This is a genomic window from Nocardiopsis sp. CA-288880 (assembly GCF_050955985.1).
In the GTDB taxonomy this organism is placed as follows: Bacteria; Actinomycetota; Actinomycetes; order Streptosporangiales; family Streptosporangiaceae; genus Nocardiopsis; species Nocardiopsis tropica.
Genome location: NZ_CP192105.1, coordinates 4,717,571 through 4,773,369, shown reverse-complemented (window position 1 = coordinate 4,773,369; position 55,799 = coordinate 4,717,571). Strand labels below are relative to the sequence as shown.

Annotated in this window: 50 protein-coding genes and 1 pseudogene (2 of these 51 running past the window's edge); 30 read left to right on the top strand and 21 right to left on the bottom strand. The window is 73.1% G+C overall.

Annotated features, from left to right (window positions below):
• From ACQPYD_RS20835 to folE, 5 genes are all read left to right on the top strand, one after another.
• Positions 1–2,059: the 3' portion of an amino acid adenylation domain-containing protein gene (locus tag ACQPYD_RS20835; RefSeq protein WP_433697275.1), read on the top strand. It extends 1,079 nt beyond the left edge of the window; only the last 2,059 of its 3,138 coding nucleotides appear in the window; its start codon lies beyond the left edge, outside the window; the stop codon is at positions 2,057–2,059.
• Positions 2,059–3,267, top strand: a complete 1,209-nt coding sequence (locus ACQPYD_RS20830; RefSeq protein WP_433697274.1) for a cytochrome P450 — start codon at positions 2,059–2,061, stop codon at positions 3,265–3,267. Before ACQPYD_RS20835 ends, ACQPYD_RS20830 begins: the two co-directional genes overlap by 1 nt.
• Positions 3,268–3,311: 44 nt before the next feature.
• The gene (locus ACQPYD_RS20825; RefSeq protein WP_433697273.1) at positions 3,312–4,487 is read left to right on the top strand and encodes a cytochrome P450; all 1,176 of its coding nucleotides are present in this window, start codon (positions 3,312–3,314) and stop codon (positions 4,485–4,487) included.
• A 337-nt stretch (positions 4,488–4,824) separates the two neighbouring features.
• Positions 4,825–5,331, top strand: coding sequence for a 6-pyruvoyl trahydropterin synthase family protein (locus ACQPYD_RS20820; RefSeq protein WP_267945175.1), 507 nt, complete (start codon positions 4,825–4,827; stop codon positions 5,329–5,331).
• 53 nt (positions 5,332–5,384) lie between these two features.
• Positions 5,385–6,008 (top strand): GTP cyclohydrolase I, encoded by a 624-nt coding sequence (folE, locus tag ACQPYD_RS20815; protein ID WP_433697272.1) that lies wholly within the window; start codon positions 5,385–5,387, stop codon positions 6,006–6,008.
• Positions 6,009–6,120: 112 nt separating this feature from the next.
• Here the strand turns inward: folE and ACQPYD_RS20810 are convergent, their stop codons facing one another.
• Positions 6,121–6,918: a class I SAM-dependent DNA methyltransferase gene (locus ACQPYD_RS20810; RefSeq protein ID WP_433697271.1), complete on the bottom strand. Its 798-nt coding sequence runs from the start codon at positions 6,916–6,918 to the stop codon at positions 6,121–6,123.
• A 672-nt stretch (positions 6,919–7,590) separates the two neighbouring features.
• Between ACQPYD_RS20810 and ACQPYD_RS20805 the strand changes: the two genes are divergently transcribed.
• Positions 7,591–8,886, top strand: coding sequence for an amidohydrolase family protein (locus ACQPYD_RS20805; RefSeq protein ID WP_433697270.1), 1,296 nt, complete (start codon positions 7,591–7,593; stop codon positions 8,884–8,886).
• A 66-nt stretch (positions 8,887–8,952) separates the two neighbouring features.
• Here the strand turns inward: ACQPYD_RS20805 and ACQPYD_RS20800 are convergent, their stop codons facing one another.
• A complete protein-coding gene (locus ACQPYD_RS20800; protein WP_433697269.1) occupies positions 8,953–9,570 on the bottom strand; it encodes a class I SAM-dependent methyltransferase in 618 nt (205 codons plus the stop codon).
• 470 nt (positions 9,571–10,040) lie between these two features.
• The gene (locus ACQPYD_RS20795; RefSeq protein WP_433697268.1) at positions 10,041–10,715 is read right to left on the bottom strand and encodes a GntR family transcriptional regulator; all 675 of its coding nucleotides are present in this window, start codon (positions 10,713–10,715) and stop codon (positions 10,041–10,043) included.
• A 129-nt stretch (positions 10,716–10,844) separates the two neighbouring features.
• Here ACQPYD_RS20795 and ACQPYD_RS20790 point away from each other — a divergent pair, with 129 nt between their 5' ends.
• From ACQPYD_RS20790 to ACQPYD_RS20760, 7 genes are all read left to right on the top strand, one after another.
• A complete protein-coding gene (locus tag ACQPYD_RS20790) occupies positions 10,845–12,614 on the top strand; it encodes an IlvD/Edd family dehydratase (RefSeq protein ID WP_433697267.1) in 1,770 nt (589 codons plus the stop codon).
• The gene (locus ACQPYD_RS20785; RefSeq protein WP_433697266.1) at positions 12,607–14,028 is read left to right on the top strand and encodes a GntP family permease; all 1,422 of its coding nucleotides are present in this window, start codon (positions 12,607–12,609) and stop codon (positions 14,026–14,028) included. The genes ACQPYD_RS20790 and ACQPYD_RS20785 overlap by 8 nt, the downstream gene beginning before the upstream one ends.
• Before the next feature lie 191 nt (positions 14,029–14,219).
• A complete protein-coding gene (locus tag ACQPYD_RS20780) occupies positions 14,220–15,413 on the top strand; it encodes a sensor histidine kinase (RefSeq protein WP_433697265.1) in 1,194 nt (397 codons plus the stop codon).
• Positions 15,414–15,523: 110 nt separating this feature from the next.
• Positions 15,524–16,138 (top strand): response regulator, encoded by a 615-nt coding sequence (locus ACQPYD_RS20775; RefSeq protein ID WP_433702093.1) that lies wholly within the window; start codon positions 15,524–15,526, stop codon positions 16,136–16,138.
• A gap of 194 nt (positions 16,139–16,332) precedes the next feature.
• Positions 16,333–17,235 (top strand): ABC transporter ATP-binding protein, encoded by a 903-nt coding sequence (locus ACQPYD_RS20770; RefSeq protein WP_433697264.1) that lies wholly within the window; start codon positions 16,333–16,335, stop codon positions 17,233–17,235.
• Positions 17,232–17,990 (top strand): ABC transporter permease, encoded by a 759-nt coding sequence (locus tag ACQPYD_RS20765; protein WP_433697263.1) that lies wholly within the window; start codon positions 17,232–17,234, stop codon positions 17,988–17,990. Before ACQPYD_RS20770 ends, ACQPYD_RS20765 begins: the two co-directional genes overlap by 4 nt.
• Before the next feature lie 3 nt (positions 17,991–17,993).
• On the top strand, positions 17,994–18,743 hold the full coding sequence (locus tag ACQPYD_RS20760) for an ABC transporter permease (protein WP_433697262.1): 750 nt from the start codon (positions 17,994–17,996) through the stop codon (positions 18,741–18,743).
• Positions 18,744–18,853: 110 nt separating this feature from the next.
• Here ACQPYD_RS20760 and ACQPYD_RS20755 read toward each other — a convergent pair whose 3' ends face one another.
• Positions 18,854–19,642, bottom strand: a complete 789-nt coding sequence (locus ACQPYD_RS20755; protein ID WP_433697261.1) for a helix-turn-helix domain-containing protein — start codon at positions 19,640–19,642, stop codon at positions 18,854–18,856.
• A 191-nt stretch (positions 19,643–19,833) separates the two neighbouring features.
• On the opposite strand from ACQPYD_RS20755, the gene ACQPYD_RS20750 reads away from it, so the two are divergent.
• Positions 19,834–20,586, top strand: coding sequence for an SDR family NAD(P)-dependent oxidoreductase (locus ACQPYD_RS20750; RefSeq protein WP_433697260.1), 753 nt, complete (start codon positions 19,834–19,836; stop codon positions 20,584–20,586).
• Positions 20,587–20,787: 201 nt separating this feature from the next.
• Here the strand turns inward: ACQPYD_RS20750 and ACQPYD_RS20745 are convergent, their stop codons facing one another.
• Positions 20,788–22,080, bottom strand: a complete 1,293-nt coding sequence (locus ACQPYD_RS20745) for a DUF418 domain-containing protein (RefSeq protein WP_433697259.1) — start codon at positions 22,078–22,080, stop codon at positions 20,788–20,790.
• 966 nt (positions 22,081–23,046) lie between these two features.
• On the opposite strand from ACQPYD_RS20745, the gene ACQPYD_RS20740 reads away from it, so the two are divergent.
• The 3 genes from ACQPYD_RS20740 (at position 23,047) to ACQPYD_RS20730 (ending at position 27,206) form a co-directional block, all read left to right on the top strand.
• Positions 23,047–24,864, top strand: a complete 1,818-nt coding sequence (locus tag ACQPYD_RS20740) for a calcineurin-like phosphoesterase C-terminal domain-containing protein (RefSeq protein ID WP_433697258.1) — start codon at positions 23,047–23,049, stop codon at positions 24,862–24,864.
• Positions 24,865–25,134: 270 nt separating this feature from the next.
• On the top strand, positions 25,135–26,184 hold the full coding sequence (locus tag ACQPYD_RS20735) for an NAD(P)-dependent alcohol dehydrogenase (protein WP_433697257.1): 1,050 nt from the start codon (positions 25,135–25,137) through the stop codon (positions 26,182–26,184).
• A 125-nt stretch (positions 26,185–26,309) separates the two neighbouring features.
• Positions 26,310–27,206, top strand: coding sequence for a helix-turn-helix transcriptional regulator (locus ACQPYD_RS20730; protein WP_433697256.1), 897 nt, complete (start codon positions 26,310–26,312; stop codon positions 27,204–27,206).
• 314 nt (positions 27,207–27,520) lie between these two features.
• Here the strand turns inward: ACQPYD_RS20730 and ACQPYD_RS20725 are convergent, their stop codons facing one another.
• Positions 27,521–27,886: a hypothetical protein gene (locus ACQPYD_RS20725; RefSeq protein WP_433697255.1), complete on the bottom strand. Its 366-nt coding sequence runs from the start codon at positions 27,884–27,886 to the stop codon at positions 27,521–27,523.
• Between the two features lie 204 nt (positions 27,887–28,090).
• On the opposite strand from ACQPYD_RS20725, the gene ACQPYD_RS20720 reads away from it, so the two are divergent.
• Positions 28,091–28,759, top strand: a complete 669-nt coding sequence (locus tag ACQPYD_RS20720) for a YdcF family protein (protein WP_433697254.1) — start codon at positions 28,091–28,093, stop codon at positions 28,757–28,759.
• A gap of 192 nt (positions 28,760–28,951) precedes the next feature.
• Here ACQPYD_RS20720 and ACQPYD_RS20715 read toward each other — a convergent pair.
• Both ACQPYD_RS20715 and ACQPYD_RS20710 read right to left on the bottom strand, forming a co-directional pair.
• A pseudogene (locus tag ACQPYD_RS20715) lies at positions 28,952–29,077 on the bottom strand (DUF397 domain-containing protein); the annotation flags it as partial.
• Between the two features lie 66 nt (positions 29,078–29,143).
• Positions 29,144–30,166: a zinc-dependent alcohol dehydrogenase family protein gene (locus ACQPYD_RS20710; protein WP_433697253.1), complete on the bottom strand. Its 1,023-nt coding sequence runs from the start codon at positions 30,164–30,166 to the stop codon at positions 29,144–29,146.
• 328 nt (positions 30,167–30,494) lie between these two features.
• On the opposite strand from ACQPYD_RS20710, the gene ACQPYD_RS20705 reads away from it, so the two are divergent.
• From ACQPYD_RS20705 to ACQPYD_RS20695, 3 genes are all read left to right on the top strand, one after another.
• Positions 30,495–31,403, top strand: coding sequence for a manganese catalase family protein (locus ACQPYD_RS20705; RefSeq protein WP_433697252.1), 909 nt, complete (start codon positions 30,495–30,497; stop codon positions 31,401–31,403).
• Positions 31,404–31,565: 162 nt separating this feature from the next.
• Positions 31,566–32,597, top strand: a complete 1,032-nt coding sequence (locus ACQPYD_RS20700; RefSeq protein WP_433697251.1) for an iron-containing redox enzyme family protein — start codon at positions 31,566–31,568, stop codon at positions 32,595–32,597.
• Positions 32,594–33,643 carry a glycosyltransferase gene (locus ACQPYD_RS20695; RefSeq protein WP_433697250.1) on the top strand — a complete coding sequence of 350 codons (1,050 nt, stop codon included), beginning with the start codon at positions 32,594–32,596 and terminating at the stop codon, positions 33,641–33,643. Before ACQPYD_RS20700 ends, ACQPYD_RS20695 begins: the two co-directional genes overlap by 4 nt.
• On the opposite strand, the gene ACQPYD_RS20690 is transcribed toward ACQPYD_RS20695, so the two are convergent.
• From ACQPYD_RS20690 to ACQPYD_RS20675, 4 genes are all read right to left on the bottom strand, one after another.
• Positions 33,533–33,808 (bottom strand): CDGSH iron-sulfur domain-containing protein, encoded by a 276-nt coding sequence (locus tag ACQPYD_RS20690; protein WP_433697249.1) that lies wholly within the window; start codon positions 33,806–33,808, stop codon positions 33,533–33,535. The two genes, ACQPYD_RS20695 and ACQPYD_RS20690, sit on opposite strands and share 111 nt — an antisense overlap.
• A 148-nt stretch (positions 33,809–33,956) precedes the next feature.
• Positions 33,957–34,595: a hypothetical protein gene (locus ACQPYD_RS20685; RefSeq protein WP_433697248.1), complete on the bottom strand. Its 639-nt coding sequence runs from the start codon at positions 34,593–34,595 to the stop codon at positions 33,957–33,959.
• 252 nt (positions 34,596–34,847) lie between these two features.
• A complete protein-coding gene (locus tag ACQPYD_RS20680; RefSeq protein WP_433697247.1) occupies positions 34,848–35,513 on the bottom strand; it encodes an SDR family NAD(P)-dependent oxidoreductase in 666 nt (221 codons plus the stop codon).
• A 466-nt stretch (positions 35,514–35,979) separates the two neighbouring features.
• Positions 35,980–37,029, bottom strand: a complete 1,050-nt coding sequence (locus tag ACQPYD_RS20675) for a medium chain dehydrogenase/reductase family protein (RefSeq protein WP_433697246.1) — start codon at positions 37,027–37,029, stop codon at positions 35,980–35,982.
• A 104-nt stretch (positions 37,030–37,133) separates the two neighbouring features.
• On the opposite strand from ACQPYD_RS20675, the gene ACQPYD_RS20670 reads away from it, so the two are divergent.
• On the top strand, positions 37,134–37,775 hold the full coding sequence (locus ACQPYD_RS20670) for a TetR/AcrR family transcriptional regulator (protein WP_433697245.1): 642 nt from the start codon (positions 37,134–37,136) through the stop codon (positions 37,773–37,775).
• A 60-nt stretch (positions 37,776–37,835) separates the two neighbouring features.
• Here the strand turns inward: ACQPYD_RS20670 and ACQPYD_RS20665 are convergent, their stop codons facing one another.
• Positions 37,836–39,035: an MFS transporter gene (locus ACQPYD_RS20665; RefSeq protein ID WP_433697244.1), complete on the bottom strand. Its 1,200-nt coding sequence runs from the start codon at positions 39,033–39,035 to the stop codon at positions 37,836–37,838.
• An 85-nt stretch (positions 39,036–39,120) separates the two neighbouring features.
• Between ACQPYD_RS20665 and ACQPYD_RS20660 the strand changes: the two genes are divergently transcribed.
• The 3 genes from ACQPYD_RS20660 (at position 39,121) to ACQPYD_RS20650 (ending at position 41,946) form a co-directional block, all read left to right on the top strand.
• Positions 39,121–39,564, top strand: coding sequence for a winged helix-turn-helix transcriptional regulator (locus ACQPYD_RS20660; protein WP_433697243.1), 444 nt, complete (start codon positions 39,121–39,123; stop codon positions 39,562–39,564).
• A gap of 203 nt (positions 39,565–39,767) precedes the next feature.
• Positions 39,768–40,277 carry a lamin tail domain-containing protein gene (locus ACQPYD_RS20655; protein ID WP_433697242.1) on the top strand — a complete coding sequence of 170 codons (510 nt, stop codon included), beginning with the start codon at positions 39,768–39,770 and terminating at the stop codon, positions 40,275–40,277.
• Positions 40,278–40,506: 229 nt separating this feature from the next.
• Positions 40,507–41,946 carry a hypothetical protein gene (locus ACQPYD_RS20650; RefSeq protein WP_433697241.1) on the top strand — a complete coding sequence of 480 codons (1,440 nt, stop codon included), beginning with the start codon at positions 40,507–40,509 and terminating at the stop codon, positions 41,944–41,946.
• Between the two features lie 114 nt (positions 41,947–42,060).
• On the opposite strand, the gene ACQPYD_RS20645 is transcribed toward ACQPYD_RS20650, so the two are convergent.
• The 4 genes from ACQPYD_RS20645 to ACQPYD_RS20630 form a co-directional block, all read right to left on the bottom strand.
• The gene (locus tag ACQPYD_RS20645) at positions 42,061–43,395 is read right to left on the bottom strand and encodes an MFS transporter (protein ID WP_433697240.1); all 1,335 of its coding nucleotides are present in this window, start codon (positions 43,393–43,395) and stop codon (positions 42,061–42,063) included.
• 142 nt (positions 43,396–43,537) lie between these two features.
• On the bottom strand, positions 43,538–44,071 hold the full coding sequence (locus tag ACQPYD_RS20640) for a 3-isopropylmalate dehydratase (RefSeq protein WP_433697239.1): 534 nt from the start codon (positions 44,069–44,071) through the stop codon (positions 43,538–43,540).
• Positions 44,068–45,336: a 3-isopropylmalate dehydratase large subunit gene (locus ACQPYD_RS20635; RefSeq protein ID WP_433697238.1), complete on the bottom strand. Its 1,269-nt coding sequence runs from the start codon at positions 45,334–45,336 to the stop codon at positions 44,068–44,070. The genes ACQPYD_RS20640 and ACQPYD_RS20635 overlap by 4 nt, the downstream gene beginning before the upstream one ends.
• Positions 45,337–45,338: 2 nt before the next feature.
• Positions 45,339–46,211 carry an isocitrate lyase/PEP mutase family protein gene (locus ACQPYD_RS20630; protein ID WP_433697237.1) on the bottom strand — a complete coding sequence of 291 codons (873 nt, stop codon included), beginning with the start codon at positions 46,209–46,211 and terminating at the stop codon, positions 45,339–45,341.
• 215 nt (positions 46,212–46,426) lie between these two features.
• Between ACQPYD_RS20630 and ACQPYD_RS20625 the strand changes: the two genes are divergently transcribed.
• Together ACQPYD_RS20625 and ACQPYD_RS20620 are read left to right on the top strand one after the other, a co-directional pair.
• Positions 46,427–48,049 carry an AMP-binding protein gene (locus ACQPYD_RS20625; RefSeq protein ID WP_433697236.1) on the top strand — a complete coding sequence of 541 codons (1,623 nt, stop codon included), beginning with the start codon at positions 46,427–46,429 and terminating at the stop codon, positions 48,047–48,049.
• Positions 48,050–48,160: 111 nt separating this feature from the next.
• Positions 48,161–48,961, top strand: a complete 801-nt coding sequence (locus ACQPYD_RS20620) for an IclR family transcriptional regulator (protein WP_433702092.1) — start codon at positions 48,161–48,163, stop codon at positions 48,959–48,961.
• Between the two features lie 88 nt (positions 48,962–49,049).
• Here the strand turns inward: ACQPYD_RS20620 and ACQPYD_RS20615 are convergent, their stop codons facing one another.
• The gene (locus ACQPYD_RS20615; RefSeq protein WP_433697235.1) at positions 49,050–50,255 is read right to left on the bottom strand and encodes an MFS transporter; all 1,206 of its coding nucleotides are present in this window, start codon (positions 50,253–50,255) and stop codon (positions 49,050–49,052) included.
• Positions 50,256–50,391: 136 nt separating this feature from the next.
• Between ACQPYD_RS20615 and ACQPYD_RS20610 the strand changes: the two genes are divergently transcribed.
• Complete coding sequence (locus ACQPYD_RS20610) at positions 50,392–50,955, top strand: TetR/AcrR family transcriptional regulator (RefSeq protein WP_433697234.1); 564 nt, start codon at positions 50,392–50,394, stop codon at positions 50,953–50,955.
• Positions 50,956–51,000: 45 nt separating this feature from the next.
• Here ACQPYD_RS20610 and ACQPYD_RS20605 read toward each other — a convergent pair whose 3' ends face one another.
• Positions 51,001–52,659, bottom strand: coding sequence for a family 43 glycosylhydrolase (locus tag ACQPYD_RS20605; protein WP_433697233.1), 1,659 nt, complete (start codon positions 52,657–52,659; stop codon positions 51,001–51,003).
• 162 nt (positions 52,660–52,821) lie between these two features.
• Positions 52,822–53,061, bottom strand: a complete 240-nt coding sequence (locus ACQPYD_RS20600; RefSeq protein ID WP_433697232.1) for a hypothetical protein — start codon at positions 53,059–53,061, stop codon at positions 52,822–52,824.
• 112 nt (positions 53,062–53,173) lie between these two features.
• On the opposite strand from ACQPYD_RS20600, the gene ACQPYD_RS20595 reads away from it, so the two are divergent.
• Positions 53,174–54,088 carry a LysR family transcriptional regulator gene (locus ACQPYD_RS20595; protein ID WP_433697231.1) on the top strand — a complete coding sequence of 305 codons (915 nt, stop codon included), beginning with the start codon at positions 53,174–53,176 and terminating at the stop codon, positions 54,086–54,088.
• A 99-nt stretch (positions 54,089–54,187) separates the two neighbouring features.
• On the opposite strand, the gene ACQPYD_RS20590 is transcribed toward ACQPYD_RS20595, so the two are convergent.
• On the bottom strand, positions 54,188–55,276 hold the full coding sequence (locus ACQPYD_RS20590; protein WP_433697230.1) for an epoxide hydrolase family protein: 1,089 nt from the start codon (positions 55,274–55,276) through the stop codon (positions 54,188–54,190).
• A 111-nt stretch (positions 55,277–55,387) separates the two neighbouring features.
• Between ACQPYD_RS20590 and ACQPYD_RS20585 the strand changes: the two genes are divergently transcribed.
• Positions 55,388–55,799, top strand: the 5' portion of a protein-coding gene (locus ACQPYD_RS20585) for a MarR family winged helix-turn-helix transcriptional regulator (RefSeq protein WP_433697229.1). 68 nt of this gene lie beyond the right edge of the window; the window shows 412 of its 480 coding nt (coding positions 1–412); the start codon lies at positions 55,388–55,390; its stop codon lies off the right edge, out of view.

The window sequence follows — 55,799 nt, the reverse complement described above, 5'->3', positions numbered from 1 at the left end:
CGGTGAGGAGGGCGAGCTGCTCGTCGGCGGCGCCGGCCTCGCGCTGGGCTACCTGGGCGACGCAGACCTGACCGCCGAGCGCTTCGTGGCGGCGCCCGACGGGAGCGGGGAGCGCCTCTACCGGACCGGCGACCGTGTGCTCCTCGGCACGGACGGCGCCCTGGAGTACCGGGGCCGGATCGACCGCCAGCTGAAGATCCGGGGGCAGAGGATCGAACCCGACGAGGTCGAGGCGCGCCTGCGCGAACACCCCGACGTCGCCGAGGCCGTCGTGGAGGCCGGCGCCGCGCGCCTGACCGCCCACGTCACCCCCGCCGATCCCGGGCGCGGCGTCGACGTCGACGACCTGCGGGGCTTCTGCGCGGCCTGGCTGCCCCCGGCGGCCGTTCCCCGGGTGTTCCACCGGTGGGCGTCCTTCCCGGTCTCCGAGGCGGGCAAGGTCGACCGGGCCCGGCTCGCCGAGCGGTCCGCCCTCGCGGAGCGGTCCGCGGCCCCCGAACCGTGCGAGCCCGCGCCCCCCGCGGGGGAGGACGGCGACCGGTCGCCGCGGGACGCTGTCGCCGCGGCCTGGCGGGCGACGCTGGGGGTGACGCCCCGCCCGGGGGACGACTTCTTCCGCATCGGCGGAGACTCGCTGCTGGCGGCGGAGGCGGTCAACCGCACCCGCGCCCTGCTCGGCATCGGCGCGGAGCACGGCAGCACCCTCATCCGCTCCCTGATCGAGGGGCCGACGGTGGAGGAGTTCGCCGAGGCCGTCCGGCGCGCCCGCGCCGACGCCCCCGCCGCACGGGAGTCCGAGGAGGCCACGGACTTCGGCGCCGAGGGGCGCCTCGGTTTCGCGCTGCCCGCCCGGCGCGGCCCGGTCCCCGACCCGCGCGATCCCGCGGACGTTCTGGTCACCGGGGCCACCGGCTTCGTCGGCGCCTACCTGGTCGACCGGTTCCTCTCGCGCACCGGCGCACGGGTGCACTGCCCCGTCCGCGCCCGCGACCCCCGGCACGCCCGCCGCCGGGTGCTCGCCAACCTCGCCCGCTACGGGCTGCCGGCACGCGACCACGAGGAACGCCTCGTCTGCTTCCCCGCCGAGCTGGAGGCCGACCGGCTCGGACTGGCCCCCGACCACGCGGCGGGCCTGGCCGACCGGCTCGACCTGATCGTGCACTCCGGCGCCCAGGTCAACTTCATCTACCCCTACTCGGCCCTGCGGTCGGCCAACGTCGAGGGCACCCGCCGGATCGTGCGGTTGGCCGCGCCGCGCCGAGTCCCCGTCCACTTCCTGTCCACGATCGCCGTCCTGGCCGGGTTCGGCAGCGCGGGTGTGTGCCTGGTGGGCGAGGAGACGCCCCTGGCCCACGCCGAACGCCTCACCCTGGGCTACGCCGAGAGCAAGTGGGTGGCCGAGCAGGTGCTGCGCGACGCCGCCGGGGCGGGGCTGCCGGTGACCGTCTACCGCCCCTACGAGATCACCGGGGACCGGCGCGGCGGGATCTGCAACACCGAGACCGCGATCTGCTCGATGTTCAAGATGATCGCCGAGACCGGCACGGCGCCCGACATCGACCTGCCGATGGACTTCGTGCCGGTGGACCACCTGGCCGACACCGTCGCGCACGTGGCCACGGGCCCCTCCCCGGCGCGCGGGACCTACCACCTCACCAACCCGGCGCCGGGCCGCCTGGCCGACGTCGTGCGGCGCATGCGCGCCGCCGGGTGCGAGATCACGACCCTGCCCTACGCGGAGTGGGTCGCCGAACTGGTGCGCCATGTCGCCGAGGACCCCACCAGCCCCACCGCGCCCTTCGTGTCGCTGTGCGTGGACCGGGGCCGGGGCACCGACCTGTCGGTCAAGGAGCTGTACCTGGAGGGTGTCTTCCCGCGGCTGGACAGGACCAACGCCGAGGCGGCCACGGCCGAGGCGGGACTGGCCTGCCCGCCGGTCGACGACGCCCTCATCGACCACTACCTGGACTACCTCTTCGGCTGCGGGTTCATGCGAAGGCCCAGGCCCGCCGCCGCGGTCGCGACCGACCGCGGGCTCGCGGAAGGGGGGAGGGCGTGATGGACGACGCCGCCGGCCCGCGGGCGGCCCTGCCACCGGTCCCCGAGGCGGAGACCGGCTCCCCGGGGTCCCCCTGCGCCTACGCCGCCCTGCGCGCCGACGGCCCGGTGACCCGCGCGCGGCTCCCCGAGGGCGATCCGGTCTGGCTGGTCAGCCGGCACGACGACGTGCGCCGGGCGCTCGCCGACCCCCGGCTGGTACGCCCCGTGATCGCGACGTGGCCGCCGAGGGAGGGGGAGCAGTGGCCCCGCCGGGTCCTGACCCTGCTGGAGCTGAACGGCGCCGACCACGCCAGGGTGCGCGGCGCGGTCGCGCCCGCCTTCACACCCCGCCGACTCCAGGACCTCGAGCCCCGGGTCCGGGCCCTGGCCGAGGACCTGGCCGCCGACCTGGTACGGCAGGGGCCGCCGGGCGACCTGGTGGCGGGCTTCACCGAACCCTTCCCGCTGCGCGTGCTGTGCGCGTTCCTGGGCATCGACCACACGGGGTTCGCCGCCGTCGCCGAGCACATCGAGACCGTCCTGCAGGCCACCCGGGTTCCGCTCGACAAGACCCTGGCCGCCCTGGACGCGCTGCGCGACCACGCCGCCGCGCTGGTCGACGCCTGTGCGGGCGGGGGCGGCGAGGGCCTGCTCGCCGGGCTGGCCGCCACCCCCGCCCACGAGGGCGGCCTCGGGCACGAGGACCTGGTCAGCGTGACCATCAGCATGCTGATGGCGGGCTACAGGACCAACGTCCAGCACTTCGGGGCCGCGCTGGTGACGCTCCTGGAGCGCCCCGGACTGGTCCGGCGCCTGCGGGAGCGGCCGGGGGAGATCCCCGGGGCGGTGGAGGAGCTGTTGCGCCACGTGCCGCTCATGAACGCCATCGTCGTCCTGGTCGCCACCGAGGACCTGGACATCGGGGGACGGCGCATCCGCGAGGGGGAGGCGGTCATGCCGATCATCGCCTCCGCCAACCGGGACGGGGACGCCTTCGGGCGCGCCGACGAGTTCGACCCCGGGCGGGCCCCCAACCGCCACCTGGTCTTCGGCCGGGGACCGCACTACTGCCCGGGCGGCCACCTGACCCGCATGGAGCTGCGCATCGGACTGGAGACCCTGCTCGCCCGCCTGCCGGACCTGCGCCCGGCCGAGCCGACGGAGCGGCTCGCCTGGAACGAGGACTCGCCGCTGCGCGCACCGCTGCGGCTGCCCGTGCTCTGGTGAGGCCCGTACCCGATCCGACCGCCCACCGGAGGGAGACCACCGCCGTGACCACCACCGAACAGGCGCTGCCGCGCTATCCGTTCAGCACCCGGGGAGACCGTCTGGCCGACGAGCTCCGCGGTACCTGCCCCGTCACGCGCGTGACGACCAACGCCGGGCACGAGGCGTGGCTCGTCACCGGCTACCCCGAGGCGCGCCGGGTGCTGCGCGAGGAGCGGTTCCGCCGCGCCCGGGTGGCCGACGAGGGCAGCCCCGTCCAGGACGCCCCGGTCTTCGCCCCCGAACTGCTCGACGCCATGGCCTACCTGGGCAGGGCCGGCCTGCTGGAGGAGGCCCGGCGCCTGCTGGGCGAACTGCCGGACCTGCCGGAGGAGGAGCTCCGCGCCGAGGCGCGCCGGGGGCTGGAGGAGATGGTGGCGCGGGGAGCGCCGGGCGACCTCCAGCACCACTTCGCGGAACGGGTGGCCGGGTTGGCGATGTGCCGCGTGATGGGCCTGCCCACCGCAGACCTGCCCCGGCTCAGGCACTGGGCCGACACCGATCTCACCATGCTCCTGCCGACCGAGGAGGTCCACCGCAACTGGGAGCAGCTGCGCGACCACCTGCTCGAACGGGGGCGGAACGGCGGTGCCGGCGGGCGGGGCCTCGTCCCCCGGCTCGCGGCGATGAACACCGGGAGCGACGCGCTCACCCCGCACCAGCTCGCCAACGTGCTCGGCGTCGTCTTCGTCGCCGGCTACGAGGACCTCGCCAGCTTCCTGGGCGGCGCGGCCTTCCACCTCGCCCGGATGCCCGGCGTCCTCGCCGGGATCCGCACCGACCCCGGGTCCGTCGAGGGCCACGTCGAGGAGCTGCTGCGCTACAGCGTCCTGATGGGCAACGCCCTGGCCCGGATCTGCACCGATGACACGGAGGTGGGCGGACGGAGGCTGCGCACGGGGGACCTCGTGCTGGTCTCCGCCGACGCCGCCAATTACGATCCCGCCACCTTCCCCGACCCCGACTCCTACGACCCGTCCCGCCGCCCCAACCCGCACATGCGCTTCGGCCACGGCCCGCACTACTGCCCCGGGGCCAGGCTGACGCGCCGGGTCGGGGCGCTCGCCCTGACCGAGCTGGCCCGTCTGGAAGGGCTGAGGCTCGCCGTTCCCCCGCAGGACGTCGAGTGGCACCCCGACCGGATGGCGATCATGCCCGCCGCCGTGCCCGTCCTCTGGTGAGACCGGTCCCCACCCCGTGGACCGGCCGCCGACGCGCACCGGAACCGCCCCCGGACCCCGAGGAGTGTCCGCCCGTGCAACGACCCCCGCCCGTACCGCGCAACGGCGGACCGGCCCCCGCTCCGGTCCGGCGCCCTCCGTCGACCGGGACGCCCGGCCGCGCCCACCCGCAGAAGACCCCGGGGCAGGCCGAGGTCCTGTTCCCCGGCCTTCCCCGGACCCGGACCGGGGGCGCTCCCGGTCCGCGGCCCGACACCACGACGGCGCCGGGGTCCCGCACGGACCGCGCGCGCCGGAGCCTGTGCCCGCAAGCCCACAAGTATCGGGGGATCCACTGATGGACACCACGGCCGCCACGTACGCACCGGCCCACCACGGCGTCACCGTGCGGCACAACTTCGAGACCGCCCACCGGCTGCCGCACCTGGGCGGCAAGTGCACGAACCTGCACGGCCACTCCTGGTGGGTCGAGGTGTCGGCGGTCGCCCCGGCCCTCGACTCCAGCACGGTGGTCGAGTTCGGGGCGTTCAAGGCCGAACTGCGCTCCTGGATCGACACCCACCTGGACCACGGGGCGATGCTCGGCGTCGACGACCCGCTGGCCAAGGTGCTGGCCGACCACGGCAGCAAGCTGTTCCGCTTCGGCGCCCCCCAGCCGCTCCCCGCCGAGGAGTTCGCGGCGAACCTGCCCCACCCGACGGTGGAGGCCGTGGCCGTGCTCCTGGGCCGGGTGGCGATGGACGTCCTGGTGGGGCTGGGCCACGCGCCCGGCGCCAGGATCGAGGGCGTCCGTGTGACGGAGACCCATGTGAACAGCGCCCTGTGGCGCGGCGGGAGCGCGTGAGCGGTCCGCCCCGAGCAGTCCAGATCCCCCAGCGCGAACGAGGAGTCGGAGCCGTGACCACCAGCGCTACCGCAGCACCGTCCGACCGCCCCCAGCCCGCCTCTCCGGAACAGACAGCCGCCGAGCACGCCCGTGCCATGCTGGAGGCCCTCGGCATCCCCTGCACCAGCGAGTCCATGCGCCGCACGCCCGAACGGTACGTCCGGGCGATCACGGAGATGACCCGCGGGCTGCGCCTGGACCCGGACCGCCACCTGGGCGTGCTGTTCCCGGCGGAGTCCACCAGCCAGGGGATCATCGCGGCCGTGGACGTGCCGTTCGTGGCCCTGTGCGAGCACCACCTCCTGCCGTTCCCCGGCCGTGCCACGGTCGCCTACCTGCCGGCCCCGGGGGCGCGCATCGTCGGGCTGTCCAAGCTGGCCCGGGTCCTGCAGGAGTACGCCGCCCGCCCCCAGGTGCAGGAGCGGATCGGCGAGCAGACGGTGGCCGCGCTCGACAAGAACCTGGACGTGCGGGGGGCGGCCTGCGTCATCCGGTCCCGGCACGCCTGCATGACCCTGCGGGGCGTGGAGGCGCACGGCGCCGCCATGCTCACCACGCACCTGACCGGGGAGCTGGAGACCGATCCGGCGCTGCGGGCCCAGGTGCTCTCCTACGGGCCGTCGGAGGCGGTCTAGAGACCCCCCGCTGAAGGCCCTGGTCGGAGGCGCCACTCCGACCAGGGCCTTCGGTGTGTCCGCGGTGCGCCGCGGCCCGGCCGCCCCGGCGCGGGGCCGGCACGGGCGCGGGTCAGGACGGGGATCCGGTGGACGCACCGCCCTTGCGGGCGACGATCATCATGGTCTCCGGCGGTTGTCCGGGCTTGCGCCGGTCGGTGGCGCCGGCGTCGGACTCGGGTATGTGGTGTGCCTCCACGCGCAGTCCCGCCCCGGCGAGCAGGCTCTCGATACAGGAGGGGGAGAAGATCGTCAGGGCGTGGCCGGAGGTGGTGCGCCGCCACATCCCGCCTTCCTCCCTGGAGAAGTAGTCGATGCGCAGGTCGACCTTCTCCGGGGCGGGCACCGAGCGTTCCGCCCGGAAGACCGACATGCCGTCCTCGTGCTCGACCACCTTGGGCGCGCGGACGAGGGTCTGCGCCCCGGCCCGGTCCATCATGTCGAAGACGAACAGGCCGCCCGGCGCCAGCACGCGTGCCGTACTGCGGAAGGCGGCCGCCAGTTCGTCCTCGTCGGCCAGGTAGTTGAGCACCGCGCCCGTGCTCAGCACCGCGTCGAAGGGACCCAGCGGGGGCAGGTCCCGGGCGTCGCCCACGACGAACCTCACCAGCTCGGCTCCGGGCTTGGTCCTGGCCACCTCCAGCATGCGCGCGGAGGAGTCCACCCCTGTGACCTCGAAGCCGTCCTCGGCGAGCGGGATCGTGCCCTTGCCGGTGCCGCACCCCAGGTCCAGGAGGCGTCGGCCGGGTGTTCCGTGGTGCCGGAGCGCGCGCCGACAGGTGGCGAGCAGGTCCGGGAGGTTGTGGTCCCTGGCCATGCGGTCGTAGGAGTCGGCCGCGACGTCGTAGTCGTTGTAGACGATCGTGTCCATGGGGGAGTTGTTCCCGGAAAGCGGTCGGCGGGTACGGCGGCGGTGCGGCTCCCACCGAGCCCGCCCGGTCTTGTCCGGACTCAGGTATTTCGTTCCGAAGTCTGAGGCCGGATACGGGCACCCGTTTCATGGGAAAGGGGCTTCTGGGGGGCAGGGGGTTCGACAGTTCCCGGTGTTCTCCTCCTTCCTCTCGGAAGCGTGTCTCCGAGGGCTGAGGGCAAACTTCGCACCCTTGGTGGAGGATGGTCGCTTTTTTGGCTTCCGGGTGATTTTCCGCATGCTTGCCGGTGTGTCTTCGTGGAGCGTAGTGGGCCTTACCGCGCTGGTCGGGGACTGCGGGGGTGAAGCCCTCGAAGGAGGTTTGCGCCCGGTTCCACGGGTCCTGTGCGCACCCGGGAAGGAGTGTTCCACAGAGGAAATACCGCGGGGTTGCCCGCCTTCACATGAATGCGGGGAGACGTTTCTCGCCGGGTGTGCGCAGGGTAGTAAGCGATTGTCCTCCGAAACCGTAGGGAACGGCTCTTCGGTGTGGTGTTCCGTCCCTCTTCATTGCGAAAGGCCGCCTATGCCCTCCTCCTGTGTTCGCGTTCCCGGGGGCGGCGGCGCCCTCGCACCGGCGGCGTCCCGCGCCGTCCCCGGAGAGCCCTCCCGCACGCCGGGCGCGGTCCGTCGATGAGCGCCCCCGACCCGCGCCGCGGCACCGTGCTGCGCGGCGCCGCACTGGTCCTGACGATGGACCCGGACATGGGCGAGGGGCCGCTCGGCGCACTGGCGCACGCCGACGTCCTCATGGAGGACGGCGTGATCACGGCGGTCGGTCCCCACGTGCGCTGCGGTCCCGGCACGGAGGCCGTCGACGCGCGGGGGCGCATCGTCCTCCCCGGGTTCGTCGACGCGCACACGCACCTGTGGCAGAGCGCCATCCGCGGCCGCGGCGCCGGGCTGGGGTTCTACGACTGGTACGGAACGTGCGTGGGGCCGGTCCTTCCGGCGATCGGCCCCGAGGAGATGGACCGGTTCGTGCGGCTCTCCGCGGCCGACGCCCTCCAGTCGGGTGTGACCACCGTCGTGGACTGGGTGCCCGCCGTCGACTTCGCCGTGTCCGAGGCCTACGTGCGAGCGGTGGACGAGAGCGGTCTGCGCTTCGTGCACGCCGCGTACCAGGAGCTGCCCGACATCGGCCTCGTCCGGAAGGTCGTACAGGACCTGGTGGCCCCGACCGCGCGGGGCACGGCGCAGGTGGGCTCGGCCGCCTTCCCCGGGTACGCGGACACGGTGCGCGCCCACGCCGACCTGGCCCGGGAACTGGGAGTGGGACTCAACCTCCACCTGCTCGAACACCCCGACGACCGTGCGGAAGACCCCGTTGGCATGCTCGAGCAGGCCGGCGCGCTGGGACCGCGCACGCTGCTCAACCACGTCATCCACATCACCGGCGCGGAACTGGACCTGCTCGCCCGCAGCGGCGCCGCCGTCGCCCACTGCCCCCTGAGCAACATGCGCCTGGCGACGGGGGTGATGCCGCTGCCCGAGTTCCGGAGGCGGGGGATCCGGGCCGGCCTGGGCCAGGACGGCGGCACCAACGACTGCGGGGACATGTTCGCCTCGATGAAGGCGGCCGTGGGGCTGCAGAGGGCCGTCTCCCTGGACGCCGGGGTCTATCCCGGGCCCCGGGAGGCGTTGGCGATGGCCACCCTGGGCGGAGCCCGGGCGATCGGGGAGGCCGACCGCCTCGGGTCCCTCACACCCGGCAAACGCGCGGACGTGGTCGTGCTCGAACCGCGGGCGCTGAACTTCGCCCCACGCGGTGACTGGCCGGCGCAGCTGGTCCTCAACGGTCGCCCGGACAACGTCACGGACGTGTACGTGGACGGGATACCGCGCAAGAGCGGGGGGAGGCTGACCGGCGTGGACGTGCCCCGCCTGGTGGCGGACGCGGAGGCCGCGGCCGACCGGGTGTGGACCTGAGCAGGCGCCCCGCGGAGCGGGACGCCTGCTCGGGCCTGCCCCGCACACGGGGCGGGGCGAACCCGGTCAGAGCCGTTCGGCCTCGACCAGCCACGCCGGGTCGCTCCCGGCCGAGGAGGGAGCGCCCAGGACCGAGGCGCGCATGCTCCTCACCCACCACCCGGCCGCGGACAGGGACGTGCGCAACGCGTACTCGGAGAGGCGGCGCAGACCGGGCGCGGACGCGGGGGCGCGGTCCGACAGGCCGAGGAGGACCAGCCAGGTCCCGGGGTGGCTCACCGCGCGCAGAGCCTTCAGGTACAGGGAGCGTTCGGGATCGTCGAGGCGGTGGAAGTGCGCGATGTCCACGATGGTGGAGAAGTCGCCGACCGACGCATCGATCCGTGTGGCGTCCTCGACACGGAAGTCCACGGGCACCCGGGCCTCCTGCGCGCGCAGGACCGCCTCCGCCACGGCGGTGGGGGAGACGTCGACGGCGATCACCCGGTGACCGTGGCGGGCGAGGTGGATGGCGTTGTCCCCCGGCCCGCACCCGACCTCCAGCACCGGTGAGCAGATCCCCCCTTCGTCCTGGATCGCGACCAGCCCCCTGTGAGGGGCGGCGCCGGCCCAGGGGGCCTCCTTGAGGCGTGCGGAGCCGTCCAGACTGCTCCGGTAGAACACGTCGAAGTCGATTCGGGTCATCGTTTCTCCGGTATTCATGAGGGTATTTCCCGGTCGAGTGGGGGAGCGGCATTGTTGTCGTTCTGCCGGGAATATTCGTTCGAAAGGGGGAAGGGAACGGCCTTTGCAGGACGGTAGCACCATGGTCGGCCGCTGTCCCCGCTTTGCGAATGCCGGGAACCCCCGGACGGCCCGGCCCGGATCGGCGTCCCCGGATGGGACGAAGGCGCAGCGCCCGCCCGATGCGCCCCCGTGTCCCGGACGCCGGAAACGCATCGGAGCGCGGTCGGCGAAAGCCGCAAGGCCGACGTTTTCCTTTTCCGGGAACTCCGGGCAGTTATCAGGTTCTTTCGGTGCCGACTGCGACGGCGAAACGACTTTCCCCGCTCATGGCCCCGGCCCCGCGATGATCGGATCGACCTCCGGCGTTCATCGCGCGACGAGGAGAACGCCCCCAGGGGGCTGGAACTCCGGGAAGCGCGCCGGGCGGCTCAGGCCCCGGTGAGGCTCACCCGCTCGAGGTAGGCGTCGCGGGAGGGGATCAGGTGGGCCCGGCACGTGCTCGCCAGGAGGTCGCGGTCCCCCTCGCGCAGCGCGTCCAGCATCCGTCCGTGCTCGTGCCGACTGAGGCGCAGCGACTCCGCCGAGGTGACGGTGACCGAGCGGATGGCGTGGGCGACCCTGGCGTACCGGTTGATCGCCTCCAGCAGGGCCTCGTTGTCGGACAGCGCGAACAGCTTGCGGTGGAACTCCATGTTCGCGATCACCACGGCGCGCGGGTCGTTGGCCTCGACCGCGGCGTCGTGGCGCCGCTGGGCCCCGGCCAGGTCCTCCAGGCGCGCGGGGTCGACGGGGAACTCGATGAGCTCGGCGGCCCGCACCTCCAGCAGGTCGCGCAGGACGTAGAGGTCTCGGACCTCCTTCGCCGTGAACGACCGGACGAAGGCCCCGGCGTTGGGCCGGCGCTCGACCACGCCCCGGGACTCCAGGACCTGGAGGGCCTGGCGCACGGCGTGCCTCTTGGCCTCGAAGCGCGCCATCAGCTCGTCCTCGACGAGGCGCTCGCGGGGGAAGCGGACCCCGATGACGATCTCCTCCTCGAGGAGGTCCGCCAGCCTCGCCCCGGTCATCCGGGAGGCGGTGGTGGCCTCGGCCGTCTCGGGCATCTGCGTGCTCCCTTCCCGGCCCCGTAGGCCTTCGCGCTGGTCCGCGTCCAACGGTACTTGCGCCGGGCACGCCTCCTGTGGTTCGCTCTGCGGTGTTCATCACACATATTATCGATAATGAGGGCAATAATGCAGGACGGTCCTCCCGGGCTCCGGGGCAACCTCACCAACTACGGGGACAGCGGGTTCGCGCTCTTCCTCCGGAAGGCGTTCATCAAGGGCAGCGGGTACACCGACGACGCCCTGGACCGCACCGTCGTGGGCATCGTGGACACGGGCAGCGGCTTCAACCCCTGCCACGGCAACATGCCCCAGCTCATCGAGGCCGTGAAGCGGGGCGTCATGCTCGCGGGCGGCCTGCCGGTGGAGTTCCCCACCATCTCCGTGCACGAGGCGTTCTCCCAGCCCACGAGCATGTTCCTGCGCAACCTGATGTCGATGGACACCGAGGAGATGATCCGCGCCCTCCCGGTCGACGCGGTCGTCCTCATCGGCGGCTGCGACAAGACCGTGCCCGCCCAGCTCATGGGCGCGGCCTCGGCCGGGAAACCCGCCATCCAGCTCGTCACCGGGTCGATGCTGACCGGCTCGCACCGCGGCGTCCGGGTCGGCGCGTGCACCGACTGCCGTTCCTTCTGGGGCCGCTACCGGGCCGAGGAGATCGACGACGAGGAGATCGCCGAGGTCAACGGGCGGTTGGTGGGCAGCGTGGGCACGTGCTCGGTCGCGGGCACCGCCAGCACCATGGCGTGCGTGGCCGAGGCACTGGGCGTCTCCCTCCCGGGCAGCGCGACCCCGCCCGCCGTCACCGCGGACCGCACGCGCTACGCCGAGATGACCGGCACCCGCGCGGTGGAGATGGCCCGTGAGGGCCTGACCGTCGACAGGATCCTCACACGGGGCGCGTTCGAGAACGCCCTCCGGGTGCTCCTCGCCCTGGGCGGCTCCACCAACGGACTGGTGCACCTGGCCGCCGTGGCGGGCCGGCTCGGCTACTCGCTGGACCTGGAGCGCTTCGACGCCATGAGCAGGGAGACCCCGGTCCTGGTCGACCTCAAACCCGCCGGCGACCACTACATGGAGGACCTCCACCGCGCCGGGGGCGTCCCCAGGCTCCTGCTGGAGCTGCGCGACCTGCTCAACACCGACGAGCTCACGGTCACCGGCCGCACCCTCGGAGAGGAGCTCGACCGGGCCCCGGCGCCCTTCCCGCAGGAGGTCATCCGCACCCGCTCCGCCCCGGTCTACCCCGCCGGGGGCATCGCGGTGCTGCGCGGCAACCTCGCCCCCAACGGCGCGATCATCAAACAGGCCGCCGCCGACCCCGTCCTCATGGAGCACCGGGGGCGCGCGGTCGTCTTCGAGGACTCCGAGGACCTCGCGCGCCGCATCGACGACGAGGACCTGGACGTGACCCCCGAGGACGTGCTGGTGCTGCGCGGCATCGGCCCGATCGGCGCCCCCGGCATGCCGGAGGCCGGGTACATTCCCATCCCCCGCAAACTGGCCCGCCAGGGGGTGAAGGACATGGTCCGCGTCTCCGACGGCCGCATGTCCGGCACGGCGGCGGGCACGATCGTCCTCCACGTCTCGCCGGAGGCCGCCGCCGGAGGGCCCCTCGCCCTCGTCCGCGACGGCGACACGATCCGGCTCAGCGTCGAGGAGCGCCTCATCCACCTCGACGTCCCCGACGACGAACTCGCCGCACGCGCCCAGGAGGCCCCGCGCGCCGCAGCCGCCCCCCGGCCGGGACGCGGGTACCGCAAGCTGTACGTCGACCACGTCAACCAGGCCGAGCACGGGTGCGACTTCGACTTCCTGAGATCGGAGACCGACCGGGGCGCCGTCCCCGGCGCCCCCGCGGTCCCAGGGGCCGGCGGCGGAGGGGCGCATGTCTGAGACAGCCTGGATTCTGACCGCCTCGGTCCTGGCCGTGGTGCTCCTGCTCCTGCTCATCATCAGGTTCAGGTTCCAGCCCTTCGTCGCCCTGCTGGTCGCCGCGATCACCTTCGGCCTGGCGACCGGAACGGCCCCGCTCGACCTCGTCGAGCAGGTCGTCGACCGCATGGGCGGCGCCCTGGGCCAGGTGGCCCTGATCATCGGGCTCGGCGCCATCTTCGGCGAGGTGCTGCAACGGGCGGGGGCGGCCGAGCGCCTGGCCACGACCCTGGTGGAGAGGGTCCCCGACCGCTACCTCTCCTGGGCCCTGGGCCTGGCCGGCTTCCTCGTCTCGATCGCCGTCTTCATCGACGTCGCGATCGTCATCCTCGTCCCCCTGCTCTACGCGATCGCGCGGCGTACGGGCCGCTCCCTGCTGTACTACGGCATCCCCCTGTGCGCCGGGCTGAGCGTCACCCACACCTTCATCCCGCCCACGCCGGGTCCGATCGCCACGGCGGGCATCCTGGGGGCGGACCTCGGCCTCGTCATCGTCTACGGCGTGGTCTGCGGCCTGCCCGCGATGGCGGTGGCGGGCCCGCTCTTCGGCCGGTTCGTCGCGAAGCGGATCTTCGTCCCGGTCCCCGCCGAGGCCGACGCCGTGAGCGTCACCGCCGGCGACGGGGCGGAGGGGCCGCGGAGCGGTTCCGGAGAGGGCCCGTCCGCCTCCGGCGGCGCCGAGGAGGGCGCGGCCGACCCGCTGCCGAGCTTCGGTTCCGTTCTCGGCGCCCTCCTGCTCCCCCTGGCCCTGATCCTGGGCGGCACCACCAGCAGCCTCCTGCTGCCCGAGGGCGCCCCGGCCGCCACCGTCCTCGGATTCGTCGGCCACCCGGTGATCGCGCTCCTGCTCACCTGCCTGTACACCCTCTGGTTCTTCGGGGTGCGCAAGGGGCGCTCGGGCAAGGAGCTCCAGGAGATGGCGACCAAGGCCCTGGCGCCCGCGGGCGTGATCATCCTGATCACCGGCGCCGGCGGGGTGTTCGGCGGACTGCTGGTCGACTCGGGCCTCGGCGAGGTGCTGGCCGCGGGGATGCAGCAGATCAACATGCCGATCGTGCTCTTCGGCTTCCTCGCCGCCGCGGTCATCCGCATCTCGCAGGGGTCCGGGACCGTCGCCATGATCACCGGCGCGACGCTGACGGCGCCCCTGCTGGAGACGATCGGGGCGAGCCCGTCGCTCGCGGCGCTGACCTGTGTCGCCATCGCGTGCGGCGGAACGGCGTTCTCCCATGTGAACGACTCGGGATTCTGGATGGCCAACCGCTATCTCGGGATGTCGGTCGCGGACACGCTCAGGTCGTGGACCGTCATGAAGACCCTGGTCGGGCTGACGGGCCTCACCGTGGCGCTCGTCCTCACCCTGTTCGTCACCTGAGCCGCGGCCCCGGTGGAGGAGCGCCCGGAGCGCTCCTCCACCGGGACGGGCTGCGGGTACCGGGACCTCCCCGACCCCGTGCGCTCCGGGCCGTGGACCGCGGCCGGATGCGCGGGGGAGCGGCCGCGGGGCCCTGCCCGCGCCCTCTTCCCCGCACCGGAGGCAAGAAGGCGCGGGCCTAGACTGAGCGGGTGTTCGGGAGAGTCCAGGGGTGGTTGCGGCGGCACGAGACGCTCGTCGACGCGCTCTGTGTGGCCCCGTTCCTGGCGTGGTGCCTGATGAGGGCACTCTCCTACGCCGACCCGGACGGCCCCGGCCATGTCACCGCGGCCGTCCAGATCGCCTTCACGCTCGGGCTGCTGCTGCCCCTGGCGCTGCGGCGCAGGTATCCGGCGGGTGTCTTCGCGACCGTCGCCGCGCTGACCGTTCTGCAGCTGGCGTTCGGCGTCGACCTGTTCCTGGCCGAACTCGCCGTCGTCGCCGCCATGTACACGGTGGCCGCGCACCGCCGCCTCGCGCCGGCGCTGGCCGCTCTGGCCGTGGTCGAGCTCTGCCTGCTGCTGATGATCGTGGGCTCCCCCTATGCGGACCGGGGCTCCTGGAACGTGTTCGTGTTCTACACGTTCTTCATCATGCTCTGCTGGGTCACCGGCCTCTACACGAACGTGCGCCGCAGCCACCTCATCGGCCTGGAGGAGCGCGCGAAGTGGCTCGAGCGCGAGCGCGACGCCCGTGCCCGGGCGGCCATCGCCGAGGAGCGCGCGCGTATCGCCCGGGAGCTGCACGACGTGGTGGCCCACAACGTGAGTGTGATGGTGCTGCAGGCCGACGGCGCCGCATACGCGATCGATGCCGATCCCGCGCGGGCCAGGACCGCGATGGAGACCGTCTCCGAGGTGGGTCGGACGGCCCTGTCCGAGATGCGCGGCATCCTCGGGGTGCTCCGCGAGGGGGAGCACGAGGAGGGGTTCACGCCCCGGCCCGGTGTGGAGCAGTTGGACCAGTTGTTCGCCCAGGTCCGGCGCGCCGGGCTGCGGGTGGAGTCCACCGTGGACGGCCCCGTGCGGCGGCTGTCGGCGGGGGCGGGGCTCGTCGTCCACCGGGTGGTGCAGGAGGCGCTGACCAACACCCTCAAGCACGCCGGACCCGGGACGGTCCGCGCCGAGGTACGCCTGCGCTTCGGGGACGACGCCCTGGAGGTAGGGATCCTCGACGACGGGCGCGGCGCGTCCGTGCCGGCGGGGGCGGGCCCGGGGGAGGGGCGCGGTCTGGCCGGCATGCGGGAGCGGGTGTCGGTGTACGGGGGTTCCCTGCGAGCCGGGCCGTGCCCGGACGGGGGATACGAGGTCATGGCATCGCTGCCGATGCGGGCGATCACCACGTGAGGGAACCGGAAGGGAACGCACCTGTGGGCACACCGCCCCGAGACCGGCGCCCGGAGGCGATCCGCGTCGTCCTCGTGGACGACCAGGAACTGGTCAGAACGGGTTTCGGCATGGTCCTGGACGCCCAACCCGACATCCGGGTCGTCGGTGAGGCCGGCGACGGGCACACCGCGCTCGAACTCCTGCGCACCCTCACCGCCGACGTCGCACTCGTCGACGTCCGCATGCCCGGCATGGACGGCATCGAGGCCACACGCCGCATCTGCGCCGACGGCGGAGGGCCGCGGGTCCTGATCCTGACCACCTTCGACATGGACGAGTACGCCTACGCGGCCCTGAGGGCCGGGGCGAGCGGTTTCCTGCTCAAGGACGCACGGACGCAGGACCTGCTGTCGGCGATCCGCTCCATCCACTCCGGCGACGCGGTGGTCGCCCCCAGCACGACGCGGCGCCTCCTCGACCGTTTCGCGGGCCACCTGCCCACCGGTGACGGGAGGCCGCCCGCCCCAGAGTCCCTCGGCGTGCTGACCCCGCGCGAGAGGGAGGTGCTCGCCCTGGTGGCCCGCGCGCTGTCGAACACCGAGATAGCCGACCGGCTGCACGTGTCCGAGGCCACGGTCAAGACGCACGTGGGGCGGATCCTGACCAAGCTCGACCTGCGCGACCGCGTCCAGGCGGTGGTCCTCGCCTACGAGACCGGTCTGGTCGACGTGCCCCGGTCCTGAGACGCCCGCGCCTCCCCGGAGCCGGTGGGAGCGCCACCGGCACACCGCCCGCCTCGGAAGCCGGCCCCGACCTTCGAGACGGATGCGCCTGCCACCTGGGGACCAGGCCGGCGCCCCGGTCCTCCTGGGGGATGACGGAAAAGGTCATCCCCCGGCGAGATGTCCGGAGACCGCCCCGCGGACATGCTGGACCTGTGTCTCACATGATCACGACCCATGACCTGGGCAAGACGTACGGCGACCGCACGGTGGTCGCGAACCTGGACCTGCGCGTGCCCGAGGGGTGCGTGTACGGCTTCCTCGGCCCCAACGGGTCGGGGAAGACCACCACGATGAAGATGCTCCTGTCCCTGGTGCGCCCCACCACGGGCGAGATCCGCATCATGGGCCGCCCCATGGAGCGTTCCACCCGCCGCGAACTGCTGGGCCGCATCGGTGCGCTCATCGAGACCCCGCCCTCGTACGAGCACCTCACGGGCCGGGAGAACATGCGCCTGGTGAGGCGGCTCCTGGACCTCGACGAGGGCCGGACCACCCGGGCGGTGCGGACCGTGCGCCTGCAGGACCACCTCGACAAGCCGGTCCGCGACTACTCGCTCGGCATGAGGCAACGGCTGGGCATCGCGATGGCCCTGGCCCGCGAACCCCGGCTGCTGATCCTCGACGAACCCACCAACGGCCTCGACCCCGCCGGCATCGAGGAGATCCGCCGCCTCCTCGCGCAGCTGGCCGGGGACGGGACCACCGTGATGGTCTCCAGCCACCTGCTGGGCGAGATCGACCGGACGGCCACCGTGCTCGGCATCCTCGGCCAGGGCCGCATGCTCTTCCAGGGCACGCGCGACCAGCTCCTCGCGCGGTCCACCCCCGACGTGCTGATCGACACCCCCGAACCCGAGCGGGCGACCGCGCTCGCCGCCCGGTGGAGCGCGTACCGGGACGGCCCCGCCGTGCGCCTGCCCGGACTCGACCAGGCGGGCACGGCCCGCGTGGTGGCCCATCTCGTGCACGAGCGCGTCGACGTCCACGGAGTGCGCCGCGACGCCCAGTCCCTCGAGGACGTCTTCATGGACCTCACCGGAGGGCGGGGCCTGTGATCGGCCGTGCCGTGGCGAACGAGTTCGCCAAGATGCGCCGCCTGCGCGTCGTGCCCGTGGCGGCCGCCATGACGGTCGGTGTCGTCGCACTGTCCTGCTACGCCCTCACGGCGCCGGGTTTCCCGGAGTCGGTGGACGACCCCGCCGCGCGGCCCTGGCAGTGGCTGCTCGGAAACATGGCACTGGCGGTGCTGCTGGTCTCGCCCGTCCTGCTGGCCGTGCTGGCCAGTCGACAGGTCGACATCGAGCACCGGGGAGGCGGCTGGCTGCTCTCCCAGACCTCGGGGCTGACCCCCGGGGCCCTGTGCCGGGCCAAGTTCGCGGCCTCCGGCGTAGTCGTGGTGGCGGCCACCCTGGCCCAGAGCGGCCTGGTGGCCGCCATCGGCGTGCTGGCGGGCATCACGGTGGCCTTTCCGGCCGGGCAGTGGCTCGGGTACACCGCCTCGGCCGTCGTCGTGAACCTGGTGCTCTTCGCTCTCCACCTCTGGCTGGCGGCACGGACCGGCAACCAGCTCGTGGGGCTCGGGGTCGGTGTGCTGGGCGTGTTCGTGGCCGTCTCCGGCACGGGGGTGTCCACGGGGGTCGCCCACCTCCTCCCCCCGTGGGGGTACTACGCGCTGGCCGTGCCCGTCGACGTCCGCGAGGCGGGCGTGGTCTCCCTGGACCCGCCGCACCTGAGCGTGGCCGCCCTCGGGGTCGCGGGCGGGGCCCTGTTCCTGTTCGCCACCCGCCTGTTCGACCGTCAGGAGGTCTGAGCCATGGGTTCGGTCCGAGCCGAGTTCCTCAAGTTGAGGCGTTCCCTGAGCTGGGTCGTGGTGGTGCTCCTGCCGCTGACGGCCGTCGTCGCGGGAGCGGTCAACACGGTCGTCGCCGGTGAGCCCCTCGAAGACCACTGGCACACCCTGTGGTTGCGGGCGGTGGTCTTCTACGGCTTGTTCCCCCTGGCCCTCGGTGTGGCCGTCCTGGCCTCGCTGGTCTGGCGCGTCGAGCACCGCGGCGGCAACTGGAACGCGCTGATGGGCCGCCAGGTGTCGAGCCTCCACGTGGTGGTCGGCAAGACGGCGGTGCTGGCGGCGCTCGCCGCGGCCATGCAGGCGGTGCTGGTGGCGGGCGTCGTCGTGGTCGGCAAGCTGGTGTTCGCGCTCCCCGGCACCCTGCCGCCCGAGTACTTCCTGGTCAGCGTCGTCGTCGTGCTGGCGTGCCTGCCGGTGGCGGCGTTCCAGTCCGGCCTGTCGATGCTTTTGAGGTCCTTCGCCGCTCCCATCGCCGTGGCCCTCCTGGCGTCGGCCGCGGGGATGCTGCTGTGGACGACCCGCGTCGAGGCCCTGGCGCTGCTCCTGCCCCACGGCCTGGTCGGCCGGGCCACGCGGATGGGGACGGGGATGCTTGCGGACAGCGGGACCGTCACGGCCGGTGCGGTGACCTCCGTCGCCGTGATCGCCCTCGGTCTCACCGCGGTGGTGACCCTGGGCGCCGCGGCCGTTCTGGACCGGCGCGACATCCGCTGACCGGGATCCGCCCGCGGGGGCGGACCCGCGCCGGGCGTTCCGGGGGAGGGGACGGCACGGCGACGATTCCGCCGGTCCTGGCTCCCGGACCCGCACCCGACCCCGTACGGTCATCCCACGGACGCGTAGATCACCATCCAGTGGTCCCGCTCGGCGTCGTGCAGCATCTCGCTCTGGAAGGTCTGCCACCCCCGGGTCGGGTGGAACAGGTGCTTGACGGCGGAGTGTCCCACCCCGACCTCCCCCTGGTCCCAGAAGGACCGGAAATCGGCACTGGTCGCCGAGAGTTCCGCGTGCAGCTCCCTCAGGTACCCGTCGTCGGGGTAGCGGCCCATCGCCGAGCGCAGCTCCGCCGTGGCCCAGCGGGCGTACCGGTGCGCCCCCTCCTCGCCGAGGACATGGCGGGCGTGGGAGGTGAAGCCCTGGTGGACGATGTTGCGCCGGAAACGGCCTTCGCCGGAGAGCGGACCGAGAAGCTCGGCCGCGGCCGCGTTGCGCGCCATCACGTCCAGGCGGCCGTCGTGAACGGTGACCGGGACGGTGTCGTCGAGGCTGCGCAGCAGCTGGAGCAGGCCCGGCCGGATCTCGCTGCCCGGCGCGAGCGGCTCGGGCGGCAGCTCACCGGCGAGCCGGAACAGGTGGCCGCGCTCTCCGGCGGTGAGACCGAGGACCTGCGCCAGGGCGGTGAGCACCTCGCGGGAGGGGCGGGGCGCCCGCCCCTGTTCGAGGCGGGTGTAGTACTCGACGGAGATCCCGGCGCTCTCGGCCAGTTCCTGCCGTCTCAGCCCGGGGACCCGGCGCCGGGAGGCCGGCACGACGGCCGACGGCTCGGAGGGAGCCATCATGGCCCGCCGACCACGCAGGAACTCCCCTAGGTCTGTTCTCAGCCCGGTTGGCATGCCCACGATGATACCGGGGCGCTCCGCACGATCCCCGCCGCTCTCCCGCCCACGGCGCTCGTCCTGACTGGCCCTGCCAGTACCAGGTCTCACGGAGTCTTCCCCGCCTGTCGGGATTCCCGCACAGTGGTCCTCGAACGCCCGACACGGGCGTTCGACCACCGCACCACTACCATCCGAGGATTCTTCACATGCCCACGAACCGCGTCGCTTTGATCACCGGAGCCAACCAGGGCATGGGCAGGCACGTGGCCGGGGAACTGGTCTCCGACGGGGTCGCCGTGTTCCTCGGCTCCCGTGATCTCGCCCGGGGTGAGGCGGCGGCCGCCGAGATCGGCGACGGCGCCACCGCACTCCAGCTCGACGTGACCGACGCGAGGTCCGTCACCGCGGCCGCCGAGAGGATCGAGGCAGAGGCCGGACGGCTCGACCTCCTCGTCAACAACGCCGCCATCTCCTCCACACGTACCGGCCTCACCATGGCCCAGCTCCGGGCCACGGCCCGGCCGAGCACGGTCTCGCTGGACGAGGTGCGGGCGGTCTGGGAGGTGAACGTCTTCGGCCCGCTCGCGGTCTTCCAGGCCGTGCTGCCGCTGCTTCGCGCCTCCTCCGACGCACGCGTCGTGAACGTCACGAGCGCGATGGGTTCGCTGACCACCATGGGGGACCCGGCCTTCGCGTTCCGCCGTGCCTTCGAACCGGTCTACTCCGCGTCCAAGACAGCGCTCAACGCCGTGACGCTGGCCATGATGGTCGAACTCGAAGAGACCGGTATCAAGGTCAACCTCGTCTCGCCGGGGTTCGCGAACACCGCACTGGTCGAGTTCGAGGGGACGGAGACGGTCGGGGACGCTTCCCGGGAGGTGGTGCGGGTGGCCCGCCTCGGCCCCGACGGGCCGAGCGGCACCTTCACCTCCTGGGAGGGTGTGGACATCCCCTGGTGACCACCGCCGGCGGCCGCCGATCAGCCGTGCCGGGGATCCGGACAGGCAGACTCCCAGGAGGTGGGCGGGCGTGCTCGGGGCTGCCGGGGCGTCACCGCGACCTCCGGCGGGGTCTGCCGCCGCAACCTGTGGCGGCCCTCCTCGGCCCGGCTGACCCGCGGCTGTCCGTGGCTCCGGGGGAACCGGGCCCACGGGGTCGGGCTACGACCCCGAGGTCGGCGCTTCCTCCCGTGCCCCGGTGGTGCGCACCGGGCGGTTCGCCCTGCGGTAGGTCAGTGTGCGCAGCAGGACCTCCGCGGGTCCGCGCCGGCCCGCACGGTCGAGCAGGTACGCCGCGAGGACGGTCAGCAGCCAGGTGCCCGCGGCCACCAGGACCGCCGACCAGCTGGACAGGTGCACCCCGAGCCCGAGCCCCCACGCCGCCAGCAGGGGCGCGAAGACCAGCGACTGGGCGAGGTAGCCGCTCAGGGAGCGCCGTCCCAGGGCCGCCAGGGCCCGGACCGGGAGCCGGGGCCCCCTGCCCCGGGCGGCGAGCCGGTGCGCCAGGAGCGCGAAGAGCGCGGCGTAACCCACGCCGGTGAAGATCCCGGTGTAGAAGTGCACCGCGGCGACCGCCGGGCCGTACACCGGGTCGAGCACGCCCACGTGCTGCAGGCCCAGCACCAGGCCGGGGATCCACCCGGCGGCGATGCCCAGGACCGCGACCCGGCGCAGCAGGGGCAGGTGCCGTGCGGGGTCCTCCAGGAACCGGTGCCGTGCGGCGAGCAGGCCGAGCAGGAACACGGTCGGCAGGGCGAGGGAGAGCAGGCCCGAGCCGAGCCCGAAGAGCCAGGTGGGCAGCCGCACCGCGGCGGAGAGCAGGTAGCCGGTCTCGGCGATGCTGGCCCTTTGCATGTCGGCCGCGTTCACCGCGGGCGCGCCCGTCGGTGCGACCAGGGACGCGAGCACCGACAGGGCGGTGAACAGGGCTCCGGCCGTCAGCAGGACGGCGGTCCAGGCCTTGAGGGCGCGGTCGGTGCGGTGCAGGAACAGGGGCACCATGAGCAGGCCGATGAGGCCGTAGGTGCCGATGATGTCGCCCTGCCAGAGCAGGAGGGCGTGCACGGCGCCCAGGGCGAGCATCCACAGGTGGCGTGTGCGCAGGATCCTGCGGGCGTCCTGGTCGTGGGTCCCGTGGGCTCTCTGGCGGGCGTACATCTGCCCGATGCCGTAGGCGAACAGGAACCCGAACATGGTGTGGGTGCGGGCGTCCACCACGATGAGGGTCAGGACCTGCGCGATCCTGTCGGCGGGGTTGCCCTGGTCGGGGTGGAGCATGGCCAGGCCGGCGGGGGCGTCGTAGAGGAACCACGGCACGTGGGCCAGCGCGATCAGCAGCAGCATCATGCCCCGGGCCAGGTCCGGGGCCAGAGCCCGTTCGGTGAGGGGGGTCGAATGCACCGGGGCCCCGGTGCCGGGGGTGGAGGGCGGACCCTCGGTACGGTGGGTCGTCATGGGGGTGGGCTCCCGGCGGTCTTCTCTGGTGATCGGTGGGGTCGGGTCGCGCGGCCTGCCGTGACCGCACGCGGGTCACGCGGACTCCGCCCGAGGACATGACGCCACCCTCCTCCACCTGCACCGTTCTGCGGCAGTGGGACCGTGTCACCGTTCTCCCGTGACTTTTGCACGGGTGAACCCATGACACGGCGTCACTGGTGGAGGCACCGGGGGAATCCGGACCCGAGCCTCGGCGGCGCAGGGGATCCGAAGGCAATGCACGAGCGCGCAGGGCCGCCGAATCCGTCCGGATCGTTCACGCGATGTCCCTTGCCGGAGCAGTGGCCTCCGCGAGTTCACCGGGCGCACGCCAGGTGTGCCGAGCGGCTCCATGCCATTTCGGGCCTCTGATTCGATTGGCTGTTCCGCCGCACTCCGGGTGATGCCGACCGGAGTCGTATCAGAACGGAACCGCAGGTCATAAACGAAATGCACCCCGGCGGGCGTGTGGCCCGACGGCGCCTCCCGAGTTTTCTCGGCCGATGACGGAGTTGCACTCCTCCACCTGGGCTGACGTGCGTATACGTTCTGATCGCAGACCTGGTTCCGGTCGCGCGGCTTTATCGGCTTCGCGCATCTCGGGAACGCGGACGACGCCGCGATCCCTCCGGTGGGAGAACCCGCGGGAGAAATCGGATCGGAAACCCGGGCGGACCTGGTCATCAGCAACGCAACGAGAGGGAACTCGTCGGGAAATGCCCGGTGAGTCGTGCCAGTCGTCACCGTCCGGTGGTCGGCTGTTGGTCGGAAACTGGTTCCTTGTTCAGTCTTGTCAAGAAAGGTTGCTTCCCGCCGGTCCCCCTGGCCGGTTTCTCTCCCCCGCATATCGGAGGCAACCGCATGCCAACGCCCCATTCACGACATGCGCAGACGCGGCGCGCCCCCCGGGCACGCCGTTACTTTCGCACCGCGATGACGGCCTCGATGGCCGCTGCCATCGCCGGTTCCATCACCATGGTCCCCGCCCCGGCCGCGGCAGAGCCGTCGGAGAACGGGGACGCCGACGCCTACCGCGGCGGGATCGAGGTCGTCCGGTCGCAGGCCGCCGACGACTCGGTGCTGACGGGCCGGGTGTTCGTCGACGCCGACCGCAACAGCGTCAGCGACCGCGGCGAGGACGGTCTGGCCGGCGTCGTTGTCACCAACGGGCGCGACGTGGTCCGCACCGACCGGCGGGGCCGCTACGAGCTGCCCGCGTTCGACAACATGACGGTGTCGATCACGCAGCCCTCGGGCTACCAGGTGCCGATGGACGAGCACAACATCCCGCAGTTCCACTACAACCACCTGCCCGAGGGGTCCCCGGAGCTGCGCTACGGCGGCATCGAGCCCACCGGGCCGCTGCCGTCCGCGGTCAACTTCCCGGTGGTGGAGAGCGGGGAGACCGGCGACCCGGACCAGAGCTGCGTCATCGCCGGAGACCTGCAGACCTACGACGAGCAGGAGGTCGAGTACGCGCGCGCCGGAGCCATCAGGGACCTGGCCGAGCGTGACGACTACGCCGGCTGCGGCACCCTGTTCGTCGGCGACGTCGTGGGCGACGACCTGTCGCTCTACCCCGCCATCAAGGACCTGGTCGCCGAGACCAACGGACCGGCCCGCTTCCTGCCGGGCAACCACGACCTCGACTTCGACGCGCCCGACTCCGAGCACTCCTTCGACACCTTCCGCGCCCAGCTGGCGCCGGAGTACTACTCCTACGACGTCGGCGACGTGCACGTCGTCGCGCTGAACACCGTCGACTACCCGTGCACCGCGGCCGAGGACAGCCCCGCGGGCATCGCCGAGCACTGCGCGGACCCGGAGGGCCGCCCGGCGTACAACGGCCGCATCGACGACGACCAGCTCGCGTGGCTCGAACAGGACCTGGCGCACGTCGACCGCGACAAGCTCGTCGTGGTCGCCGGCCACATCGGCCTGCTCAACTACGCCGACGAGAGCTCCCCGGTGCACCAGGTCGACCAGGTCCGCCGCGTGCACGAGCTGCTGGAGGGGCGCAGGGCCGTGGCGCTGTCCGGCCACAGCCACAGCATCGAGAACCTCAAGACCGGTGACGACGTCGAGGGGTGGCGCACCCTCTTCGGCGTCGAGGGACTCCCGTTCCCGCACATCACCGCCGGCGCGATCTCGGGCGACTGGTACTCCGGCGAGGTCGGCGAGGAGGGCTACCCGACGGCGATCGGCCGCGACGGCGGCCGCCCCGGACTGGTGACGCTGGACATCGAGGGCAACGAGTTCCAGGAGCGCTACACCGTCACCGGTGAGTCCGACGACGTGCAGACGCAGCTGGGCATCAACAGCCCGACCTACCGCGAGTGGTTCGCGGAGCGCCAGGAGTGGAACGGCAACCCCGTGGGGGAGGCCCCCGAACTGGACGAGCCCCTGGTGGTCGACCGCTCCGACCTGGCGGGCGGGAGCTGGCTGACGACCAACTTCTTCTTCGGCTCCACCGGCTCGACGGTCGAGGTGAGCATCGACGGCGGGCGGACCAGGGAGGCCACGCGCACCCAGCAGATGGAGGGCGAGGACGTCAACGTCGGCGTCGAGTACTCCGACCCGTACGCGATCTCGCAGCAGCTGGTCCACGGCGGCAGCCTCGCCGACCGGACGATGCACCTGTGGCGGTTCGACCTTCCCAGGAACCTGCGCACCGGTGAGCACACCGCCGAGGTGACCGCGACCGACTCCTACGGCCGCGAGTTCACCGACACCATCGAGTTCGAGGTGGTGGGGCGCCGGTAACGGGGCTCCTCCACCCGGAGGGCCGCCGCCCGCAGGGGTGGCGGCCCTCCTCCGCGCGGACCGGCCGCGCGGAGGGGAACGCACGGGCCCCAGGGCTCCCCGCCGGGCGGTGACGGGTTCTGGCAGGGCCTCCCACACGGGTTCCCGCGGATGTTTCACTGCGACAGGAGGCCGGAAGTCACGGCCCCCGCCCCGTCCCGCCCGCGCGGCGACTCCGCCGCGCCCCGGGCGTCGACGAGGCCGTTCCGAAGAACACCGCTGAGGAGAAGCATGCCCACCGTTGCCGCCTACACGGCCACCTCGCCGACCGCGCCCCTGACCCCGGGCACGGTCGAGCGCCGCGAGGTCGGCCCCAAGGACGTCCTGATCGACATCGCCTACGCCGGGATCTGCCACTCCGACATCCACACCGTCCGCGGCGACTGGGGCGAGGTCCCCTACCCGCTGACCGTCGGGCACGAGATCGCCGGAGTGGTCGCCCGGGTCGGCGAGGAGGTCACCGCCCACAAGGTCGGCGACCGGGTCGGCGTGGGGTGCATGGTGGACTCCTGCCGCGAGTGCGCCAACTGCGTGGCGGGGGCCGAGCAGTACTGCCTGCGCGGGTTCACCGACACCTACAACGGCACCGACCGGGACGGCACCACCACCCAGGGCGGCTACTCGACCGGCATCGTGGTCGACGAGCACTTCGTCCTGCGCATCCCCGACACGATCCCCTTCGAGAAGGCCGCCCCGCTGCTGTGCGCGGGGATCACCACCTACTCGCCGCTGCGCAACTGGAACGCCGGACCCGGCACGAAGGTCGCCGTGGTGGGGCTGGGCGGCCTGGGGCACATGGCCGTCAAGATCGCCCACGCCCTGGGCGCCGAGGTGACGGTGCTCTCCCAGAGCCTGAAGAAGCGCGAGGACGGGCTGCGGTTCGGCGCCGACCACTACCACGCCACCGCGGACCCGGCCACCTTCGAGCAGCTGGCCGGCTCCTTCGACCTGATCGTCAACACCGTCAGCGCGCCCATCGACCTGGACGCCTACCTGAACCTGCTGGCGCTGGACGGCACGATCGTGAGCGTGGGAGCCCCGCCCGAGCCGGTGTCGGTGACCCTGTTCACGCTGTTCGAGAACCGCCGCTCCTTCGCCGGGTCGAAGATCGGCGGCATCGCCCAGACGCAGGAGATGCTGGACTTCTGCGCCGAGCACGGCATCGCCCCGGAGGTCGAGGTCATCGCCGCCGACGCGGTCAACGACGCCTGGGAGCGGGTGCTGGCCTCGGACGTGCGGTACCGGTTCGTCATCGACACCTCCACCCTGGGCGGGTCCTGACCCCGGCCCGGGGGAGCCGCCGGACGACCTGGGGAACGGCCGCGGGGGCAGGCCCTGCCGCACTCGGCGGTGAGGGGGTCCGCCAGGGCCTGCCACCCCGCGGGCGCTCCGCCTAGCCTGGGGGCATGGACAAGAACACCGTCCGCGAGTTCCTGGTCAGCAGGCGCGCCCGCGTGACACCGGAACAGGCCGGGATCCCCACCTACGGGAGCGACCGCCGGGTGCCGGGGCTGCGACGCGAGGAGGTCGCGATGCTCGCCGACGTCAGCCTCGACTACTACACCCGCCTGGAGCGCGGCAACATCGGCGGCGCTTCCGAGGGCGTCCTGGACGCGATCGCCCGGGCGCTGATGCTGGACGAGGTCGAACGGGCCCACCTGTTCGACCTCGCCCGCGCCGCGTCCGGAAGCCGTGCCCGCGCGGCCTCGCCTCCCCCCGGCGGGGTGCGAGCCTCGGTGCAGCGGATGCTGGACGCGATGGACACCCCGGCCATCGTCCACAACGCCCGCCAGGAGCTGGTGGCCGCCAACCGGCTGGGCCGGGCCCTGTACGCGCCGCACTTCGACACCGACCAGCGGCCGCCCAACATGGCGCGGTTCATCTTCCTGGACCCCCGCGCCCGCGACTACTACGTCGACTGGCCCCTGGCCCGCCACACCACCGCGGCGACGATGCGCCTGGAAGCCGGCCGCAACCCCCTCGACAGGGAGCTGACCGCGCTGATCGGGGAGCTGTCGGCGCGCAGCACCCACTTCGCGGGGGACTGGGCCCGCCACAACGTCCACAGCCACCGCACCGGCACCAAGTACTTCCGCCACCCCGACGTCGGTCTGGTCGAGGTCGACTTCGACGTGTTCGAGCCGACCGGGCAGGACAGGTTGTGGATCGTCACCTACACCGTCGAGCCGGGCACCCCCTCGGCCGATGCCCTCGCCCTGCTGGGCACCCTCGCCGCCACCGACGAGGACGACCGGGACCGCGGCGCCGCAGGCGCGGATTCCGAGAGCCGTCGCGGGCGCTGAGGGAGGGGGGTCCTCCGGCCCCTTCCACGTGCCGGAGGCCCAAGCCTCTCCCGCAGCTCTCCCGGCGGTGACGCCACCGGTGCCGAATGCTGGTGGGAGAGCGGTCTGACCTGTGGAAACACGAGAATCCGCAGGTCGTGGGGGAGGTAGACCCCTGGTTGTGCCGGGTTGCCTCACGTTCCGCTGGAAGGTGTGCGCCCTCAGGGTGCACACCTTCGGCCCATCTGGTGCACCCGTACGGGTGCACCAGGCGGACTGGAGACAGGAAGCTTTAATCCTCGGTTCTCACCTCAGATGTGAGGTTCTCGCCGAAGTCATCCTTGTGTGGCCAGACACTCCTGGCAGTGATCGTGGAACCACGCCAGTACTTCGCGGACCTGGGCCCCTCCCAAGTCCATCAATGCGTCCAGAGGGAAACTCGGCCGGCGATTCAGCGCGTCCTCGGGCAGGTCGATGCGGGGCACTTCGTTGAGGCGCTTGAGGAGTTCCCGGCGCATCTCGATGTCGTCGAACGGTGGACGGCGCCGCAGGTGCTGGAAGACGACTTCGGCGATTCCCGTGACCGGACACAGAACGAGCAGCCGGCGATCCTCGATGGTTCCCTTTCCCCGCATGGTGAGGGAGCAGCTCGTCTCCTGGGCTCTGGACTGCATCGACATCTCACGTGCCAGCGGTACCACGGACACACCTATGGCCCAGGTCCGCGTGGCCACTGCCCAAGGCCACACGTTGCTGTCCGATCCGGCCACCCGGGACGATGGGATGAGGCTCCTCGACCGAGCCGCCGAAACCGCCTCCCGACGCGGTCTTGACCACCAGCTGCGCAGTATCGAAGGCATCAGGTCCGAGCAGGAGACCTGGTCCCATGGCCAGAGGAGGAATGTATGGCGGACGACGCACGTACCATCACCCAGGAGCAGTGGAGGCAGGCGGAACTGATCTGGGAGTACCACCGCATGCACCACCGGGTGCAACCGTGTGACGTGGCGATCGCCCTGGGCTGTAATGACATCGGCGTCGCGGCGCACACCGCCGACTTGTTCCACTCCGGACTCTTCCCGGCTCTGGTGTTCACCGGAGCGAACAGCCCCTCGACTGCGGAGATCTTCCCGCACGGCGAGGCGGTGCACTTCCGTGAGCGGGCTCTCGAACTCGGCGTCCCCGATCCCGTGATCCTCGTGGAGCCGCAGGCGTCGAACACCGGCCAGAACATCACCTTCTCCCGCCGGGTCCTGGCGGCGAACGGCATCGCCCCCGCCACCGTGCTCCTGGTCTGCATGCCCTACATGGAGCGGCGCGCCTTCGCGACCGCCCGCAAGCTGTGGCCCGAGGTCGAGGTGGTGTGCGCCTCCGCGCCGCTGAGCCTGGGCGACTACGTCAAGGAGATCGGGGACGCCGGGCTCGTCATCGACATGATGGTCGGCGACCTCCAGCGGGTGATGGAGTATCCCAAGCTGGGATTCGCCGTCGAACAGGACGTTCCCGGCCCAGTGGATGAGGCATACGAGTCCCTTGTCGCCTCAGGGTTCGACAGCCGCCTGATCCAGAGCTGACCGCGAGGACGTGGAGCAGTCGGACCGAGTCCTTCTCGGCCGACGGAGTTGGCCGGGTACGAGTTCCAGGACGTGGTCTCGATCGGGCGGTGACGATCCCCCGGCTCGCGTACAGGATCGTCCATGGCGCACGAGCCCGTCAGGAGAGCACGACGGTCTGCCTGGAGAGTGGTGAGCCCATCCTGTAGACGCCTACTCGCTGACGCGGTGGAGGGTGTTGACGAAAGCACTCCACTCACATGAAGTGAAGGCGAGTCGGCCGCTCGCACGATTCTGTGTATCGCGCACGTCTGCGCCAGCGATGTGCTCGCGGGCCTCGGGGCGGACTGGCGGCGCGGCGGCGCACCCTCCGGTCCGGCGGCGGGAGGGCTTCCGGGCAGGCCGTCAGGGCGTGAGGAGCGCCTTGGTGGCGCGGCGCTCGTCCATCGCCCGGTAGCCCTCGGCGGCCTCCTCGAGCGGGAGGGTGAGGTCGAAGACCAGGCCGGGGTCGATCCGGCCGCTCATGATGAGGTCGACCAGCTCCGGAAGGAACCGGCGCACGGGGGCAGGGCCGCCGAGGAGGCTCACCGTGGCGAAGAACAGCTCCAGGCCGTCCAGTTCGACCCCGTGCGAGACGCCCACGTAGCCGACGTGCCCGCCGGGGCGGGTGGCGCCGATGGCCTGCGTCATGGACTCCTGGGTGCCGACGGCCTCGACGGTGGAGTGCGCGCCGTACCCGTCGGTGAGCTCCCTGATCCTCGCGACGCCCTCGGCGCCGCGCTCCTCGACGATGTCGGTGGCGCCGAACCGCCGGGCGAGCGCCTGCCGGTCGGGGTGGCGGGACATGGCGATGATCCGCTCCGAGCCGAGGCGCTCGGCGGCCATGACCGCGAGCAGCCCGACCGCGCCGTCGCCGACCACGGCGACCGACTTGCCGAGCCCGGCGTCCGCGGCGACCGCCCCGAACCAGCCGGTGCCGAGGACGTCGGAGGCGGCCAGGAGGCTGCGGGCCTGCTCGGGGGTCGGCTCGCCGGGCACCTTCACGAGGGTGCCGTCGGCGAGGGGGACGCGGGCGTACTCGGCCTGCGTGCCGATCGCGCCCATCATGACCTGGTGGACGCAGCGGGACTGGAAGCCGGACCGGCAGATCTCGCAGGTGTTGTCGGAGGCCACGAAGGAGCCCACGACGAGGTCGCCCGCCCCGACGTAGCGGACCGCGGCCCCCACCTGCTCGACGACGCCGATGTACTCGTGGCCCATCTGCGCGGGGCCGTCCTGCTGTTCTATGCCGCGGTAGGGCCACAGGTCGGAACCGCAGACACAGGTGGCGGTGACGCGGATGACGGCATCGGTCGGTTCGATGATCGCGGGTTCCGCGACGTTCTCGACGCGGACGTCCCCGGGACCGTGCATGACGACGGCTCGCATGGGTGCTCCTCGGTTGTCGGTTCCTCGAAACCTTCTCCACACCACCACCGTTCCCGTCCGCGTGGAGTTCTACCTGGTGGGGGCGCTGACAGGGGTGTCCGTGCGCTGCCGGGCACCCGCGCCGCCCCTGAGAAGACGGAGCGGACCCCGGCGGCGCGGGTGCGGGTTCCGTGCGTGATCCTCCGCCCGGGAGCCCCCGTCCGCACCTCGGCGCCTGCAGGGGAGGCCGGGGGCGCGACCGCCGGGGCAGGGGTGTCCGATTCGCGGACCCCGGGTAGTGGGGTCGCACGTTCCTGAGCGGAACGGTGACGAGGAGGCGGGTCAGAGCATGTTCCGACACACCAAGCACCTCCAGTGCGAAGCCAAACCCGAGGCTCCGGACGCCCTGTACGCCATGAAGCTCCAGGAGCTCATCGGCGGCGCCTACGGCGAGATGACCGTCACCATGCAGTACCTGTTCCAGGGGTGGAACTGCCGGATGGAGGGCAAGTACAAGGACCTCATCATGGACGTGGCGACCGAGGAGATCGGCCACGTGGAGATGCTGGCGACCATGGTCGGACGCCTGCTGGAGGGGGCGCCCGCGGACACCGTCGCCAAGGCCGTGAAGGATCCGGCCGTCGCCGCCGTCGTGGGCGGGATGAACCCGCAGCAGGCCATCATCGCCGGGGGAGGGGCCGTGCCCACGGACTCCGCCGGCACCCCGTGGAACGGCAAGTACATCGTCGCCAGCGGGAACCTGCTCGCGGACTTCCGCGCCAACGTGGCAGCCGAGGCACAGGGCAGGCTGCAGACCGCGCGGCTGTACAACATGACCGACGACCCCGGGGTCAAGGAGATGCTCCAGTTCAACCTCGCCCGGGACACCGTCCACCAGAACATGTGGCTGGCCGCCATCGAGGAGCTCCAGGAGGACGGACTGGAGGGCGAGATCGCCCCCAACGCACTCCTGGACGTGGAGAACCAGGAGCACGCCAACACCATCTGGGGCCTGTCGGACGGAACGGCCGCCGCCCAGGGCCGCTGGGCCTCCCGGCCCGCTCCCGACGGCGAGCACGAACTGCGCTACCTGGACCAGCCCGACCCGCTCGGCGGACCGGCCTCCGTGCCCCCGCCCGATCCCAAGCTCTACGGGACCTTCGCCGGTCCCGGCGGGCAAGGCTCGGCGAAGGGGGCCTCCAAGGCCACCAAGGGCGGCAAGGGCCTGGCCGACAAGGTCAAGGACGCCCTGGAGTGAGACTCCGGAGAAGGGGGTGGACACCGCCGCGCCGTCAGCGGGGCGGATGTCCACACCCCCCGCGCGGCCGGGCCGGCGCCCCACGGCACGTATCCGGCCCGGCCCCGGCCGTCCCGGACGCCGACCCCGCGAAGAGCGCTCCCCAACCGTGAAAGGCCGCCCGTGATCCTTCCCGAGCCCCGAGGCCCGCTCAGTGAGCGGCTGCTCCTCTCCCTGACCCGTCCACCCCTGGAGGGGGAGGCGACGCTTCCCCGAGGCGTGCCGGCGGTCGCCGACCCGCTCCAGGACGAGGACCTGCAGCTGTCCCTGTTCACCTGCTACCAGCTCCACTACTCGGATCTGGAGGGGGTGGACGGCACGTGGGAGTGGAACCCCGCCCTGATCGCCCTGCGCGCGGAGCTGGAGGGCGAGCTGGAACGCGCCCTGCGCCAGGCCACCCCGGGCCACGGGTGGCAGGGGCAGGAGGACACGCTGCCGTGTGAGGTGCCGACCAGGCTCACGGGGATGATCCGCGCCGCCGGAGGGCCGCCCCTGTCGGCCTTCATGCGGCGGCACGCCACCTTCGGGCAGTACCGCGAGTTCGTCAAGCACCGCTCCCTGTACCACCTGCGCGAGGCCGACCCCCACACCTGGGCGATCCCGCGCGTACAGGGCAGGGCCAAGGCCGCACTCATCGAGATCCAGGCCGACGAGTACGGGCAGGGGCAGCTCGAGAGGATGCACTCCGAGCTCTTCCGGAACACCATGCGCGGCCTCGGCCTGGACACCGCCTACGGCGCCTACCTGGGGTCGGTCCCCGCGGTGACGCTGGCCCTGAACAACACGATGTCGCTCCTCGGCCTCCACCGGCGCCTGCGCGGAGCGCTCCTGGGACATCTGGCGGCCTTCGAGATGACCTCGACCGGCCCCAACCGCGACCTCTCCCTGGGGCTGCGGCGGCTGGGCGTGGCGGTCCAGGTGCGCCGCTACTTCGACGAGCACGTGGAGGCCGACGCCGCGCACGAGCAGATCGCCGCCCGCGACATGTGCGGCTCCTTCGCGGCGGACCACCCCGACCTGGTGCCCGACGTGCTGTTCGGCGCCGCCGCCTGCCTGACCCTGGACCGCCTGTGGGCGGAGCACGTCCTGGGCCGCTGGCAGGAGGGGAAGTCGTCGCTGTCGTCGGCGGACGGCCGGGCGGTTGCGGCCACATGAGCACCCCGGCCGAACTCAGCGTGGTCGTCCCGCTGAAGTGGGAGGACGACGGGGAGGCGGAGGATCTGACCGCCTACCTGCGGTTCCTCGTGGGCGTGGTCCACGAGGCGATCGTCGTCGACGGTTCCCCGAAGGCCCTCTTCGACGGGCACGCAGAACTCTGGCGCGGGACGGGGGTACGCCACATCCCCCCGGACCGGGCCGCCGGGTGCGCGAACGGCAAGGTGGCGGGCGTCCGCACCGGTGTGACGGCGGCGACCTGCGAGAAGGTCGTGATCGCGGACGACGACGTGAGGTACGACGAGTCCTCGCTGGGGCACGTCTCCCGGCTCCTGGACGGCGCCCACCTGGTCAGACCCCAGAACTACTTCGACCCGGCTCCCTGGCACGCCGTGTGGGACACCGGGCGCACCCTGCTGAACAGGTCCGTGGGCCAGGACTATCCGGGGACCTTCGGGTTGCGGCGGTCGGCGCTGCTGGGCATCGGCGGCTACGACGGGAACACGCTCTTCGAGAACCTCGAACTGGTGCGCACGGTCCGGGCCGCGGGAGGGACCGAGGTACTGGCGACCGGCCTGTACGTCCGCCGCCTGCCGCCCCGGGCGTCCCGTTTCTGGTCGCAGAGGACGCGCCAGGCGTACGACGACACGGCCCAGCCCGTGCGCATGGCGCTCTTCCTGGCGCTGCTGCCCCTCACGGGCGTCGCCGCCCTGCGCTCACCCGGGCTCGTGGCGGCCGGGGCCGGGGCCGTCGTCCTGCTCGCCGAAGCGGGCAGGAGGAGAGCGGGGGGACGCGACGTCTTCCCGGTGCGCGCCTCGCTGGGCGCGCCGTTCTGGGTCCTCGAACGGGCGGTGTGCGCGTGGCCCTCGTTCGCGGCCTGGCTGACCGGGAGAGGTGTTCCCTACGCGGGTTCGAGGCTCACGACCGCCGCCCACTCACCCCGTCTGCTCAGGAGGAGCCGGGCGGGGACGCTCTCCCTCCGCCCCGCCGGGGGCGGTGAACCCGATCTCCTTGTGCGTGCCGTCGCAGAAGGGGCGGATGGATGACGCGCCGCAGCGGCACAGTGCCACCGTCCGCCGGCCCTTGGGGATGGGGTCACCCTCCGCGTCCAAGAGCCGGAAGGGACCGCGCAGCAGCAGCGGTCCGTCCGGGCAGGCGGTCACCGAGACCTCCGGGGCGGAAGGGCGTTCGTTCGGCGGGTCGTCTTCCATACGGAGCCCCTGCCCCGGCGGGGGTCACGGAAAACGGCGGCTCCGGCGGGCCAGGCCCTCTCCGCGCCGCCGCCCCGGGCGGACCGGTTCGCGGACACACGGGGGACCGGCGTGCGACGGGCGGCATCGCGGCGGGAGCGCGGGAGGGTCACGACGCCTGAGGCGGATCCACGTCCAGGGCCCGGCCGAGAGCGGCGGTGAGTCGTGCGGAACGCCCTGGCAGGTGCTGCTCGGCCCACGCCCCGGCCGACCGCAGGAAACCGGTCAGGTCCTCCTCGGCGCCTGCCACCAGCCGGCGGAGCCCGGGAGCGGAGGTCTCGATGACCGGGCTGTCCCGCTGCTCCTGGTCGGGCGTCAGGCGCACGGTTCCTCCCGAGACCTCGACGAGAGGGAAGGGGTCGTGGCCGAGGTCGAGCCGGCGACCGGGTTCGTCGAGGTAGTCGAGCCAGTCACGCCACTCGTTGAGGTCGCAGCAGCAGCCGGGCAGCAGGGCGGCGCCGGTCGCGGTGTCGGTGACGCGCATCCCGCCGGCCACGAAGAGCTGGTCCGTCGTGAACAGGGGGTGGAGGAAGCGGTCGAGCGGTTCCGCGGGGCGCGGAGGATGCTCCTCGGGGAACAACCCTTCGACGTCGTTGCAGGCGGCGATGAGCATCACCGCCGTACCGATGTCGACGGGGGACATCCCGCCGTGCAGCCGCAGGAAGTCGAAGACGGCGGGTTCGCCGACGGGCCACAGCGAGAATCCGCCGCGGAAGTGGAGTTCCACCACGGGATGCACGACGATCATGCCGGGAGTCTGGCGCACGGCGGGCGGAGGCGCCACAGGTTTCGGCGGCCGGGAGCGTCCCCGGCGGCGCCCGGCGCCGGGGCCTTCCGCACCGGGCGTCCGCTCCCGGCTCCGTGGCGGGGCGCCTGCCCGGGCCCGGGCCCGGAGCCGGGAGCGGGGCTGGCTGTGCCGCTGCCGGGCGGTGCGGGGCGCCGCGGCGCCCTCGCGGACGCCCCGGGCCCGGCCTTCCGTGCTCCTGCGGGACCGCCGGGGTCAGAGGTCCATGTCCTCGGCGAAGACCCGGAACCCCCTGTGGTCGGCGTGCATCCGCCACAGCCGCTCCGCCAGCACGCCGGGGTCGTGGGTGGGGTGTCCCGGGGTGATGGCCCCGGGGATGATGAGCTGGCCCACATGGATGTTCTCGGGCGCCAGGACCTCGTGCATCATCCGCGCGTAGGCGCCCTGACCGGCGAAGGCGATCGAGGTGCCCGCCACGTTCGGATTGGGTCGGGCGCCGCTGCCGCCGTTGACGAACAGCACCGTGCCGCGCTTGAGGAAACGCATCCCCTGCAGAACCTGGTGGACGGCCGTCACCGGTCCGTAGACGGAGAACTCCACGGCGCCCGCGAGGTCGGCGGCGGTGGTCTCCAGCACGGGGCGCAGGAACTCCTTCTGAGGCAGGGGGCTGTAGGCCAGGACCTCCACGGCCCCGAGTTCCTGTCCGGCCCGTTCGAGCACCGACGCGAGTGCCTCCGGATCCCGGACGTCGGCCGCGTAACCGCGCGCCGTCAACCCCTCGGCGGCGAGGTCCGCGGCCAGGGCGTCGAGGCGCTCCTGGTTACGGGAGACGAGGGCGATGCCGAAGCCCTCCAGGCCGAACCTGCGAGCGACGGCCGCGCCGAGGCCGCGTCCCGCCCCGACGATGGCGATGGTGGTCATATCCGTTCCTCCCGGGTGTGTTCGACGCCGTGCGCTGCGGGGCACGGGCCGGTGTTCTTCCGCGGGGCCCGCAGCGGGGCCGGGGAGTCGGGGGGCACCTCGGCCGCGCGGCGCCCGTCCGCCGTCCGCCGTCCGCCGTCCGCCGTCCGGCGGCCCCCGGCAGCTCGGCCCACGAGGCCGAGGCGGCCACCGGGGCCGGTTCCGCGTCTCCGCACGCCGCAGGGCGGGTGCGTCACTGCACCGCGCATGGCGCCCCCTCGTCCGCGTGGTCGCACGGCGGGACCCCGCCCTCCCGCGGAGGGGAGGAATGCTCTCCCGCTCCCCACCGTCCGTCCACGGTAGGCAGCGGCCCCCGGGACGTGGGAGGCCCTGCCGTGCCCCCTGAACAACATTTGCCTCCCGGATACCGGCCGGTGCCCGCCTCCCCGCCGTGAGCCGGACCCTTCCGGGCGGAGGGGCGCGGCCCCTACGCGTCGGGGACGAGCACGACCTTGCCGATGACGGTGCGGGACTCGGCGAGGGCCAGCGCCGCCGCCGCGTCCGAGAGGGGGATGCGGGCGCCGACCTGCGGCGTCAGGACGCCTTCGGTGAGCAGGCCGAGCACCTGGGCCAGGTCCTCGCGCAGCCGGGCGCGGAAGGCGTCGGCGCGGCGGCTCCCGGCCCAGAAGTTGTAGAAGCCGGCGCTGCGGCCGTTGGGCAGCGCGTTCCACACGCCGAGGCGGCCGAAGAGCTTGAGCACGGGCAGCCGGGAGCTGCCCTCGACGTCCTTGGTCGCGGCGGTCCCGTAGGAGACGAGAGCGCCGCCGCGCCGCAGCAGGCGCCAGGACCGGACGATGCCCTCGCCGCCGACGTGGTCGAACACCGCGTCCACGCCGTGGGGCGCCAGGGAACGGATCTTGTCGTACATGCCCTCGTCGCGGGAGTCGACGGGGGTGGCGCCGAGCTGGCGCACGGCCTCGTGGTGGCGCCGCGCGGCGGTGCCGATCACGGTGATCCCTGAGTGCCGGGCGAGCTGGAGCAGCGTGGTGCCGACCCCGCCGTTGGCGCCGAGGACGACGACCGTGCCGCCGCGCGGCACGGCGGCCGTGCGGTGCAGCATCTGCCATGCGGTGATGCCGTTGACGAGCAGTGTCTCGACGGCCGCGGGGTCCGCGTCCTCCGGCACGGGGACGAGGTCGCGGGCGTCGAGGTGCAGGTGGCTGGCCCAGGAGCCGGTCTTCGTGACGGCGGCGAACCTGCCTCCGAGGAGTGCGGCGTCCACGCCGGGCCCGACCTCGGTGACGGTGCCGACGACGTCGTAGCCGGGCACGAACGGGAACGGGGGCTGGTCGAAGTACTTGCCCCGGCGCATCTGCTGCTCGGCGAACGACACCCCGGTCGCCTCCATGCGGAGCACGACCCGGCCGGGGCCCGGAGCGGACAGCTGCTGCGTGCGCACCTGCAGGCCGGCGGGCTCCACCTTGCCCGGCAGGAGGATCTGGGTGGCGGTGACGGTGGCGTTGCTGGCGGGGTTCATGCGGGCTCCTCCGGGACATTTGGGGTAACGGCTGTAACCTTACGCATGTAACCCTGGTGGGGCAAGGTCGCCGCCGGAAAAACTCACAGCTGTAAGGTGACACCATGAAGGCCACGAAGGACACACCGGCTCCGCGCACCCGCAACCGCCGCGGCCAGGGCGGACGCCTGCGCGAGGACATCGTCGACGCGGCGGTCGCCCTGCTCGACGAGACGGGCGACGAGCGCACCATCACCCTGCGCTCCATCGCGCGCCGGGTCGGCATCGCCGCGCCCTCCATCTACCCGCACTTCTCCGACCAGCCCTCCATCATGCTGGCCGTGGTCAGGCGGGCCTTCGACGAGCTCGAAGCGGCGCTGCGCACGGCACTGGAGGGGGCGGGGGAGGACCCCCGGGCGCGCCTGTACGCCGTGTGCCACGCCTACCTGGACTTCTCCCGCGCGCACCCCGAGCGGTACCGCACCATGTTCGGCGGCCTGTGGATGCCCACGCTCGCCGACACCGCGGTCACCGAGGACGACCTCGTGGCGCTCGGCGACTCCAACCTGCGGATCCTGTCCGGGGTCCTGGCCGCGTGCGCCGAGGCCGGACTCTCCACGAGCACCGATCCCGGCGCCGACTCCTACGCGCTGTGGCTCGGCCTGCACGGGCTCGCGCACCAGCGGTCCGTCACCCGCGTGTTCCCCGGCCCCGACGACATCGGCGAGCGGATGATCCCCGCGCTGGCCCGCCTGCGCGAGGACTGAGTCCGTACCGGGGCCGCGGGCGGCCGCTCCCGGGAACGCGGCCGGGCGCGGTCGGCGGCGTCACCCCCCTTCCCGGCGGGCCGCATCGCCGGGGCGGGCGGTCGCACCGGGCCGCGCGCGTGCCCACGCGAGGAGGCCGGCCAGGGCGTAGGAGGCGCCGAACAGGCAGGAGGCCCACCAGCCCCAGGTGGTGTACGCCCAGGTGGAGGTGGCGGCTCCCAGGGCGGAGCCCAGGGAGTAGAAGGCCATGTAGGCGCCGATGACGCCGCTGGCGCGGTCCGCGTGCGCCGAGGTCAGCAGGTGCTGGTTCCCGACGTGGACGGCCTGGACGGCGAAGTCCAGCAGGACGATCCCGGCAACGAGGGGCCACAGGGTCGGCTCCGGCCGGGCGATGAGAGCCCAGGAGGCGATCAGCAGCACGAGGGACCACCCGCTGACCGGCTGGGCGCGGCCGCCGTCGGCCCATCTCCCCGCCCGGGAGGCCCCGAGGGCCCCGGCGAGGCCCGCCAGTCCGAAGAGGCCGATCGCCGTGGTGCCGAACGACCACGGTTCGGCGCCGAGCGGCAGGGCGAGCCCGCTCCAGAGGGTGCTGAAGGACGCGAAGAGGAAGAAGGCGATGAGGCCCCGGCCGAGGAGCAGTCGGTCGGTGACGGCCAGCCGCGCCATCGCGCCGACCGCCCGCGCGTACGGCTCGCGGGAGGTGCGGGGGTCCGGGTGGAGGCCCGCGCGCACGGCCGCGGCGAGCACGGTGCACAGCAGTGCGAGCACGAGGTAGACGGCGCGCCAGCCCACCGTGTCGCCCAGTGCGCCCGCCAGGACGCGGACCCCGAGGATGCCGACCACCACTCCCGACGTGACCGCGCCGATGTTGCGCCCCCGTTCGCCGGGCGCGGAGGCGGAGGCGACATGGGCCACGGCGACCTGGACCACGACCGCGAAGAAGCCGGCGGTCGCCAGCCCCGCCGTCGCCACCGCGCCGTTGGGGGCGAGGGCCGTGGTCCCGGCGCCCGCGGCGACGAGCGCCAGGAGGCAGGTGAGGAGCCGCCGCCGGTCCACCACGTCGCCGAGGGGGACCAGCAGGATCAGGCCCGCGAAGTAGCCGAGCTGGCCCGCGGCGGCCAGCTGTCCGAGTGACGTGGGCGCCATCCCCAGGTCGGCGCCCGCGGCTTCCAGGACCGGTTGGATCGCGTACACGGTGGACACCGCCACGGCGCACACCACCGCCAGGACGATGCGCTGAGCACTCGTCACCCCTGTCACCGCACCACTCCTTTGGTTTCAAAATGCAACCATTGGAGGCTAGGGCATAATGGTTTCAAAGTGCAACCAGTAAAGGAGGGCTTCCATGGCGGAGGCGGAAACCGGTCGTGGCTGGACCGATCCCACGTGCCCGGTTGCCCGGACGGTCGACCTCGTCGGCGACCGGTGGAGCCTGCTCATCGTCCGCGACGCGATGGAGGGCCCGGCGTCCTTCACCGAGTTCCGCCGACGGCTCGGCATCGCCCGCAACATCCTCAGCGACCGGCTCCGCAAGCTCGTCGACCACGGAGTCCTGGTCACCAGCCCCAGCGGCGGACGGCACGTCTACGAGCTGACCGGGGCCGGCAGGGACCTGTTCACCGTCGTGGTGGCGCTGAGGCAGTGGGGGGAGCGCCACGCCTTCTCCGACGGCGAGCCCCGTTCGCGCCTCACCGACGCCGAGGGGCGTCCGCTCGCCGAGCTCCGCCCCCGGGGCCAGGACGGCGCCCCTCTCACCGCCGGTGCGACCCGGGTGGAGAGGGTGGGCTGAAGGGGGCCGCGGCGTTCCCCCGGACGCCGCCGGACGGGTCCGGCGACGCGGCCCGCCGCGCAGCGGCGCCCCTACGCGACGCTGTACGGCCGGGTAGGTGTACATGCTGGCCAAACCTGGCCATAGCCTGCGAAAACATCTCATCCAGGTTCTGTGGCCTGCCAGGATGACGCTTCCGACAAGCACTCACCCCTGGAGCGCCCATGCCACGACCCGCCTCGCGCGTCACCGCCATCGCCGCGGCAGCCGTCACCGCCCTGTCCCTGCTGTCGGCCCCCGCGCAGGCCGCCTCCTCGACCGGGGCGCTGACGGTGACCCACGTGCGCGCCAACTCGGCGGGCACGGACACCAAGAGCAACCTGAACGGCGAGTACTTCGTCATCAAGAACACCAGCACCAAGACGGTGAACCTGCGGGGGTACGTCCCCGACATCACCAGCAACACCTACGGCCGGGTCCTGCCCTCCTACAACCTGCCCGCGGGAGCGGTGGCCTACGTGCGCACCGGCAGCGGCACCAACCGGCGCGACGCGAGCGGCAACCACCAGGTCTACCGCGGCTACGCCCGCCACGTGCTGCCCAACGACGCCACCGGCCGCAGCCCCGACCTGCGCCTGAAGAGGCCCGGGAGCGCGGACAACAACTCCTCGAGCGGGTCGATCAGCTCCTGCAACTGGGGCAGGGCCGGCAACGGCACCACCTACCGCTGCTGACCCGGAGTCCCCGGCGCCACCGGGCCCGTTCGGGAACCCCCGGGCGGGCCCGGCCGCCGTTCGGTCGGCGTCCGGGCGTCGGAGCGGTCCCCGCCCGAACCGGTCACCCGGAAATCCCGACACCACCGCCGGTACCGGACACCGCTCCGGCGGCGATCGGACCGTTTCGGCCACGCGGCGCACATGCGCTGTGGTAGGTCTCGGGGGAGACCCTGGGAAAGGCGGGACATTGGTCAAGATCGCACTGGTCTGCGGAGACGGACTCCCCGTCAGCGGCCTGCTCACCGTCTTCCGCAACGTCGTGACCCGCTTCCACGGGCGACCGGACCCGCACGAGCCCGTCCCGGCCGACCTCGGCTACTCGTGGCGCCCCGACAAGCCGGCCTTCTTCCCCGACGGCGCCGGGGCGGACTGCTATCCGCCCTGGCTCCGGGTGAGCCGGGCCCGGCCCTGCGCGGGACCGGACCTGGCGGGGGAACTCCTCGACGTGCGGCGACAGGTCGCCCGGGCGGACGCCCTCGGCCCCGGGGAGAGGGCACGCCTGCACCGGCGCGTCGAGGCCCTGGCCGGCCCCTACCGGGCCTACTTCTCGGAGTGGCTCCACGAGCACGACGTGGACTGGGTGGTGGCGGTCAACATGACCCTCTCCGACGCGGTCCCGGTGACCCTGGCCCTCCACCGCGCCGCGGGGGAGCGCTGGGGCGGCGGACGCCCCGGCGGAGTCCTCTTCTGGGACCACGACCTGTTCGGCAGCTACGCCGTGCACGAGGGCGACGAACGGGTCTACCCCCCGGCCCCCAACGAGTTCACCCCGCTGCCGGGCGGGCACCCCGCGCACCGCTGGGCGGTCGTCTCGGAGGCGCTGCGTGCCGAGGCCAGCGGGTATCCCACCCCGCTGGAGCCGGTCACGGTCCCCAACGTGCTGCCCGAAGCTCCCCCCGAGGGGCTGGAGGACCGGCACACGGAGTTCCTGGAGCAGATCGGCGCCGCGCCCGGCCGGCCCCTGCTGCTGGTCCCCGTCCGCGTCTTCAGGGTCAAGGGCGTGGAGATCTCGGTCCGGCTCTTCTCCCGCATGCGGCAGGTGAGCCGCGAACAGGGGCGGCCCGAACCCCTTCTCCTGGTCTTCGGAGACCTGGGTGAGGATCCGGACTACACCGAGGAGGTGCTCGACGAGGCCTCGCAGGAGGGGGTGCTGGACCACGTGAGGTTCCTGGACGGTGTGCCGCTGCAGAGCCACCGGGGGACGGACCTGCGCTGGCGCCTCGACGAGGTCGACCTCCTGCGGGTGGGCGCCGCCACGGGCGGCGGGGTGCTGTTCACACCCAGCCGCCCGGACGTGGAGAGCGTGGGACTGGGGCCCGCGCTCGCCACCGTCGCGGGCCTGCCCAGCGCGGTCGGCGACTTCCACGCCTTCTCCGACATCTACGGCGACGCGTTCCTGTGCGCCCGCCTGCACCGGGACGGCGACCTGCGCAGGACCGCCGAGGAGATGCTCGGGCTCATGCGCGCCAGGGTGGACGGCGAGCCCTGGTTCGCCGAGGCCATGCGGCGCAACAGGGCGAGGATGGACTCCCACTTCCCCGTCGAACCGTGGCGGCGGCTCTGGGAGGAGCTGGTCTCCGGGACCGAAGGGGCCGTGACGGCGCCGGAGGACCCGGCCGGCGCATGAGCGCGGCCCCGGTCCGGGCCCCGTTCACGCCCGGCCCGGGAGCGGCGGAGCCCCCGCGCGACGCCTCCTGGTCGTGCGGGGGCTCCGTCACCGCGCGCCCGGCCGGAAGCGGACTCAGCCGGGGAGCTCGCCCGAGCGGTTCGAGCGCAGGGTCAGCGCGGTGAGCAGGCCGACCACCGCCACCCCCATCACCCAGTAGGCCGGGGAGACCGGGTTGCCCGTGGACGCGACCAGCTGGGCCGCGATGTAGGGGGCCGTCCCGCCGGCGACGATGGTCCCGATGTTGAAGCCGAGGGAGACGCCGGTGTAGCGGACCGCCCGCGGGAAGAGCTCGGTGAACAGCGGGAACGCGGGGACCTGCAGCGCCGCGTTGAGGATCATGAACACCAGGTACACCAGCCCCACGACCAGGAGCCCCGAGGCCTCGGACATGGCCAGCAGGATGGGGTAGGCCAGCAGGACGTACCCGACGCACCCCGTGGTGAGCACGGTCAGGCGCCCGAAGCGGTCGGTGAGCATGCCCATGAACGGCATGGACAGGCAGGCCAGGCCGATGACCGCCGCCGAGAGCCAGTACACGTGCTGGGAGTCGTGGCCCAGGTCGTTGATCAGGTAGACGTTCATGTAGGTCAGCCCGACGTACCCCGTGCCGTTGGTGGCGACGGCCAGGCCGATGACCTTGAGGACCGAGCCCGAGTTGCTCCGCAGCACGTCGACGAAGGGGCTGCGGGTCACCTCCGACCGGGCCTCCATCTCCCTGAAGTCGGGGGTGTCCTCCAGTTTGAGCCGCGCCCACAGGCACAGGAGGGTCAGCGGGACGCACAGCAGGAACGGGACGCGCCATCCCCAGGCCGACATCTGGTCGGGGGAGAGGAGCCCGACGACGATTCCGGCCACGGCGGCGGCGACCGCGAAGCCCAGGGTGGAGCCGGTCGGGGTGAAGGCCCCGAAGAAGCCGCGCAGCCCGGACGGCGAGGACTCCGCGATGTAGGTGGCCGATCCGCCGATCTCGCCCCCGGCCGAGAAGCCCTCCGCCATGCGGACGATCACCAGCAGGATCGGCGCGGTGATGCCGACCTGCGGGTAGGTGGGCAGCACGCCCATCAGGGCGCAGCACAGGCCCATGCTGACGACGGTGGACACCAGGGCGACCTTGCGCCCGCTGCGGTCGCCGAGGCGGCCGAAGAAGATCCCGCCGAGCGGCCGCATCAGGTAGCCGGACCCGAACACGGCCAGGGTGGCCAGGATCGACGTGGCGGGGTTGGAGCTGGGGAAGAACAGCGGGGCGATGACGACGGCCAGGAACCCGTAGACGCTGAACGCGTAGTACTCGATCAGGGTTCCCACTCCGCCGGCGACCGCGGCCCGCAGCGCGGTGCGCCGGTCGCGCACGGGTGCGCCGGGTGCGGCGACGGCCGGGGGGCTCCCGGCGCTCTCTGGAGAGGACAAGGCGATACCTCCTGGTGGGATGGGGCTCGAGCGCCCGCCATGGGCTCTCGGGGGGATGGTGCCTCCCCGTGCGTGCGGGGCGGCGGGGCGGGGCGCCGGCGTGGTGTTCGCGCCCGTCGGCGAGGTGGACCGGGAGCGCCGGTCAGTCGGCGGCGCGTGCCCGCCGGTGCTCGGCGAGGAGCAGGTTCAGGCTCCCGCCGGCCTCGATGACCTTGACCACGCGTTCGCTGAGCGGTTCCCCGGCCAGTTCTGCGTCCTGGCGTCGGAGGCGGACGGCGGGGCGCCGCCAGTCGACCGAGACGCGGTCCCACCGGCGGACGGCGCGGGTGATCCCCGGAACGGTCAGGAGCGGCATGCCGTTGTAGGTCTCCCCGCGCCAGAAGCCGGGGGAGAAGGACTCGGCGAGGACGGCCGCGATCCCCAGGTTGCGCAGTGCGACCATCGGCGGGTAGTGCGGGTGCCCGTAGCCGAAGTTGCGGCCCCCGACGACGACGTCGCCGGGGCGCACCTCGTCGGCGAACGCCGGGTCGTAGTGCCGCATGCACACGCTGCGCAGCACGTCGGGGTCGTAGTGCTTGATGTTCTCCACGCCGATGACGAGGTCGATGTCGAAGTCGTCCCCGAAGATCCAGGCGACACGGCCCTCGATGATGTCGGGCGGGGGCAGCGGACTCACGGGCCCGTCACCTCCCGTACGTCGGAGATCTCCCCGGTCACGGCGCTGGCGGCGACGGTGTAGGCGGACCCCATGTAGATGTGGGCGCCCGTGTCGCCCATGCGCCCGGAGATGTTGAGCACCCCCGTGGACACGCAGTTCTCGCCGGCCCGCAGCGGTTTCTGGTAGCCGAAGCAGAAGTCGCAGCTGGACGTGGCCACGGCCGCCCCCGCGTCGCGCAGGACGTCGAGCAGCCCCTCCTCCTCCGCCCGGCGGTGGATCGCGGCAGAGGTGGGGACGACGTTGAGCTGCACGCCGTCGGCGACCCTGCGGCCCCGCAGCACCTGCGCGGCGGCGCGGATGTCCTCCAGCCTCCCGCTGGCGCAGGAGCCGATGAACGCCTTGGTGACGGGGGTGCCCTTCAGGGCCGAGACCCCCTTCGTGTTCGCGCCCCGCGCGGATCCGGGGAGCACGACCTGCGGTTCCAGCTCCGAGAGGTCGATCTCGTGCACGCCGGTGTAGACCGCGTCGGGATCGCTGTAGAGCGGTTCGGGGACGGCGTCGGACACCTGGCGGGCGTAGTCCAGGGAGAGCTCGTCCGGGTTGAAGATCGCCGACACCGCGCCGGTGAACATCGCCATGCCGCACAGGCCCTGCCTGCGGTCGATGCTCATGGAGCGCGCTCCGGGCCCGGTGAACTCCATGACCTGGTGGGCGCAGCCGTCGGCGCCGAGCCGGGCGATGATGGTGTGGATCAGGTCGCGGTTGTCCACCCCCTCGGGGAAGCTGCCGGTGAGTTCGAACCGCACCGACTCGGGCACGTCCAGGTGGATCCGTCCGGTGACCCACGCCTCCAGGAGGTCGCGCCGCACCCCCCAGCCGAGGGCCCCGAAGGCTCCCAGCCCGCTGATGTGGCCGTCGAAGTGGATGAGGAACCTGCCGGGGAGCGCGTACCCGAGCTCGGCGGCGACCTGGTGGCCGATCCCCTCGGCCTCGTGCAGGGTGATCCCGTAGAAGTCGCACCAGTCCCGGGTGACCTGGTGGACCGCCTCCTCCTTGGCGTCGCCCCGGGTGAGCATGTGGTCGATGAAGACCAGGTAGCGCTCGGGGTCGTCCAGTTCCGTGATGCCGAAGTCGTCGTGCATCTGGCGGAACATCACGTCGGTGTATCCGGGGAAGTCGTAGGCGATCATGTGGTCGGGGCGGAAGGCGCGGTTGTCGCGGGCACGGACCGGCGTTCCCCCGGCCGTCCGGCCGAGGATCTTCTCGGTGATGGTGCGGCCCATGGTCAGGCTCCTCCCCGGGCCGCGGGCAGGTAGGCCTTCTGCGCGGCCTCCACCTCGGCGAACCCGATCAGGTCGACGAACTCGTGGTGCGGCAGGGCGTCGGCGCTCACGTCCGCGGGGGGCTCGCCCGCCGCGAGCCGGCCCAGGGCCTGTCGCATGGCCCCGGCGGCCGCCATCAGGACCTGGGTGGGCAGGAGCGCGATCGCGACCCCGACCTCCTCCAGGACCCGGGGGGTGAACTCGCGCTCGGTCCAGGCGGACGCGGTGAGCGTGGCCACGAGGGGGACGCCGGCGGCCTCCCTGCACCGGGCCCATTCGTCGGCGGTGGAGAAGGTCCTGGTGACCGGCATGACCATGTCGGCCCCGGCCCCGGCGTAGGACTTCGCCCGCTGCAGCGCCTCCTCGCCCCGGGCGTCGGTGCGCGCGATGACGAGGACGTCGTCGCCGACGGCGTCCTTGACGGCGCGCACCTTCATGGCCGCCTCCTCCGGCGGGACCAGCGGCACGGGGTCCCCGACGCAGAGGGGGCAGCGCTTGGGCGATTCCTGGTCCTCCATGAAGACCGCGGCGACCCCCGCGTCGCGGAAGCGCCGGGCCGTCCGGGCGGCGTTGAGGGCGTTGCCGTACCCGGTGTCGATGTCGGCGATCAGAGGGAGGCCGCTGGACTCGCGGATGCGGCGGGTGGCCTCCAGGTTCTCCGACATGGTGTAGAGCTCGGCGTCGGGATAGCCGAGGGACGCGGAGACCGCGAAGCCCGAGGCGCACAGTGCGGAGAAGCCGGCCTGCTCGGCGAGGCGGGCGGTGAGCCCGTCCCACACGCCGGGTGCGTGGACGACCCCCTCGCCCATCAGCTCGCGCAGTCGTCGGGAACTCATCCCCACCCCTTTCGTATTACGGAACGCGTTTCAAAAAGACACTAGGGAGCGCTAGGATCTTGTGTCAAGGGTCACTATGCTCTGTAACCCAGCAGACACGGAAGTGATCTACGTGCTGAAACGGTCCGTGTCGGAGACGGGCTCCGGTCGCGATGTCTACCGTGTCGGCAAAAAATGGAACGCATTCCGGTCCACCACGAAGAGAGGAAGCCTCCATGATCTCCGCGATGCAGGCCGAACCGCTGGGGTTGCACCACGTCTTCGAGCGGGCCGAGGCGGTCTTCGCCGACCGCGAGGTCACCGGTCGGGATCCCGGAGGCGTCCGCGGGCTGGACTACGCCGAGCTCTTCGCCGGGGCCCGAGGGCTCGCCGAGGACCTGGCGGGGCTCGGGCTCCGGCCCGGCGACCGGGTCGCCACCTACGCCTGGAACACGCTGGACCACATGCGCGCCTACATCGCGATCCCCGGGGCGGGCATGGTCATGCACACGGTGAACATCCGCCTCGGCGCCGACGAGGTCGCCTACACGCTCGCGCACGCCGGAGACCGCGCGGTGCTCGTGGACGGCTCCCTGTGGGAGTCCTGGTCCGCCGTCGACCTTCCCGACACGGTCGAGCACGTGCTCGTCATGGGGGAGGCCCCCGACCTCCCCGCCGTCCAGGGCGGCGCGGCCGTGCACCGGCTGGAGGCCCGACCGGTCCCCGGACAGCGGGGCTGGTGGCGACCGCGGGACGAGAACGAGGCCGTGGGCGTCTGTTACACCTCCGGCACCACCGGCCGCCCCAAGGCGGTGGTCTACAGCCACCGGTCGGTCTACCTGCACGCGCTCACGCTGTGCGGGACCGACGCGTTCGCCATCGGCCACCACGACGTGGTGCTGCCGGTCGTGCCGATGTTCCACGCGAACGCGTGGAACCTGCCCTACGCCGGCCTGGTGGCGGGGGCCGGGCTGGCGTTCCCCGGACGCCATCTGGACCCGCTGGGCCTCACCGGGTTCATCCGGGACTCCCGGGCGACGTTCGCCGCCGGCGTCCCCACCGTGTGGGCCGCCGTGGTCAGGGCGCTCCACGAGGGGCGGACGCCGGCAGACGCTCTGGCGACCATGGACCGGATCGTCATCGGCGGCTCCTCCGCCCCGGAGAGCCTGCTCGACGCGCTCACCGGTCTCGGGATCCGGCCCGTCCACGCCTGGGGCATGACCGAGTGCTCCCCGGTCGGACTGGTCGCGTCGGAACCGTGCACCCCCGACCGGGCGGTGCGTTCGGCCGCCCGGCGCACCCAGGGCCGACCCCTGCCGGGCCTGGCCGTGCGCTCGTCGGCGGAGAGGCGCGAGGCCGCCCGCGACGGCGCCGCGGTGGGGGAGCTGGAGATCAGCGGCCCCTTCGTCGTCGACCACTACCACGCCCCGGAGAAGGACGACAGCGCGTCCTTCACCGCTTCCCCCGACGGTCGCCGCTGGCTGCGCACGGGGGACATGGTCACGGTCGACGCCCGGGGGTACGTGACCCTGGTGGACCGCGCCAAGGACATGGTCAAGTCCGGAGGGGAGTGGATCTCCTCGGTCGACCTGGAGAACAGGCTGGCCGCCCACCCGCGGGTGAACGAGACCGCCGTCATCGCGGTCCCCGACGAGGTCTGGGGGGAGCGCCCCGTCGCCGTCCTCTCGAGCGCGGACGGCCGACCGATCGACCCCGACGAGCTGCGGAGGTTCCTCGGGGAGCAGGTCCCGCGCTGGCAGCTGCCCGACCGGTTCGTGGTGGTGGACGAGGTGCCCAAGACCGGCGTGGGCAAGTTCGACAAGAAGCGGATGCGCGCGGAGTACGGCCATGGGCGCTGAACCGCTGGGAGGCCCCGTTCCCGGGGCCCGCACACGGTGGCGGGAGTGCCGCGAACCGGCCGTTACCCTGTCATCGATGACGGAGCGTGCTAGGAGGTCTCCTCAGTGGCGATGATCGACGGTGAATCGGCCGCTGATTCCAAGGGCACGGTCAACGCGGTGCTCCGTGCCTGCCGGCTCCTGGAGTGCTTCACCCACGAACGGCCCGCGCTCACGCTCGGTGAACTGGCGGAGCGGACCGGCCTGAACAAGGCCACCACGCACCGCCTCCTGGCCACGCTGGTGCAGGCCGGCTGGGTCAGCCAGCGCGCGGACGGCGCCTACAAGGTCAACATGAGGCTGTTCGCGGTGGGGTCCGTGGCGCTGGCCGAGCTCAACCTGCGCGACGAGGCCGCACCGCTGCTGCGGGACCTGTCCGCGCGCTTCGGCCACACCGCCTACCTGATGGTGCCCTCCGAGGACGGGGCGGTCTGCATCGACCTCGTCGAGGGCGCCGGGCCGCTGACCGTCAAGCAGATCACCGTCGGCAGCGTGCTGCCCTTCCACACGGCGGCGGGGCCGATGACGATGCTGGCCCACTCCTCCGCGCTGCGGGAGCGGTGGCTGTCCCGGCCGCTGCGCAGGTACACCCCACACACCCTGACCGACGCGGAGGTCCTGCGGGGCGAGCTGAAGAAGATCGCGTCCGAGGGCTACACCGTCAGCGACGAGGACTTCCTCCAGGACGTGGGCGCCGTGGCCGCCCCCGTGTTCGACTCCTCCGGGGGCCTGGCGGCCACGGTGAGCCTGGGCGGCCCGGCCACGCACTTCCGGGGCACGGGCCTGGTCGGCGTCATCGCGGCCGTCCGCGAGGCGGCGGCCGAGCTGTCGCGCCAGCTGGGGGCCCAGGGGCGGGCCCCCGCCGAGGGCTGAGGGCCCGGGGAGCTCCGGCTCCCGGGAGCGGGGCGCCGTACAGCGGGGCGCCCCCGCAGCCGGAGCCCACCCTCCCGGGAGCGGGACGCTACCGGGAGTTCCGGTCCCCGGCCCCGTCCCGCTCGGCGTCGGCGTCCGCAGCCCCGCGGGGCCGGGCGGCCGAGGAGAGGAGGCCGGCGGCGGCGACGAAGACCAGGGGCACGACCAGGGCCCCGCGCAGTCCGTACGCCTCGCCCAGGAATCCGAGCGCGGGCGGCCCCACCAGGAACGCCACGTAGCCGAGGGTCGCCACCAGCCCGACCCGGGCCGCGGAGTCGGGCCCGGAGTCGCCGGCCGCGGACAGGGCCACGGGAAAGCCCAGGGACGCCCCCAGCCCCCACAGGACCACGGCCGCCGCGGCCAGGACCTGGCTGTCCGCGCCGGCCACCAGCCCCATCCCCAGGACTCCGGCGGCCGCACTGGCGGCGAGCACCGCGACCCGGCCGAAACGCGCCAGGAAGTACCCGCCGGCGAAGCGTCCGACTGTCATCGAGGCGGCGAACACGGCGTAGACCATCGACCCCGCCGCAGGGTCGAAGCCGTGGCCGTCGACCATGATCAGGGGCAGCCAGTCGTTGGCGGTGCCCTCCGCCAGGGCCATCGCGAGCACGATGACGCCGATCAGGAGCAGGCGCGTGTCCTTCCACGGCGCGCGTCGCGTGCCGGGGCCGCGGTCGTCGGCGCGGGGGCGCGTCCTGCCGGTGTCGGCGGGGACGGAGCCGAGCACCGCCGCCGAGGCGGCCAGGGCCAGGAGGCCGACGATCCCCAGGTGCCAGGCGACGGGGAAGTCGGTCGCGGTGAATGCGATGCCGGCGACCGCGCCCACCACGGTGCCCAGGCTGAAGAAGCCGTGCAGGCGCGGGAGCAGCGGCTCGGACAGGGCCTTCTCGACCTCGGCGCCCTCGATGTTGAGGGCGATCTCCCCGCCGCCCATGCCCAGGCCGAAGAGGAACAGGCCGATCGCGACCAGCACCGGGGCCGACAGGGCCGCGCCCGCTCCGATGGTGGGCATGCTCAGGACCAGGGTGGCGATGCCGAACACGATGAGCGGCCGGGCGCCCAGGCGGGCGACGAGTGGCCCCGCGGAGAGGATGCCGAGCATCGAGCCGGCCGAGAGGCCGAACAGGACCAGACCCATCTCGGCGGTGGAGGCCCCCAGCGCGTCGCGGATGGCGGGGGTGCGGGTGACCCAGGAGGAGATCCCCAGGCCGGGGAGGAGGAAGAGCGTGCACAGCGCGAGGCGCCGGCGTCTCATGGCGGTGTCCACGAAGAGAGTTCCTAGCGGTGGGCCGGGCAATAGTGTGTACAAAAGTACGCACTTTACCCGGCGGCCGTCACGGGGCCGGGACCGGGGCGCGGGTCCGCCACAATGGTGGCGGGAAGGGGGAGGCATGGGCGGACCACGGCGGGTCGGCAACGACCCGGAGCGCAAGGAGCGCATCCTCGCGGCGGCCCTGGAGGTGATCGCCGAGCGCGGCGTGCACAGGACCACCCACCGCGCGATCGCCCAGCGGGCCTCGGTCCCCCTGGGGTCGCTCACCTACCACTTCGACGGCCTGACGGAGATCCTGGAGCAGGCCTTCGCGCACCTGGCCCGGACCATGGCGCGGTACTACGGCGACAGGATGGCCGCGGCGAGCAGCCGGGCCGAGGCGTGCGAGGCCGTGGTCGACCTCATCTGCGGCCCCGGGTACGCCACCCCCGGGCAGTTCGTGCTGCTCTTCGAGATGTACTCCTACGCCAACCACAACGACGCGGTCCGGGAGGCCGCGCGCGCGTGGATGGGCGTCAGCCGCGGCTTCCTGTCCGCGCACTTCTCCCCGGAGGCCTGCCGGGCGCTGGACGCCCTGGTCGAGGGGTGGTCACTGCACCGGCACTTCGAGCGGGACGGCGGGGGCCCGGACCGCGCCCTGGTCTCGGCGACGGTGACCGCCGTCGCCGAGCGGCTCGGCTGATCCGCGCCGCGTCCTCCCCGGGAGCGCCGACGCCGCGAGGAGGTGTCAGCGCCCCCCGTCCGGCCGCGCCGGGGGCCGCAGCCGGTAGGTCGCCTCGTCGAAGTCGGCGTGCAGGCCCTGCCCGCCCAGGTCCCAGGCCCACAGGCCGACGAAGGCTCCGGTGAACCCCATGGTCCGGAGCCCTCCGTCCTCGATCTCCTCGGCGTGCTCGTCCGAGAGCACGGTGGCGTCCAGCCACGGTCCCAGGGGGTCCCACCCCCCACCGGCGTCGCGGCGGAAGCGCAGGCGGGCACCGTCCACGTCCACGCCCAGCCGCGTCCGCCCTCCCGTTCCGGGGGCGAGGACCTCGGTCCCCTCCAGGGTCACCCGCCCCCGGTCGCAGGCCGCCACCCCCAGCACCTGCCGTCCCGCGTCGTCGACGCTGCGGTACGCGAAGAACCAGTTCCGGGTGTTGTAGTAGGCGGTGAGCCCGGCCAGGTGGCGGGTGTCCGTCGGCCGGTACTCCATGGTGGTCTCGAACGAGCAGTGCGGGGAGCTCACCCTCCGGGCGACCAGGCTGGCGCCGACGAGGCTCTGCGGCGAGCGCCCGCCCCGCACCCGCAGGTGCGAGCGCCGCGCGGCCGTGGTGACCCAGTCCCGGGTGGCGGGGCGGCGCAGTGTGGACCAGTGCGGCCCGAGCACGGCGCCGTCGAAGTGGTCGGTGCCCTCCCCGTGGACGTCCGGGACCGGGTCGCCGCCGCCCGGATCCCCGGCGGCCCGCGGGACGGCGGGCGCGGGGATCCGCGTCTCCGGGCGCCCGCCGGGCACCCGGGGCCAGCCCTGCGGGGTCCAGGCGACGGGCGCCAGCGCGGTCTCGCGGCCCAGGACGCACGGGCCGCGCCGCCCCAGGGGGCGGGCGGCGAGGTAGGCGAGGTAGGTGTCCCCGGCGGGGGTGTCCACCAGGCAGCCGTGCCCGGCCTTCTGCAGGGGCAGGTCGGGCCGGTCGCGGGCGGTGATCAGCGGGCCCCCGGGATCGCGTTCGTACGGCCCGGCCAGGTTCCTGGAGCGGGCGGCGGTGACGCGGTGCCCGTAACCGGTGCCCCCGTCCGCGGTGAGCAGGTAGTACCAGGAGCCGATGCGCCGGATCCGGGGGCCCTCGACCCAGTCCTCCCCCTCCGGGAGCGCGATCCGGACCGGTGCCCCCGCCAGGGTCCGTGCGCGGCGGTCGTAGCGGACGGCCTCCAGTCCCGAGGAGCCCCCGTGGCCGGGGCGCCAGTCGTGCGCCAGGCTCACCAGCCAGCTCTCGTCGCCGTCGTGCAGCAGGGCCGCGTCGAACCCGCGTGCGTGCAGGGGGACCGGGTCCGACCAGGGCCCGTGGATCGTCGGCGCGGTCACGAGGAGGTTGGGGCTGTCGGTGAAGCCGCCGGCGTAGGACGTGACGTTGCTGTAGACGAGGTGGAACAACCCGTCGGCGTGGCTGAGGTCGGGGGCCCACACGCCCCCCGAGTCCGGGCGGCCCGCCAGGTCGAGCCATGGCGGGCCGGGCAGGGCCCCGCCCAGGGGGCGCCACCGCACGAGGTCGGTGGAGTGGTGCAGGCGCACGCCCGGGTACCACTCGAAGGTGGAGGTGGCGAGGTAGAAGTCCCCGCCGACCCGCAGGACGCAGGGGTCCGGGTGCGACCCCGGAAGGACCGGGTTGAGGACGGGGGCCGGTTCGGACGGCATGGGGGGACCTTTCCGCACCACTGGTTCGGCGGGGCGCTCGGCGCGCCTCCCGCGACCGGGCACGGGAGGCGCCCGGTCGGCCGATCCTAGTCGGCCGATCCTGGGCCCGCGCGGAGCGGAGGGCGGCAGCCGGGGCCGGCGGCCGTGCGCGTCCCGGCCCCCTCAGCGGCGGGGGCGGCCCCGCCCGCCGGGCGCCCAGGGCCCCTCGCACGCGACCCTCGACGCCTCCTCGGGCCGGCCGTCCTCCAACAGCCACACGATCACGTGGAGCTGCTCCCGGTAGGCGGTTTCCGCGGACCCGGCCGACGGCCGCCGCCACGCCTCTAGCATGGCCCGTAGCCCGCCCGGGCGGCGCACCGCCGACCGCGGCCACCGCCACCGGCCGTCCCGTGTGACCACCATGGACCTCTCCCTCCGTGCTCGCCCGGAGCCGCTCGGGGCAGCGGCTCCCGGGGATTCTCGCCCACGGGCCCGGAGCGTGCGTTGAGGCCAGACGAAGAGGGGTGCCCAGAAGATGAAGGCAGGACCGATGGGGGTGGCCGACCTGAGCGACCTCGCGCTGCTCGTGGAGGTGATCGAGGCGGGCTCCATCACGGACGGGGCCCAGCGGTGCGGGATATCGCTGTCGGCCGCCAGCGTCCGCATCACCGCGCTCGAACGGCACTACGGGCTGCGGCTGCTCGACCGCCGCCACCGGGGGGTGACGCCGACCCCGGCCGGCGAGGCCCTGGCCGCGAGGGGCCTGGTCCTGCTCGACGGCGCCCGGGACCTGGAGGCGGGCATGGCCGCCCGCGCCCGGGGACTGGAGGACAGCGTCAGGCTGGTGACCAACAGCTCCGCCGCCGACGCCCTCACCGAGTTCCTCGCCGCCACGCTCAACCGCCTGCCCAACACCGCGGTCACCCTGGTCGAGCTGAGCAGCGAGGCGGCCGTCGCCCACGTCCTCGACGGGCTCTCCGACATCGCGGTCGTCTCCTCGGTGCCCGCGGGCTCGGCCTGCCAGACGCGCCGGCTGTGGGACGACGACCTCGTCGCCGTCGGCCCGGCCTCCTCCCTGCCCCGGAGGCCGCTCCGTCTGGCGGACCTGCTCCGCGAACCCGTGGTCGGCCTCCTGCGGGGGAGCCCTCTGCAGGACCTCGTCGACCGGCAGGCGCACGCGGCGGGGGCGGAGCCCGCCTACCGGGTCCGACTGCCCTCGCTCGGGGCCGTCTGCGCCGTGGCCTGCACCGGTGTGGGGTACGCCGTGGTGCCGCGGGGGGCGGCCCGGCGCCACGGTGTCTCCCCCGCGTCCCTGTACGAGTTGGACGAACCGTGGGCGGCGCGGCACACGGTCCTCGTCGCGGCGGACTTCTCCACCCTCACCGAGAGCACGGCGGCGTTCGTCCGCCACCTCCTGGAGCACGGTCCGGCCCTGGACGAGGAGGGGTAGAGGGGCCGCGGCCGGGGCGCGGTGGCGGAAGGAGGACGCGGCACGGCGGAACGCACGGGCACCCCCGGAGGGCGCGCGGGCCCGGCGCGGCGGCCGGTGTCAGTCCTTCCCGAGGAGGGCGAGGAAGAACTCCCGGACGTCCCGGGCGAGCAGGTCCGGCACCTCCATCGCGGCGAAGTGGCCGCCGCGCCCGAACTCCGACCAGTGCCTGATGTCGTACAGCCGCTCGGCCAGCGGTCGCACCGACTGCGTGATGTCGTGGGCGAAGACCGCCACGCCGACCGGTACCGGGCACGGCTCGGTCTGCCGCCGGGCGTCGCGGTGCAGCCGCGCCGAGGAGGCCGCGGTGGCCGTCAGCCAGTACAGCGAGACGTCGGTGAGCATCCGCTCGTCGTCGACCGGCGAGCGGGGGTCGGTCCACTGCGCGAAGCGCTCGGCGATCCAGGCCAGCTGGCCGACCGGCGAGTCGGTCAGCGCGTAGCCGATGGTCTGCGGGGTCGCGGCCTGCAGGGCCTGGTACGGCGGGCGGTTCGCCATCAGCTCCCTGACCTTGTCCAGCCGGGCCTCGTCCTCCTCGGACAGCTCGACGCCGGCGTCCGGGTCCGGCCTGGTCGGCAGGTAGTTGACGTGCACCCCGACGACCTGTTCGGGCGCCACCGCGCCGAGCGCGGTGGAGATGCCCGACCCGAAGTCGCCGCCCTGGGCCCCGTAGCGCTCGTACCCCAGTCGCCGCATCAGCTCGGCCCAGGCCCGCGCGATCCGGACCGTGTCCCAGCCGCGCTCGCGGGTCGGCCCGGAGAAGCCGTAGCCCGGGATGGAGGGGATCACCAGGTGGAAGTCGCGTGAGAGCGGTTCGACGACGTCGAGGAACTCCAGGAACGAGCCGGGCCAGCCGTGGGTGAGGACCAGCGCGAGCGCGTCCGGTCTCGCGGACCGGACGTGGACGAAGTGGACGGTCTGGCCCTCGATCCCGGTGGTGAAGTGCGGGAGCTCGTTGAGGGCGGCCTCGTGCTCGCGCCAGTCGTAGCCGGTGCGCCAGTACTCGGCCAGTTCCCGGAGCCGTGCCAGCGGGAAGCCGTAGTCCCACCCGGCGTCGGCGACCTCGTCGGGCCAGCGGGTACGGGAGAGCCGGTCGGCCAGGTCGTCGAGGTCGGCCTGGGGGATGTCGATGCGGAACGGCGTGATCATGGTCCTGGCTCCGGTGGTTCATTGGGGGCCTGAATGTTTGCCCGCCAAACGTTTGGGCCACGAACGGTAGCATAATCATTGGATGCACCAACGGTTCGTTAGACTCCGGGCATGGAGAACCCACCGGAGAAGACGCCCGCAGCCTGGGAGAGCACGCCCAGCTGGCTGCTCACCCAGACCGCCCACCACGCGCACCGCCTGGTGGCCGACGGGTTCTCGTCCGTGCGCGCCCGCGGCTACCACTACCGCCTGCTGGCCGCGCTGGAGGAGTCCGGCCCCGCCAGCCAGGCCGAACTGGGACGCCGCAGCGGCATCCACGTGAGCGACATGGTCGCGACGGTCAACGAGCTCTCCGACCGCCGCCTGGTCGAGCGGGTCCTGGACCCCTCCGACCGGCGGCGCAACATCGTCTCGCTGACCGCCGCGGGCAGGAGGCAGCTGCGGGTGCTGGAGGGGCGGCTGGCCCGCACCCAGGAGGAACTGCTGGCCCCGCTGGCGCCCGAGGAGCGGCAGGTGCTGACCG

Bases quoted from the DNA above. Each gene is read 5' to 3' on its own strand.
- ACQPYD_RS20620 (WP_433702092.1), top strand. From the start codon at position 48,161: ATGATCGACGGTGAATCGGCCGCTGATTCCAAGGGCACGGTCAACGCG.
- ACQPYD_RS20740 (WP_433697258.1), top strand. From the start codon at position 23,047: ATGGCCGCTGCCATCGCCGGTTCCATCACCATGGTCCCCGCCCCGGCC.
- ACQPYD_RS20775 (WP_433702093.1), top strand. From the start codon at position 15,524: ATGGTCCTGGACGCCCAACCCGACATCCGGGTCGTCGGTGAGGCCGGC.
- ACQPYD_RS20625 (WP_433697236.1), top strand. From the start codon at position 46,427: ATGATCTCCGCGATGCAGGCCGAACCGCTGGGGTTGCACCACGTCTTC.
- ACQPYD_RS20605 (WP_433697233.1), bottom strand. From the start codon at position 52,659: ATGCCGTCCGAACCGGCCCCCGTCCTCAACCCGGTCCTTCCGGGGTCG.
- ACQPYD_RS20810 (WP_433697271.1), bottom strand. From the start codon at position 6,918: ATGGACACGATCGTCTACAACGACTACGACGTCGCGGCCGACTCCTAC.
- ACQPYD_RS20705 (WP_433697252.1), top strand. From the start codon at position 30,495: ATGTTCCGACACACCAAGCACCTCCAGTGCGAAGCCAAACCCGAGGCT.
- ACQPYD_RS20755 (WP_433697261.1), bottom strand. From the start codon at position 19,642: ATGCCAACCGGGCTGAGAACAGACCTAGGGGAGTTCCTGCGTGGTCGG.
- ACQPYD_RS20735 (WP_433697257.1), top strand. From the start codon at position 25,135: ATGCCCACCGTTGCCGCCTACACGGCCACCTCGCCGACCGCGCCCCTG.
- ACQPYD_RS20745 (WP_433697259.1), bottom strand. From the start codon at position 22,080: ATGACGACCCACCGTACCGAGGGTCCGCCCTCCACCCCCGGCACCGGG.
- ACQPYD_RS20600 (WP_433697232.1), bottom strand. From the start codon at position 53,061: ATGGTGGTCACACGGGACGGCCGGTGGCGGTGGCCGCGGTCGGCGGTG.
- ACQPYD_RS20590 (WP_433697230.1), bottom strand. From the start codon at position 55,276: ATGATCACGCCGTTCCGCATCGACATCCCCCAGGCCGACCTCGACGAC.
- ACQPYD_RS20595 (WP_433697231.1), top strand. From the start codon at position 53,174: ATGAAGGCAGGACCGATGGGGGTGGCCGACCTGAGCGACCTCGCGCTG.
- ACQPYD_RS20675 (WP_433697246.1), bottom strand. From the start codon at position 37,029: ATGAACCCCGCCAGCAACGCCACCGTCACCGCCACCCAGATCCTCCTG.
- ACQPYD_RS20655 (WP_433697242.1), top strand. From the start codon at position 39,768: ATGCCACGACCCGCCTCGCGCGTCACCGCCATCGCCGCGGCAGCCGTC.
- ACQPYD_RS20760 (WP_433697262.1), top strand. From the start codon at position 17,994: ATGGGTTCGGTCCGAGCCGAGTTCCTCAAGTTGAGGCGTTCCCTGAGC.
- ACQPYD_RS20630 (WP_433697237.1), bottom strand. From the start codon at position 46,211: ATGAGTTCCCGACGACTGCGCGAGCTGATGGGCGAGGGGGTCGTCCAC.
- ACQPYD_RS20695 (WP_433697250.1), top strand. From the start codon at position 32,594: ATGAGCACCCCGGCCGAACTCAGCGTGGTCGTCCCGCTGAAGTGGGAG.
- ACQPYD_RS20685 (WP_433697248.1), bottom strand. From the start codon at position 34,595: ATGATCGTCGTGCATCCCGTGGTGGAACTCCACTTCCGCGGCGGATTC.
- ACQPYD_RS20610 (WP_433697234.1), top strand. From the start codon at position 50,392: ATGGGCGGACCACGGCGGGTCGGCAACGACCCGGAGCGCAAGGAGCGC.
- ACQPYD_RS20795 (WP_433697268.1), bottom strand. From the start codon at position 10,715: ATGCCCGAGACGGCCGAGGCCACCACCGCCTCCCGGATGACCGGGGCG.
- ACQPYD_RS20785 (WP_433697266.1), top strand. From the start codon at position 12,607: ATGTCTGAGACAGCCTGGATTCTGACCGCCTCGGTCCTGGCCGTGGTG.
- ACQPYD_RS20750 (WP_433697260.1), top strand. From the start codon at position 19,834: ATGCCCACGAACCGCGTCGCTTTGATCACCGGAGCCAACCAGGGCATG.
- ACQPYD_RS20720 (WP_433697254.1), top strand. From the start codon at position 28,091: ATGGCGGACGACGCACGTACCATCACCCAGGAGCAGTGGAGGCAGGCG.
- ACQPYD_RS20805 (WP_433697270.1), top strand. From the start codon at position 7,591: ATGAGCGCCCCCGACCCGCGCCGCGGCACCGTGCTGCGCGGCGCCGCA.
- ACQPYD_RS20635 (WP_433697238.1), bottom strand. From the start codon at position 45,336: ATGGGCCGCACCATCACCGAGAAGATCCTCGGCCGGACGGCCGGGGGA.
- ACQPYD_RS20670 (WP_433697245.1), top strand. From the start codon at position 37,134: ATGAAGGCCACGAAGGACACACCGGCTCCGCGCACCCGCAACCGCCGC.
- ACQPYD_RS20730 (WP_433697256.1), top strand. From the start codon at position 26,310: ATGGACAAGAACACCGTCCGCGAGTTCCTGGTCAGCAGGCGCGCCCGC.
- ACQPYD_RS20615 (WP_433697235.1), bottom strand. From the start codon at position 50,255: ATGAGACGCCGGCGCCTCGCGCTGTGCACGCTCTTCCTCCTCCCCGGC.
- ACQPYD_RS20830 (WP_433697274.1), top strand. From the start codon at position 2,059: ATGGACGACGCCGCCGGCCCGCGGGCGGCCCTGCCACCGGTCCCCGAG.
- ACQPYD_RS20680 (WP_433697247.1), bottom strand. From the start codon at position 35,513: ATGACCACCATCGCCATCGTCGGGGCGGGACGCGGCCTCGGCGCGGCC.
- ACQPYD_RS20710 (WP_433697253.1), bottom strand. From the start codon at position 30,166: ATGCGAGCCGTCGTCATGCACGGTCCCGGGGACGTCCGCGTCGAGAAC.
- ACQPYD_RS20790 (WP_433697267.1), top strand. From the start codon at position 10,845: ATGCAGGACGGTCCTCCCGGGCTCCGGGGCAACCTCACCAACTACGGG.
- ACQPYD_RS20820 (WP_267945175.1), top strand. From the start codon at position 4,825: ATGGACACCACGGCCGCCACGTACGCACCGGCCCACCACGGCGTCACC.
- ACQPYD_RS20800 (WP_433697269.1), bottom strand. From the start codon at position 9,570: ATGACCCGAATCGACTTCGACGTGTTCTACCGGAGCAGTCTGGACGGC.
- ACQPYD_RS20660 (WP_433697243.1), top strand. From the start codon at position 39,121: ATGGCGGAGGCGGAAACCGGTCGTGGCTGGACCGATCCCACGTGCCCG.
- ACQPYD_RS20690 (WP_433697249.1), bottom strand. From the start codon at position 33,808: ATGGAAGACGACCCGCCGAACGAACGCCCTTCCGCCCCGGAGGTCTCG.